Raw genomic sequence first — 57671 nt, forward strand, 5'->3', positions numbered from 1 at the left:
CGTACAGTTGGATCAGGTAAGGTTGCTACAATCGTTGAGTAATCTTAACAAACCTAGATTTTATGCAGCTTCCAGAGCTTCTCTGGAAGCTGTTTTTTGTATAGTTTTTTGATTGACTATCATGACTGGAATATGTATTATGATGGTTTATTTACAACAAATAAGAGACAAATGAATGTTGATAGAATCTTTGATATCGTTGTGTTAAGATTAAAGCATGTGTTCTTGGGAAGAGCACATGTTTTTTCTTTTTATAAAGAGGTGTTGGGGTAAATCAATATAATATGCGTATCATTATTTGTGGTTTAAATGGAGCTGGTAAAAGTACTTTGGGGAAGAGACTACAGTATTAAAAAAAACAGAGGATAAATAATGAGCAATGTAATATTCCTTGATGTGGATGGAGTCCTTAATTCGAAGTTTTGGGACAACGAACATCAACGTGAGATTAGTAATGGCAAATATATTGATTCTGAGGCTGTAAAGTTACTTGGAAGCCTTGTGAAAAGAACTAATGCTAAGATAATTCTTCATTCTGGCTGGAGATTTTGGTTTGATGAAACGATGAAACCATTAAGGACGGAAGCAGATTTTTTGGCTAACACAATGAAGGAAGCAGGCATTACGATTGCAGGAGTAACACCAGACTTAACTACGGAAGAGATAAGAAAGACCAAGAAGTTTAGCCTGGTTAAAGCTGATGAAATACTTTTGTGGTTAAAAGATAATCCCTCTGCGAATTGGGTTGTACTTGATGATCTTGAACTTCATAATAGTGAGATTGAAAAACATCAGGTAAAGACAGATGCTGAGGTTGGCCTTACTACAAAAGATGTTGAAAAAGCTATAACTATACTACTGGGAAATTAGTAAGATGGAAGAGACTATATGTTAAGACTTGAGAAGATCAATGGTAAAAACAGAATAATGAACTAATACTTGATGGGAGAAAAAAGATGGAAATAGTTTATTATGAAAGAATACCGGATTTAGATACTTATTTTGAACTTCGTAGATCTGTTGATTGGAATAATTTCTGTCCAGAACAGGCGCAGAAAGCCATAAATAAAAGTGCGTTTTTTATATTGGTACAGGATGAAGATAAGCCTATAGCAATGGGAAGAGCAGTTGGAGATGGCATGTACTACACTATTGTGGACGTTGTAGTAAGACCTGAATATCAAGGAAAAAAGGTTGGCTCAACTATAATTAGTAAATTACTTGAGCTTATTCAAACTGATGCGCCTGAAGGAGCGAGAATAAGTGTACAACTGCTGGCAGAAAAAGGAAAAGAAGAATTCTATGTAAAACAAGGCTTTAAGCTTTGCCCACACGAATTCTGTGGACCTGCGCTTAGAAAGGTGATATACACATAAGGCAGATAAGTAGAACTGTTTTTGTTAAGACTAGAAGTTATAAATAATCCTGAACTGACAGAGTTCCAATATCTTGTTGAGGGTGATAACTGGATGGTATCTGTTAAATGAGAGTAATGATAATTAGGCATGGAAAAGTACTTCATGATTGGAAAAAGTGGTGCACATCTGCTGAGTTTGATGAGCAGTGTGCGTTATATGACAAAGCTCCGATTGATAAGGCATCTGTAGATAAAGTGAACGATGATATTCAAAAGATTTATATTAGCGATTTGGACAGGACTCTACAAACTGCAGAAAAGATATTTGGAGAAGAGGATTTCAATAGGACAGCACTGCTAAATGAGGTTCCGCTTCATTCAGGATTTGATATAGCAATACGTTTGCCGTTGAGTGTTTGGAATTTTCTAGGAAGGCTGCAGTGGCTGACCGGAAATAAAAGACAGCCTGAAGTCCGGAAGCAGACTTCTAAGAGAGCAGAGCAGTTTGCGAACATGATAATAGAGCGTAATGAGGATTGTGCTATAGTCACGCATGGTTTCTTTATGCACACTTTGATTAGAATAATGAAGAATGCTGCCTTCAAAGCAGATAAAGAGCGAGTGAACTACAGGAATGGAGAAGTGATTTTACTTACAAGAAACTATTAAGGGGAAAACTAATGGGGAAGTATAAGTATGAACAATAAATCATTTGATACGCATAGAATTGCCGAGGGGTATGCAAAAAGACCTTGGTTACACAAAGGTGTAATTGATAGATTTAGAAAAGATTGTGATTTGCCCGATGATTATATGTTCAGTAATGGGCTTGATGTTGGCTGTGGTGCAGGGCTATCAACTAAAGCGCTGAAGACTATATGCAAATATGTGACAGGTACAGATATTGCAGAATCAATGGTAGAGGTATGTAATGAATTATATGGATCAGACGAAGCCTATAGTTTTTATACTGCGGGGGCAGAAGATACTTTGATACCTGATGAAAAGTATGATGTGGTATCAGCAGCAGGGATGGTCAATTGGGTTGATGAAAAGAGATTTATGGAAAATCTCATCAAAGTGACCAAAGATGAGTGTTTTATCATAATTTACGATTTCTGGATTACAGATAAAATGAAAAATGTTCCTGAATATACAAGTTGGTATCAGGATGAGTATTTGAAACGATTCCCTAAGCCACCGCGTAAAGAGAATATTTGGACTGATGCAGATTTAATAAGTGGCCTGAAAATGTATAAGCAGATCAATTATGAACTTATTCATTCTTTTTGTTTGGATGATTTTATAGACTTTATGATGATACAGTCCAATGTTAATGTCAGAATTGAAAGTGGTGATATGGCTGAATTACAGGTAAGAAGTTGGATGAAGGATACTTTATTGTCGATTTTTAAAGATAAGGAGCAGGAGCTTATTTTCGATGGCTATACTTGGTATATAAAAAGATAATACATGAGAGTTTTAACGACGAAAATAAATTTTTTGTATACAATCTTGCCGAAAATGACCTTTATTCTTTATGAAAAAATCTGAATGGATACTATCATTAACGCAGGATAAAAAAGAAGATGGTGTTATACTATAGCAGTGCATGGCCGATAGGGCTGTGCACTGTTGTACATTAAAGATGGGAATAAAAAAGCCTGAAAGAACACTTCGGTGTTCTTTTTTTCTGTATTGCATGTTATGAATCAACTGCACCCTAATTTACAAGGGTGGCCTTTCCTGGATTTCTTTTTATGAATCAACTGTACCCTAATTTACAGGGGTAGCCTTTCCTACATCGCTTATTTTGAATCAACTACCCCCCGTGTAAGGGGTGCAGTTAGCTTATTAATGTCAATTTTGAATAAATTTTTTGGAGAAAAAGGGTGCAGTTGAAAAAAACATTATCTGTCAGGAAAAATCCATAAGAAAAAAAGGGTGCAGTTGAATCAAAAAGCATCTGCAAGGAATTATTTTGGATGGAGAAGCCTGTCAATCCATGTTAGTATAAATATATTTGGAGGAGGGCAGATTTAATGGATTATAATATAGTACTTGCGTCTGAGCAGGATAGGCAGCAGATATTGGATTTATACGAGGAGCAGAAGGGCAGGGAGTTTTGTCCATGGGATGAAGATTACCCGTCAAATGAGACTATTGATTTTGATCTGTCCCGAGATGCTCTGTTTGTTATGAAAGCGGACGGAAAGGTCATTGCAGCGATATCATTAGAAGTGGATGAGGATGTAGACAAGCTTGAGTGCTGGAACAGAGATATTTTCCCAGGTGGAGAACTGGCCAGAATTGCAGTTACACCTTCTATGCAGAATAGGGGACTTGCCAGAAAAATGATGCAGCACGGGATGGAAGTATTGAAGGAACGGGGCTACAAGAGTGTTCATTTTCTTGTAAATAAGTATAACGTGAAGGCAATTAAGTGCTATGCTGTATTTGGCTATAATGTAGTAGGCGAGTGTCACATGTATGATCAGGACTTTTTGTGCTATGAAAAAGAGCTAATATGACAACCGGGAGTAAAACGTTATGGATAAGGGGAAAAAGTGGATAATAATATCGTCAGTGCTGATGGGAATACTATGCGCACTGACGATTCTTTTTGTGGTATTAAAGCAGGAAGAGACCGATATTAGGAAACTTCATAGATGGTGCAATGATGCAGGAATGTGGCTGGTTGTCATATGGCAGATTGTGCTCGTTATCATCTGCGCTATCATTTGGATCAAAGTGTTAAAAGACGTAGCAAATCCCGGGAAGACCATTCTGCGGTGCGCCAGCCTTGTGGTCACATGTCTTGCAATTATTTTTTTAGCGGGAAGTTGGTTAAATCTGGTCTTTGATTACAACTATGGAAATGTGGTGCTTCAAAAAAGCAACCTGTACCTGATAAAAACTGAAGATGACTACGGCGGATGTGACTATTCTGTATGGTCAAAGAGCAGCTTTTTTTACAGGAGGCTTGAACACGATATCGGAAATTCAGCGGACTCTGTAGCAGAAGGGATATTTTATTCGTATGTCAATGCTTTCGAAGATAACACAGGAGTGGAAATAGGAACCGCTTCTGAAGACAGTTCAAGTGAGCTCTCTGAGCAGATGAAAAAAGAGTATCAGTACTTAAATGATTTCATTGCAGTCACAGAAGATACTTTTCCTGAAAGGTTTCAGAGAGGCCTTTACTGGGAAGAAAAAGTATGCACCGAAAACAGCATCGGAAGAGTTCAGGTTCCAATCATCGATGAAAATGGGATGCAGGATCTGACTTGGTTTTGTGAGAATATCTGTCAGTGGCTGGAGTCTTGCCTTGAAAAAGTTCCCTATGAGGACGCACCCTGGCTCTACAAAGAGGTTGTTTTTGCCATGCCATCCATTTCTGATTCATTTGATCCATCACCCTATTTAAGTGGTGGGTACGATCATGACCCTTTGTATGAGGCTATATATGATTTTGTGGATAAAAAGCTGACGTCAGCAGATTATCCCAAGCATAAAGCCTATGGAATGCTTGAGTTTGTGGATGATGGAAGTGATGAGTTTTTCCCATCTGTAGAGCCTGAGTGCTCCTATACGACGAAGGATGGAGTAACATATGGCATGCTTCTGGTGGACAGAGCAGGTGGCAGCAGTTATTATTCACTGGTTGCTTACCAAAAAGGAGAAAAAACTCCGGTTATGGTAAATCGTGATCCCTACAATGGCTGCGGTGGTCAGGCGGAATGGATAACATTTATCGATGATTCGAACCTTGGATTTTCCTGTCTGTCTTATAACGGCGGTGATGATGCGCTTCTTTACAGAACTGAAGACGGAGGAAAGTCTTTTACCCAGATAAATTATCCCTCTGCAAAGGTCAAACTTTCAGATGGAACAATTTATAACCCTTTTGTAATACCGGAAAAGGTGTGGCTTGAAGATGGCAGTTTATATATGCTTGCAGGCCAGAGCCCTTGGTCAGGGGATTATTATAGTGAAGAACTTGGTAAACACCCGTCAGGACTGTATGTGTCACATGACGATGGCATGAGCTTTGAATACGTTGGGGAGCAGTGAACACACAAATTCTAAACAAAAAATAAAGTCTTTGGTTAACGAGCGGTTAATCGATTATATAAAAGCCCATTTTATGGGCTTTTTCTAACTTTTTTAAGATTTCTTTATAATTTTAATCAAATGTTAATTGGAAAAGGACGTCAATCATTCCCTTTATGATGGGGGAAATGATTGACGTTTTTTTACAATAAGATTATCAGAGAAAATCATATCTTTTGAGATAGACACTAAACTCGGACAGGAGAGGAGATGCCTATGGAACAAAGACGTGATAAACAAACATTCATTGTTAAGATCTCTAACTGTCAGAACGGCACTTGGCAGGGCAGAGTCATCTGGGCCGATGAAAATAAGATGCAGCACTTCAGAAGCGCACTGGAACTGCTAAGGCTCATAGATGATGCAACCAAGGCTGTATCTGAATTACAGGTCAAAGAAGTGTCTGGAGAGTAAAATCAAGAAATCAAACCCAAAATTTAGTAACCAAAAACAAACCAAAAACGAAAACTATTAACCGGCAACAAACGTCCAAACACAAAAGCAAATCTTTATGAGGGAGGAAATGCTTATGTTGAGAAAATGGAACCGATTTTTAGCTATCCTTCTAGCACTCGCACTTGTGACAACCACTTTTAACAGTGATTTTGCAAGTGCCCGAGTTTATGCTGAAGGAGAAGAAACTGAAGAATCCGTAGAGGAACAGGAAGAGTCTTCAGGTGAAGATGATTCCGAAGACGAAGGTTCTGAAGAAGACAACTCTGAAGAAGAATCTCATGAAGATGGAGATGAAGGATCAGGCGACGATGAACAGGGTGAAGAACAAAATGAAGAGCCTGAAACTCCAGATCCTATCGCTGAGAATGAAGAAGTAGCAGAAGCTACTGCAGAGATTGCTATAGAAGAGCCTAAGGAAGAACCAAAGGAAGAACCAAAAGAGGAGAAAAAAGAAGAAGTTCCTGCAGCAACTGAAACCACAGCTGCAGCTACAGAAAGCTCTTCTCTTTTGGAACCTATCCCTGAGGAAGCAGCAGTTGCAGCATCTTCGCTTGCTTCAGTAGAGGAAGAAGAGGAAGAAAAAGAAGAGAACCTTGTAACTGTAAAATACTATGTTACTGAAGGCGGAAGCATCTCAAGAGATGAGGAGACAGTTGATCTTAATGATGAGGAAGCAAAGTTTGAGGGATCAACAGCAACAGCTGACAGTGAAGAGTATGAGTTTAAGGGATGGAAAGATAGTGACGGCAATATAGTTACAACAGATAACACTATAGTTCCTGAAGACATTGAGGAAGACACCAGCTTTACAGCAGTATTTGAAAAGGCAGAGAAGATTGAAGAAAAGATAGTAGTGATCACTTATGAAGCAGGTGAAGGCGGAAAGGTTTCTCCTGAAAAAGAAGAGATCAATATAAACGCTGAAGAGATTATTATCAAAGGATCAACAGCTACTGCTGATGAAGGATATGAATTTGTTGAGTGGAAGGATAGCGAAGACAATTTTGTTACAGATACAGCTACTTTCGCTCCCTCTGATGTAAAAGAAAATAAAACATTCAAGGCAGTATTTAAAGAAAAGAAAATTCCAATGCCGGAAAAGAACTTTAGTGGAAGTGCATCCGGTGTAACAATTTCTGTATATGCTCCTGAGGGCGCATTCCCTGAAGGAACTCAGATGCGAGTTACAGAAGTACATGATGAAGATATTCTTGACGCTGTAAAAGAGGCAGCAGACAGCTCAGTTGATAATGAAAATCAGAAAGCTGTAGCCTTTGATATTTCTTTTATCTATGAGGACGAAGAAATAGAGCCTAAAGCGCCTATCACAGTTAAAATGTACAGCTCGATCATTGACGAAGAAAAGAATACACAGGTTGTCCATGTCGATAATGAAGGAAATACAGAGGTCATCGGAGACGCAGAGATTTCAGGAACATCTGCAGAGTTTACATCAGATGCATTCTCAGTTTACGCTATCGTTATAACAGATCCTGAAACTCTTGTTACACCAAGACGTACATACAAGTTCCAGGATGCAGACGGAACACCATATCTTTTCCCTAATGCAGTTGGAGAAGAAGTTGATAACCAGATAATCAAAGATGGCGATTCTCTTGTGGAAGTTGAATCTCCATACCATCCTGAAAGAGAATTCATAGGTTGGTACATTTATGAGAATAATGGTTATGGTGAAAAGATTGAATTTGGTCAGCCAATTGATCTGTCAGCCCTTACAGCAGATGATGAAGTTATCTTAAGAGCAAAATACAATAACCATTATATAGTTACATTCCTTGATGAAAACAGAGCAGTTATCGCATCTGAGGAAGTAACAAACGAAGAAGGAACATTTACTATCAATACCCCTTACGAACCAAAGAATCCTGAAACTTCTGCATTCCTTGGCTGGAAGCTTGATAATCCTGAGCAGCAGTCCAAGATCGAAGTTATTGATATTGAAGGAACACTTGGTGAGTATTATACAAATGGTATGAAAGTAAAAATTACAGACAATATCACCTTTAAGGTTTATAACCCTGAAGGACATTGGCTCATCTTCCATGAAAATGCTAAGGGTGCTCAGTATACACCTTCAGTATTTATAGAAAGCGATAAGATCTCAGTTGAACCTACAGCTCCAAAGAGACTTGGCTACACACATGATGGCTGGTATACAGAAGCTCCTTTAGTAGAAGGCGAAGATCCTACAGGTGAAAAGTTCGTATTTGGATCAACCATAGATAAAACAGTTAATCTCTATGCGAAGTGGAAACCAAACGACACAGCAAAATACACAGTTATCATCTGGAAATACGACCTTGACGGAAATAAGGAATATGCAGAGTCTGTAACAGTAGAAAACGGAGTAGTTGGACGGCCTGTATCAGGAATTGAAATTGATGAAGGTGACTGCTCAATTACTATTAACGGTGAAAAGTATGGCGGACCATCTGATCTCAAACATGCAGATGATGACGACCCAAATCTTAAATACGTCGGATTTAAGCCTGTTTCCTATGATGAAGATGTCATTGTAAATCCGGAAGGAAATTCGATTGTTAACGTATATTTTGACAGAATTACTTATGATTTTGAATTCAGAATTGCCTATTATAATGGAAAAAATTTATGGCAGTGGATGGATGGAAGCAGAACTCAGAAAACAGGAAATCTTAAGATTACTGCTGGTGATGTTCCTGGAGGACAGGATGATGACAGTCATATTTACTTTACAATAACTGCTAAGTATGGCCAGGATATAACAGAAATGTGGCCGGATTACTCAATGTTCAGCACTCTTGAATCCAAGATAGATTATGAGCTTGTAAGCTGGATACTTGATAAAAACGCTATGGCACATACAGCAGGTGACAACCAGGGTGGTGAGACTGTAAAGGGTAAAATAACCACAATGGATGAGCAGCTTCTTGGTAACTGGAAGAGCTCAACAGGTAACTTTGTTGATGCAAGATTCTCAAACATTGCTCCTTATCACTACACATATTACATCTGTGTTGAGAAGGCTAATTCACAAGGCACAACAGCAAGAAATACACCGGCATCGCAGTACGACACAGCAAATCCTATCGTTTACAACGGTGTTGAGTATGAGCTTTTGGAAAAGGTTCCTTCGAAATCCAATTCAGGTTTCGGTGGTCAGAAAGCTCCTGCATATACAGGATTTACGGCCCTTAGAGGAGACGATGATAAGTTTATATATACACAGATATATGACAGAACCAACACCAGAGAGCGCGGACTTGCATTCTACTACAAGAGAAATTCTGCAAGCATCAACTACATGGATGGTGCTTATAAAGACGGTGATGGACACGTTGTTGACGGAATAGCTGTTGGAGCACAGATAAAAGAGATTTCAAATATAGCATTTGGAACAGATCTTTCATCTTACAACAAGGGCGGAGCAAATTATTACGATCCGTCAAAAGACAGCTCTTTTACCACATATGATGGATTCATCTTCTCAGGATGGTATAAGGATAAAGATTGTACAGATTCATATACATTCACAACACTTGGCAACGATTCGATAACAGTATATGCAAAGTGGACACTGAAACAGTACAGAGTATTCCTTCATCCAAATGCCTACGAAGATGATGGAACTACTTTAAAAGCAGGTTACGCAATAGGTAATCAGAGCACTTCCTTCAGAGTAGACTATGGCGAGAAGGTAACACCTACAAGTCCAAAGAGTGATGATTATGAGTTTGTAGGATGGTATAGAGATCCTGAGTTTAAGACTGCATTTAGCACAGAAGCAACAGCACTTAATGACACTACAGTGACAGCAGCTTATAACAAGACAGAGTCTACTGAAAGAAACCAGTACGGCGACGTTACAGAAGATAGAAATTCTGACACAGCAAGACCTTGGATAGAGAGAAAGCTTGACCTTTATGCTAAGTGGAGAAGCACACTTGCAGGAGCAAACGGAATAGGCGTCGAGTATATTATCGATGACGACCTTACAGCAGTAACTGATTCCAAGATCTATGCAGACAATTCCGCAGCAGTAGCAAAGAACTGTCCTGATGATAAGGTTCCTGAAGGAATGAAGTTCGCTCACTGGGTAGTTCAGAAGTGGAACGGTCAGGAATATGTTGACTCAGCTATAACTGTAGGAGCTGAAAAGAGCTACACAGTTTATAAGAGCTATGCGAAGCAGACAGAAGATGAAGGCAGCACACCGGATAATCCTAAGTATACATACACAGTAAGACTTAAAGCTGTATTCAAGGAAAACAAGGATGATAACGTAATCCTTACCAAGATCGTTTATAACGGTAATGGCGGAACAACATCACTTGTATCAAGCGAAGCAGACAACCTGGTAGTTTCTGATGATTCTAAAACAGCTACATATTCAAAGCTTCAGATAAATGCAGCGCTTGATATAACAGATCAGAGTTTCACAAGACCGGGATATGAATTCCTCGGATGGGCAAACGAAAATCCTGGCGCTGAAACACCAGACTATAAAGTTGGCGATAAGGTTGGTGTAGATGAACTTGATCCCACAAGCAATACACTGTATGCAGTATGGAAACTTGCACCAATCGATGTAACAGTAACTATTAAGGGCCATCAGGGATCAGATGTATACGATGGAGAATCACATACTACTACAGGATATGACGTAAAATTTAGCGATAGCAGATATTCAGAAGACTATATAGAATTTACCGGTGAAGCTAAAGCTACAAGAACTGATCTAGGAAAGACTGATATGGGGCTTACATTATCTCAGTTCAGCAACACAAACGATGGCTTCAATGTAACATTTGTAATTGAGGATGGCTATCAGGAGATTACTCCGGTAACAGATAAGATTACAGTTAAAATCACCGGTAACAACGACTCTTTTGACTACGATGGAGAATCACACACTGTAACCGGATACGATGTGACAAGTATCAGTAATCCTCTTTACACAGAAAACGACTTCTCGTTCAGTGGCGGCGCAACAGCAACAAGGATCATAGCCGGAACAACCGACATGGGACTTGTAAAGACACAGTTTGCAAACACAAATCCTAAGTTCACAAATGTAGAGTTTGAGGTAGTTGATGGCTATGTTGAGATCAAGCCTATAAGCGTAACAGTTACAATTGAAGGCCACAAGGATTCTAAGGTTTACGATGGCAAAGCACACACAGTAACAGGATATGATAAGGAAATCAGCAATCCTCTTTACACAGCAAATGACTTTACATTTAGCGGCTCGGCAACAGCGACAAGAACTGAAGTTGGAACGACTTATATGAAACTTTCAGCAGGTCAGTTCACTAACACAAATACAAACTTCGATGTAACATTTAAAGTAACTGACGGAGAGATGGAGATCACTCCTGTAACAGAAAAGGTAACAGTTACAATTACAGGTAACACATTAACAAAGCCTTATAACGGAAGTGAACAGGAGGTAACAGGATACACATTTGCAAGTGACAACACTCTTTATACACAGGACAGCATAGCATTTACAGGAACTGCCAGGGCAGCCGGAACAGATGCTGATACATACCAGATGGGACTTGCAATAACTCAGTTCTCAAATACAAATAAAAACTTTACAAATGTAGAATTTGTAGTAAAGGATGGCTGGCTTAAGATCACTCCTATCACTGCAAAAGTTACCATCACAGGTAATCACGATGCAGTAACCTATGATGGAGCAGAGCATGAAGTAAGAGGATTTGAGAGTATCACATACAGCACTCCACTCTACAAGAAAAGCGACTTTAGATTTGACGGAACAGCAGTAGCTAAAAGAACTGAAGCCGGCACAACCAACATGGAACTTAAGCCGGAGATGTTTGTTAACCTGAATACTAAAAACTTTGAAACTGTAGAGTTTGAGATCATCGACGGTTATATTACCATCGTTCCTGCTGGAGAGGTTGTAGTAACGATTACAGGTAACCATGACAGCTTCGACTATAACGGAACTGAGCATGAAGTATCCGGTTATACATTTACATCAAGCGATCCTCTCTACACAGAAAAAGACTTTACATTCGAAGGAAATGACAGTGTAACAAGGATTGATGCCGGAACTGATTACATGGGACTTACAGAAGAAGATTTCACTAACATAAGTGAGAACTTTGAGAAAGTAACCTTTGTAGTAACAGACGGATATATTACTATCAATCCAATAGCAGTAACAGTAACGATCACAGGAAATAACAATACTTACGTATATAACGGAAGTGCACAGACTGTAGAAGGATATGAAGCAGAAGCTGATAGCGAGCTTTACAGTGTAGATAGTGTGATCTACAACGGAAATGCCATAGCTCAGCGCACAGACGTTGGTACAACTCCAATGAACCTGGATGCCGGATTATTCGAAAACACAGCTACTAACTTCAATGATGTTACATTCGTAATTGAAAAAGACGGATTCGTTACAATAACTCCTCTGGAAGTAGTAATTACTGTAACAGGTAATACCAAGGAAGAGACCTACGACGGAAAAGAGAAGGAAGTAACAGGATACACAGCTAAGGCTAATAGCGATCTGTACCAGCTTTCAAAGGTTAATATGACAGGCCAGGCACTTGCAAAAGGAACACTTGTTGGAACATACAACATGGGACTTAAGGCAGAGCAGTTCACAAATACTGATGAAAACTTCAATGCAACCTTTGAAATAGTTGATGGTTATCTGACAATCAAAGGCAGAGGTGAAGGCGAGAAATTCCTTGTAACTCTCATTACTGATGATGTTGAAAGACCATACACAGGCCAGGTTTACAGCGGATTTGGATATCACGCAGAAGGTGGAAAGAACGTAAATGCAGCGGCAGCAGCTGTTAACAGAGTAGTAGATTTCATAAGCGGAATTATTACACCAATATCAGCAGGAGCAGCAGATGGAACTTCTTCAGATCCTGATATCACGATCGACGGAGTGACCTACAAAGTAACCGGACTTTCTGTAAAGGTAGCAGAAAGAGATGCAGGCAAGTATCCACTTACAATCAGCGGCGACATGGTAATTCTTGATGAAGCCGGAAATGATGTAACAGATCAGTTTGCAGAAGCTACTAAGAAGGAAGGAACTCTTACGATAACTCCAATGCCTATCACAGTAACATCAGGAAGTTCAAGCAAGACTTACGATGGAACGGCTCTTACTAACAGTGAGATCACAACAGACAGGCCATGGGGCGAAGGCGACGCAGTTGGATACAATATTACAGGAAGACAGATAGAGGTTGGCGAAAGCGATAATACATTCGATGTTATCGGAGCAGGTAATACAAACCTTGAAAAGAACTATGTAGTAACTAAGGCTTACGGAAAACTTACAGTAAGTGATGCTGTAGTTCCTCCAACACCAACACCAACACCTACACCTACCCCAACTCCAACACCAACACCGGATCCAACACCTACACCTATTGATGACACACCTACTCCAACAGCACCAGCACCTGCACCAGTAGCACCTGCACCGGCACCATTACTTACAGGAACACCTGATCCTGCAGTACTTGGAGCACAGAGAGCAGCCAATCAGGCAGCAGTTCTCGGAGCAAGAAGAGCTAAGACAGAAGATTCTACAAACGATGCAGCAAGGCTCTTTGCAATAATCATTGCGGCAGCAGTGGCTATAACACTTATGGCTACCAAGAGACGCAAAGAAGAGGAATAACAGAAATTGATACTGAGGAAGTGCATATTTATAACTAAATAAGTGAAAGAGCTATCGGCCAAAATGCTTGTCGGTAGCTCTTTTCACGTAAAGATTTGTCAGAAAATATATTTAATAATGAATATATATTTACTTAATAGTATGTTTATAATTATAGGTTATACTTAAATGGAATGACGATACAACGTATTTTAATACATTTATCAGGAGGTTATCCATGGGTGCAAAATCAGAAAATAAGACCACATCTTCGCCAAAGGCTATAAGCACTAAACTTTCAGTTCTGTTTGTGGCAATGCTTGTTGTTACAATTCTTGTGTCTGAGGCTATTACATTTTCTCTTGGCTATTCCATGATCAAGAAACTGATTTACAGTTCACTTCAGAATGAAGTATCAGTAGATGCCAGTAGCATTAATAGAGAGCTTAATTCGACATTCTACTATTTAAATGGCGTTGCCGATTCTATTGAGCAGAACGAATTTGCTACAAATGAGGATCTTATGCAGTATCTTACAGGAACGGTTGGAAGATATGACCTGATCCCAACAGGAGCATACGTAATGCTTAATGACAAGACATTTCTCTATGCGGCTGATCCAACCTATAAGATTGAAGATTGTACCGATAATGTTATGTATAAGGCGGCTATGCAGTATACTAACAGCTGGTTTTACTATTATGATGTACCTTACTTTGACAAGGTTACAGGTGCACTTTGCGCATCTGTAATAAGGCATGTTCATCTTAAGGATGGGCGCGAAGGAGCTTTTGCGGCTGATCTGTTCTTGTCTTTTGCCCAGGAATCACTCAATAACGTCAAGATCTATGATACGGGCGGAGCTATGATGGTCACCAGCCAGGGATTGATCCTTACATATAGGGATAATCCTGAAGTTTGTGGAACTCTTATCGCCGATAATGCTGATAATAAGTTCCTGACTGCGATTGGAAAATATGTAGCTGAGGAATCAGGAAAAGAAGCTCATGAAGTTGTAAGTACTAAGATTGGCGGAGAAAAATATTATCTTGTAAGTGCCGATGTAAGTGGTACAGACTGGTATGTAATTCTTTATGCTAAGCAAAGCGAAGTTTTGGCAACACTATTCAAACTTGTTATTATCCTGATACTTGTTGCAGTAATAGCGGTTGTAGCAGTAATCGTTATAATGAACATTGTTCTCAGGAAACTTATTAAGAATCCTGTTACAAGTCTTACTGATAATATTGAGAAAATTTCGGGCGGTGATTTTACAGTCAGCATATCATCAAATGGTGATGATGAAATCGCATATATGAACAATGCGATGGGCGACTTTGTAAATGGTATGAGGTCATCTCTTAGTGAGATCATGGATGTATCCGGAAGACTTATGGGAGATGCCCAGACTTCTAAGAGTACTGCTGAAGATCTTGAAGATGCAGCTAATGAGCAGTCTTCGAGCATGTCACAGGTTCGTGAGAATATCGACAATATGGCAAAGGCTGTCAATGAAGTTGCTGAGAATGCTACCGTTCTTGCACAGACAGTTGCAAATGTAACTGAGCAGGAGCAGCAGATTGAAGAGACTATGAATGAACTTGTTTCAAAGGCAGATTCCGGTCAGCATGAGATGGCGAGCGTTGCAAATGGAATGAATGACATAGTTGAGTCCATGAAAGATATGGCTGATGCGGTTTCAAGCGTAGATGAAGCTGCTGATAAGATCAATCAGATTGTGGATCTTATCAATTCTATTTCTTCACAGACAAACCTTCTGTCACTTAATGCCAGCATTGAGGCTGCAAGAGCAGGAGAAGCAGGAAAAGGCTTTGCAGTAGTTGCCCAGGAAATTGGTCAGCTTGCACAGAACTCTGCAGATGCTACCAAGCAGATCGCGGATATTATTAAAGATATGTCTGGAAGAGTTCAGCAGCTTTCTGAGAAATCAGAGACCAATACACAGCTTATCAATAACAGTGCAGAATCAGTAAATACAGCTGCAACTACATTTAAGGAGATCACTCAGCAGTTGTCGGATGCCAACGTTACACTTTCTGCAATGGCAGAACATATGGAGAAGGTTAACGATGTTGCAACCAATATGGCTTCCGTATCTGAGGAGCAGTCAGCATCTACTCAGGAAATCGCTGAGAATGTTGAAAAAGTAACAGAGGCTGCCAAGGGAGTAGCTACATCTTCAGAGCTTGTTGCAAGTGCAGCATCGTCAGTTTCTGAGGCTGTTGATACGATCAATGGAAATCTTGAGAGATTTACAATCCAATAAAAATAAAAATAATTGACTTTGAAAATGCTTTGAGGGCAGTGTTCCTCAAAGCATTTTTTGTCTTATTTTTACAATAATGATAGTTTATTTGACTTGGAGCAAAAAAGCTTATAGAGTTAAATTGAGGTAATTTATTTTATCAGGGGGTTTTTATTCTATGAGTGAAGCAAAACAGATGCTATTTGCAAGAAATGTGATATGTATTTGCATTGAAAAAAAGGAAAGCGGAGATTATATTGGTTTATTGTGGCACCAATATTCTGATGATCCCATTGAGTTTAACGGAGTTAGCGACATGCTGATGCTCATGGATGATCTTTATGATGAGTGGGATTTTCCACAGAGGAGCCTTGAGAAAAGAGAATTCAATAAGACCAGGGACTATGAAGAGATGAATGGTGATCCTGACAACCTTGTGATCGATAAGGTTCAGGCAGCATCGGGAGTTAAGAATGTCCAGAATAAGAAGGGGAGCCTTGGTACATTTTTCGTTCAGGTTAAATTCAGACAGAACGCTACATGGCAGGGAACTGTGATCCATGCAGAGTCCAACAAGAAGTTTGATTTTACCAGTGCGATGGGACTTGTTGAAATTATTGATAAGTCTATGAGTAATTGAAGGGTTAGGAATGAAAAAAAGATTTAAGAAAATTGCGAAATGGGTCGCATTAGCTATTATTGCTGTGATAATCGTCGCAGCGATAGGCTTCAAGATTTATACCCAGGGTTATTATAAAGCTGATATGGAAACCATAACTGCTATTGAGACAAGGCTTGAAGCAAGCGTGAATTCGTACTCGGATGAGAACGGAACTGTATTTCTTCCGGAAGCATCTGTGCCCAGGGCAGTCATAGTTTTTTATCCCGGAGGTAAAGTGGAATACAAGGCATATAGCGGCCTTATGTATGAGATAGCAAGCCGTGGGTATATTTGCATCTTGCCGAGAATGCCGGAGAACCTGGCCTTTTTGAGGATAAATGCTGTTGATAAGATCACTGCCAAATATGCGGCTGATGTGGATTCGGTCAAAAATCTTGACTGGTACATTGCAGGGCATTCATTAGGCGGAGTTGCAGCATCTTTGTATCTTGAAGATAAAACAGATGAGTATGCTGGTATTATCCTTTGCGCGTCATATCCCAATACGGATTTTTCTGATAAAGATATAAGGCTTTTGTCCATTTACGGGGCAGAGGACAAAGTTTTAAAGGCTGATGCTTACGAGAACAGTAAGGCATATTGGCCGAAAGATTCTGAAGAATATATCATTGAAGGTGGAATTCATTCATATTTTGGATGCTATGGGATTCAGAACGGGGACGGAACTCCCAAGATATCTAACACAGAGCAGATTGCTGAAACAGCGGATATGATTGCTGCCTGGATAGACGACTAAAAATAAGATTATATTAGGAGAAGGGTATGGATTTTACAATTGTAGAAGTATTTAACAGAAGCGTGACTATTGAGCTTGTTTCCGATTCTATTTTTAAGCAGGAAAAGAGCTTTGAAGTACTCATAGATGGTGAGAAGGCGCTTGAATCTGACAGAAATGTGGTTTCAGTTTCAGGTCTTTTACCTGACAGAGAATATAAGATCGCTGTTGTATTTGATGGCGAGAAGGTTGAAAAGAGCTTTACAACAAAGCATGAGTCAGTTTTACTTGATGTCACCAAGTTTGGCGCAAAGGGAGATGGAAAGACTGTAGATACAGCGGCACTTCAGGCAGCTATTTGCTCATGCCCTGTAGATGGAACTGTTTATCTTCCAAAGGGTACATATTTGACAACAGCTCTTTTCCTCAAGAGCAACATGACCTTCTGGCTTGGCGAGGGCGCTGTTCTTCTGGGAGATACTGAAAGAGATCATTACCCTATTCTTCCGGGAATGACTTTTACTACAGATGAAAAAGATGAATACAATCTTTCAAGCTGGGAGGGCAACCCGCTCACTAGTTTTGCCTCTCTTATTACAGCAATTGATGCGGAGAATCTTGATATCATCGGTCCCGGCGTCCTTGATGGAAATGCCCAGAATTCAGACTGGTGGGTTAATCCTAAGGTAAAAAGAGGTGCATGGAGACCAAACACTCTTTATCTTTGCAGATGCAAGAATGTGAGGGTTCAGAATATTACAGTTCAGAATTCACCTTCATGGACAGTTCACCCATATTATTGCGATGATATTTCATTTTTGAATCTCTATATCCATAATCCATCAGATTCACCTAATACTGACGGCCTTGACCCGGAGAGCTGCAACAACACACTTGTTCTTGGAACAGTTATCTCTGTTGGTGATGACTGCATGGCGATCAAGAGCGGCAAGTATTACATGAGTCTTGAGCACCATAAAGAGACAGATAATTGTATTATCAGAAACTGCAAGTTTGAGAGAGGCCACGGCAGTGTGACAGTGGGCTCCGAGGCAGCAGGCGGTGTTAAGAATGTTCGCGTTTCACAGTGTATTTTTGACGGAACAGACAGAGGACTTCGCATAAAGACCAGAAGAGGCCGCGGTGAGAGATCAGTTCTTGATGACATTCTTTTTGAAAATATTGATATGAATGGTGTACATATGCCATTTACTGTAAACATGTTCTATTTCTGCGATCCTGATGGACACAGTGATTATGTTCAGAATCAGAATCCGGCACCGGTTGATGAAATGACACCTGTGATCGGTTCTATCACCGGCAGAAATATCAAGTGTGAAGGTGTTTCTGCATGTGTACTCTGCGCAGTGGGACTTCCTGAGAGACCTATTGGCGAGCTTAGATTTGAGAACATTACAGCTTCATTCCTTCCTGAATCAGAGCGTGTTCCTGAGCGACCTGTAATGATGGACAACTTCGACGAGATGAGCGGCAGAAGTATTTATGCCAAGAATGTTAAGTCACTGGTATTAAGAAATGTTACTATTAGCGGAAGTGTTGACAAAGAGCCTGAGTTTTACGGCGTTGAGAACAGTGACCTTGATAATGTGAAGTACGAGTAAGCTTTGAAATATTTGCTGTTATTTGGAGCTTGTGTTATATGAAACGAATAAATTGGAAAGTACCTGCAACTGCTTTATTAGCTTTGATCACTTTAGTTGGATGCGGGAAGACTGAGATAAGTGAAGACCCTGCTTCTTTAGAAAATGAAGCTTTGGCTCCTGATTCTGCTGTTATTGCGGAATCAGGAACTGTAGTGGCAGAGACTGCATCAGATAATTATGAGTCATCTGTAGTGGCAGAAACTTTATCAGATAATAGTGATTCGTCTGTAGGGGCAGAAACAACAGACAGTTATGATGTGGTTTCTGCAGATGAAGATTCATCGAAGGCTTTAATTGATGAATTCGGAATCTATGACAGCAAGGATGAAGTAGCTCTTTATATTGTGACTTACGATAAACTTCCCTCCAATTACATTACCAAGAAAGAGGCCAAAAAGCTTGGTTGGAGCGGTGGCTCTTTAGAAAGATATGCTCCTGGGAAATGCATTGGTGGAGACTACTTTGGAAACTATGAAGGAAATCTTCCTGAAGACGCAGAGTATCATGAGTGCGATATTGATACCCTTGGTAAAAAGAGTCGTGGAGCTAAGCGCATTGTTTATTCTGATGACGGATATATTTATTACACAGAAGATCATTACGAGACGTTTGAACTTTTGTATGAGCCATGAAATCTATGTATTTGGTAGCTTTATGAACTGAATGACATGAGGATATGTGCGGCATCTATTAAATTGAATGTTGAGAAAAAATTCTGCTAATAAATTATGAGGTTTTGTCATGGAAAAGGTCTTCTATATTGATTTATCCGGAATAGAAAGCAAAGAAGAATTCCATAAGGTGTTAGAAAGAGAGCTGCCTCTTCCTGAATATTACGGAGGAAATCTTGATGCATTGCATGATGTGCTGACAGATGTTTCCGATGAATGGAACATTATTTTTTACAATTCTTCAGATCTTAAGCTGGGTATGGAGAAATATTTCGGTAGTTTTGAAAAGCTTTGCAGGAATGTGACCAGAGAAAATGAATGCGTGAGAATACGAATATATCCTTAAAAATGCATGAGATTAAATACCTGTTATATGCGGATAATATATAAAGTAAACAGAATTACCTCTGCGAGGAGTTTTTTGTTTGACTTTGCACGCTAAGTCTCGTAAACTAAATACAGTTAATTGGTAAGAGGGAGTAGCTGGCCGATGTTTTGTTGGCAGCCAGATCCGTCAGGACGATGCGAGAGCATCCGAATCTGGCATAAGGTTACATTTTCGCGTAGCGATTTGAACTGACAGCAAGACTTTTATCATAGCTGCTTGCTATGGTAAAGGTCTATTTTTATGCCTGCTGACTAGGCCTTTACAGCAATTTCTTATTATCAATGAAGGGAGATTATTATGAAAACACTAGCTATTATTCTTTTTATTCTCATGTATGTTCTTTTAATAATATTTAAAAAGCATCGTGCGAAGATTGCAATTGCAACTGCAATTATCTTTGTAGTAACAGGAATTCTTCCTTATACTCAGGTATTTGCTGCGATTGACTGGAACATTCTTCTTATGTTATTTGGTACTATGGTAATCGTTGATTATTTCATAGAGTCCAAAATGCCTAACCTTATTGCAGATAAACTTCTTGATCTTGCCCCTAATGTAATGTGGGTAACAATCCTGATGTCACTGTTCGCAGGCATTATATCTGCATTTATCGACAACGTGGCAACACTTTTGATGGTTGCTCCTGTTGGACTTGCTATTTGTAAGAAACTTAAGATTTCACCTGTTCCAATGATCATCTGTATTGCGGTTTCATCAAACCTTCAGGGAGCTGCAACACTTGTAGGTGATACAACATCTATCATGCTTGCAGGCGCTGCTAAGATGGACTTCAATGACTTCTTCTGGATGCAGGGAAAACCTGGTATTTTCTTTGCAGTTGAGCTTGGTGCTATTGCAACTGTACCTATCATGATGCTTCTTTTTCGCAAGGATAAAGAGCCTGTTCATTCAGATGAGCACACAGTAGTAACAGATTATATCCCAACAATTACAATGCTTGGACACGTTATTTTCCTTGTTATTGCTTCATTCTTCCCTAACAAGCCTGAGCTTACAAACGGTATCATCTGTATGGTATGGGGAATCATCAACATTGTCTGGGAGATCATTGTTTCAAAGGGAACAGACAGTATGTGGCATTCTCTTAAGGCTATCGACTATGATACAATGCTTCTTCTTGCAGGTCTTTTCTGTGTAATCGCTGGTATTACAAATGTAGGCCTTATCGATGATCTGGCTCACATCATTGCCGGTGCAGGAAAGGATAACGTATTCCTTTTGTATACTCTTATAGTATTTGGATCAGTAGCAATCTCTGCATTTATTGATAACATACCATATGTAGCAACAATGCTTCCGGTACTTGCTAGCCTTGCCGGAGTAATGGCAGTTAACCCGCTTCTTTTATATTTTGGACTTCTCATTGGAGCTACACTTGGCGGAAACCTTACTCCAATCGGTGCTTCTGCAAACATCGCAGGTGTTGGTATGCTTCGTAAAGAGGGCTATGAAGTTTCTTTTGGTGACTTCATGAGAATCGGTGTACCATTCACACTTACAGCAGTAGTTGTCGGCTATCTGTTCATCTGGATCGTATACGCGTAAAACTATAAAGACACAGAAATAATACGCCTTGTTTTCTTTCATGATTATTTATGAGAGAAAACAGGGCTTTTTTTTATGACAATATAATCAACATGTTAGCAAGTAATTGTCTTGTGTTTTGCATGTGTTATCATTTATAATGTAAGCACTTACATATTGAGTTTATATAGAAATGGAGATTCTTATGACAAGAGAAGAGACCTTTAAGATGCTCAATGAATATGTGGATTATCTTCTTGAGAAATCCGATGCTGAGCACCCATATTGGAACATTGAAAATGTCCTTAGTGGAAAGCCAAATAAGTGGAACTACATTGATGGATGTATGATCACAGCTGTTTTATCACTTTACGAGCAGACTTCAAACAAGAAATATCTTGATTTTGCTGATAAATTTGTTGGCTGGTTCGTGCAGGAAGATGGTCAGATCAAGACTTACAGTACAGAAGAGTACAATCTTGACAATATCAACCCATCCAAGAATCTCTTTAAATTATACGAGCTTACAGGCAAGGAAAAATATAGAAAAGCCATGGATACTGTAAGAGCGCAGCTTGATACAATGCCAAGGACCAAAGCAGGAAACTTCTGGCACAAGAATATCTATCCTTATCAGGTATGGCTTGATGGCATGTACATGGCACAGCCTTTCTATATGGAATATGAGAAACGTTTCAATAAGATGCAGGGCTGCCTTGATTCTTTCAAGCAGTTTAAAAATGTTGAAGCTCTTATGAAGGATGAAAAGACAGGACTCTATTATCATGGATATGATGAGAGCAGAGAAATGTATTGGGCTGATAAGAAAACAGGCTGCAGTCCTAACTTCTGGCTCCGTGCTCTTGGATGGTTCACAGTAGCTTTAGTTGATACAGCAGAGGCAATCGATGAGTCTATGTATTACGAGAAGCGTTACCTTCAGAAAATGCTCAAGAATCTGGCTGACAGCCTTATTCCTTTCCAGGATGAAAGCGGAATGTTCTATCAGGTTGTAGACAAGGTAGACGATGAGAGAAATTATCTTGAGACTTCAGGAACAGCACTTATTGCCTATGGACTTTTGAAGGGCGTGAGACTTGGATATTTGCCTGAACGTTTCAAAGATGTTGCTATTAAGGCTTTTGATGGAATTGTTAATAAGTATCTTTCTCGTAACGAAGATGGTTCACCAAGACTTGGCGGAATCTGTCTTGTAGCAGGACTTGGCGGAGCACAGCACAGAGATGGTTCACTTGAGTACTACTTCTCAGAGCCTGTTGTTGAAAATGAAGCAAAAGGTGTGGCACCACTTATTCTTGCATACACAGAGCTGCTTCGTTTGAAATAATTAGCTAATAGATCAATTTGTTTATATTGCAGCACACCCTTAAATGGATGTGCTGTTTCTTTTTATTGCGCCTGGCGGCATACGTTTCTTGATTTTCTAATCAGGAGAATACCATTTGTGACATTCTTTTTTCTATATCAAATTTATAATTGTGTGGTATACTGTTTTGATGAAATTATTATGAATTAAGAGGTATTTGAGATGGCAGATATTACAAATAAAATGCTTGATTTTATAGACGCTTCACCGACTTGTTTTCATGTTGTTGATAACCTGAAAAAAGAGCTTGTAAAAAACGGTTATGTAGAACTTTCTGAGAAGGAAGAGTGGAATCTTAAGGCAAAGGGAAAATACTTTGTTACAAGAAATGATTCTTCTATTATTTCATTCAGAATTCCTAAGAAGGATTTCAAGGGCTTTTATATGATCGCAAGCCACAGTGATTCTCCTTCCTTTAAGATCAAAGAGAATCCTGAGATGGAAGCAGCAGGAGCATACGTTAAGCTCAACGTTGAAAGATATGGTGGAATGCTCTGTGCACCATGGTTTGACAGACCACTTTCTGTTGCAGGAAGAGTGTTTGTAAAGGGTAAAAAAGGAATTGAGAGCAGGCTCGTTAATGTTGACAGAGACCTTGTTATGCTTCCTTCACTTGCTATCCACATGAACCGTGAGGCTAATGATGGTTACAAGTACAATGCGCAGACAGATATGCTTCCAATCTTTGGAGATGAGGCTTCAAAGGACAGCTTCTTTGATGTTATTGCAAAGAGCGCAGGAGTAAAGAAAGACGACATCTTAAGCCATGATCTTTTCCTGTACAACAGGGTTAAATGGACAACCTGGGGAGCAAACAACGAGTACATTTCATGCTCAAGACTAGATGACCAGGAATGCGTTTACAGCTCTTTTGACGGATTCCTTAAGGGAAAAGAAAAAGAGAATGTGCCGGTTCACTGCGTATTTGACAACGAGGAAGTTGGAAGCGGGACCAAGCAGGGCGCTGCTTCAACATTCTTAAAGGCTACACTTGTAAGGATCAATGAGTGCCTTGGAAGAACTACAGAGCAGTACTACACAGCACTTGCAAACAGCTTTATGGTCTCTGCTGATAACGCACATGCAGTTCATCCTAATCATATTGAGAAGGCTGATCCTGTGAACAGACCTGTAATGAACAAGGGTATTGTTATCAAATATAATGCAAACCAGAAATATACTACAGATGCTTTCTCTGCTGCATTCTTCAAGAATGTCTGCGAAAAAGCAAAGGTTCCTTATCAGACATTTACTAATCGTTCTGATACAGTTGGAGGCTCAACACTTGGTAATATTTCTACAACTCAGGTTGCAGTAGATACAGTGGATATAGGACTTGCACAGCTTGCTATGCACTCACCTTATGAGTCAGCAGGTGCCAAGGATCCTGAGTACCTTGCAAAGGCATCAAAAGAATTTTATTCATTATGATAAAGCGTAGAGGAGATAGGTTTTAATGGGATTATTTGATTTATTTGGTGGGAAAAAGAATGGGGCTGAAGATGAAGCTTCCAAGGAACAGGAGCTTTTATCCAGTAAGGAAAAAGAAATAGAAGCAGCCAGAAAAGCTCACGCTGAGCTGACATGGCCTACTATTCCAAGGCTCAACCCTGTAAATATAAAGGATGCTGAGACTCATGAGATGGAGGAAACAGTGTCTCCTGAGAGAAAGAGCGAGGTTGGACAGCTCATTTATGAGCCTGACATCTCAATTGATGCTCTGGTTGATCTTTCAGGACAGGAATTGTTATTCCTTTTGACAGCTATGGAAGTCTTTAATAAGACAGCACCTTTACCTGACTTTGAAAAGAATCACAGAAAGGTTTACAACGAGATTCTTGGAAGACTTCGCGATTCAAAAGAGCTGTACGTTCTTTACGATACATCTACAGGCTATCCTTTCATCGACCATGGATTTGCCAATGTTTATTTTGAGGAAGAACTTGCTGAAAAAGCAAGAGGCATGTTTGAAGGTCAGTACAGAAAGCTTGTTGTCAGAAAAGTAAAGGTAGAAAATGAAGAAGCACCTGCAAGTGTAAGACGCGGATTCTTTGATTATCTCTACTACATTGGTATTGAGAATCTTATTGTGGATAATGGTGCTTACAGGGCAAGATTTAAGCGCAATGAGATTGTTGTTTCTCCTATGGACTGGAACAGCGAGAAGAAGGACGCTTCACCTGTTAATCCAGAGCTCAATTTTGCTATGATCGACTTCCTTGAGGAACTTCGCTGGCCTGTACAATACGAGAAAAGAGCTGACGTATTAAAGGCAAAAGAAGTGAGAATGCTTTCACTTATCAGAAATGCCAATTATATCATTCCTATGCAGCATGAAGGCCCTGCAGAAGTCATGGAAGATGGCAGGATCAGGATGGGTAAGGACACTAAGCTCAAATTCCTTGTTATGAAGACCAAGGATGATAAGCAGTTCCTTCCTGTTTATACTGATGCCATTGAGTTTAGCAAGAAGCTCACTGGCACAGAATGGAATGCTGCAGTGTTCAAATATCAGGATATCCTTAAGTTTGTACAGGACAAGGAAGGAATAAGGATCAATCCAAACGGACAGGGCATTGTCCTTCCAAAAGACAGAATGATGGCCATCGAGATCGCAGCACAGCAGGCTGCCATCATGAGAGGCAAGGCAGGTATTAAACCTCAGCAGTCAGGCTCTACAGCTTCAATGAGCGAAGATGCAGCAGTTCAGGCAGCACTCAACCAGGCAATGGCCAAGATGAACGAAAAAAGAAATACAGAAGATTTTAAAGAGTCTGAAGAACAATAATAAGCTTGTTAATAAACGGATAATAGTCTAAAATAGTAGTATAGTAGGCTATTGTCCGTTTCCTTTTTTATAAGGAGTGGTGTGATGTTAGACAGACTTATGGGTGCTTTCATGGTTGAGAGAGGGTTGATGACAAAGAATCAGCTCGATCAGGTCATTAAAGTACAGGAATCTAATAGAGCTAAACTTGGTGTGGTAGCGGTATCTGAAAAACTGATGACGATTGCCCAGGCTGAACAGGTCAATGCACTTCAGGCGTCTATGGATATGCGTTTCGGAGATATTGCCGTAGAAAAGGGATATCTTACTGATACACAGGTTGAGCGTCTTCTAAAGCTTCAGGGAAATAGTTACATGGCATTTGTTCAGGCCGTGGTTGACCTTGGAATTCTCCCAATGGAGAAAATACCTGAAATTGAAAAAGAGTATGAAACATACGTCGGCGCTACTGCCATAGATATGGTTGAGCTTAAGACGGGTAATATCGATAGAATTGTCCCACTTTTTTTACATACAGGGAATGTAACCTATAAGGGTATTTTTTCCATGGCCATTAAAGCTCTGTACAGGCTTGTAGATACCCATGTTTATATAGGGAAAACTTATACTGTCGATACCGTTAGAGAGGAAGTAATAGGATATCAGCATTTTCATGGGGATGTAAGCGGGGTGCTTGCTATCTCCGGAAAATATGAAAATATAAAGAAAATGGCAATTGCCTATACCAAGGAAGAATTTATTGAAACCAGAGAAGATGCTCTTGATGCGATCTGTGAGCTTATAAACTGTATCAATGGTTTGTACGCTACGGAGGAAAGCAAAAAAGAGGTGAAGCTTGAACTGAATCCACCGGATTTTTCAGTGGCTTTTCAGGGTATAGACTATGAAGGTATTGTAGTAATGCCGGTTTATATCAGCGGCGGCGAGATAAAGTTAACTGTCAGGATTGTTTGATCATAAACTTAAACTTTGGAGGCGGATTAAATGAAAAGCGTATTGATAGTAGATGACTCAAGAACTTCCAGAAGATTTTTATCGGATATACTTGAAAGAGCTGGATATAAGATAGTTGGAGAAGCAGTTAATGGCCAGGAGGGGTTTGATCAGTATGTTAAGCTTCGTCCGGATATTGTGACTATGGATATAACAATGCCTGTTATGGACGGCATTGATGCCCTTAAACTTATAAAAAGAAATAACCCTGATGCGAAAGTTGTGATGATAACCGCAGCAGGACAAAAAGAAAAAATGATGGAAGCACTGAAAATAGGTGCAGTTGAGTTTGTTTCCAAACCTTTTATCGAAGAAGCTGTTTTGGATGCACTTAAACGCTGCTGATACTTTGAGCCTATAGAGCATATAAAGGCGCTGAAATGCGTTTTTATATGCTTTTTTCATGTGAGGATGTAATATATAATGTAACCATGTTTTTGAAGGGGTTTTGTATATGAACAGAAAAGTATTGATAACAGGTGCTTCAAGAGGAATTGGCAGAGAAATCGCTATTTCTTTTGCAAGTAAAAAAGATGAGCTGTTTCTGACCTGCATAAACAGCATAGATGAGCTTAAAAGCCTTGGGGATGAGCTCACAGAGAAGTATGGCGCCATCTGCCACGTATTTAAATGCGATGTGGGAAGCTATGAAGAGGTAAAAGAGCTCTTTTCACAGATAAAGGACATAGATATAGTGGTAAATAACGCCGGGGTTGCATGGATAGGTCTTTTGACAGACATGGAAAAAGAGGATTGGAAGAGGCTAATGGAGACCAATCTGGATGGGCTGTTTAATACTTCCAAATTTGCTGTGCCCCTTATGGTAAAAAAACATATGGGCAGGATCATCAATATCACGTCGGTATGGGGAAGTGTCGGGGCATCATGTGAGGTGGCTTACTCTGCGTCTAAGGGCGGAGTGAATTCTTTTACCAAAGCCCTTGCAAAAGAGCTTGCGCCCAGCAATATACAGGTTAATGCCATATCCTGTGGCGTGATCGATACAGATATGAACAGAAGGCATCTTACAAGTGAAGATCTGGAAGAGCTTGAAAATGAGATCCCTATGGGCAGAATGGGACAGGCCAGGGAAGTTGCAGAGCTTGTTTTAATGGTTTCTGAGGCGCCTTCTTATATGACAGGACAGATAATAACAATTGATGGTGGATGGATTTAAAAAAGTACTTTACAAATAAGAAAAAGGTGTTACAATTAAATTGCACACAATCAAATGCATTTATGAATAGGAGGTATTCTATGTACGATTTAGTAATTATTGGTTCTGGCCCTGCTGGTTTATCTGCTGCAGTATATGCAAAAAGAGCAGGTTTGAATATGATCATTATAGAAAAAAATCCGGTGAGCGGAGGACAGATCATAGACACATATGAAGTTGATAACTACCTTGGAATTCCGGGAGTTAATGGTTTTGACCTCGGAATGAAGTTCAGAGAGCACGCTGATAAGCTTGGAGCTGAGTTCGTTGACGGAACAGTTACAGGAATTGAGTGCGTAGACAAGGGCTCAGATGATAAGGCTCCTATTTACAAGGTGAAGACTGATAACGGCGAGTATGAGACTCACACAGTTATCATTGCATCAGGGGCACATCACTCAAAGCTTGGTGTTCCGGGTGAGGAAGAGTATATCGGAAAGGGCGTTTCATACTGCGCTACATGTGACGGAGCTTTTTACCGTGACAAGGTTACAGCTGTTAACGGCGGCGGAGATGTAGCTGTAGAGGATGCTATTTTCCTTGCAAGATTTAGTAAAAAAGTATATCTCATCCACAGAAGAGATGAGCTCAGAGCAACTAAGATCCTTCAGGATGAGCTCTTTGGACTTGATAACGTAGAAGTTATCTGGGACAGCGTTGTAAAAGAGATCAAGGGTGAGGACAAGGTTACTCACTTAAAGGTTGAAAATGTTAAGTCAAAAGAGATGAAAGATGTAGATGTTGATGGTATTTTCATTGCCATAGGTATACATCCTTCAACAGATCTTTTCGCTGATATTGTTGAATGTGACGAAGGCGGCTACATTATCGCAGGTGAGGATGGCAGAACTTCAGCACCCGGCATATTTGTAGCAGGTGACTCCAGGAAAAAGAGGCTTCGCCAGATAGTTACAGCCGTTGCAGATGGCGCAAATGCAGTAACCAGCGTACAGGATTTCCTTGTTGGAAAGGAAAAATAAGTACTGATGTGGGTGTTTCAAAAAGTCCACAAAAAGCAAGCGTTTAAAGATTAAAAATTGATAAAATTTGACAAAAATGGATAAAGGGCGTATATTGTTAAAAGATGTGAATTTTTTTGTAACAATTTCTGTAACAATTGGAGGCCCATTTTGAAAAAAGCTAGCAAGCAGCTAATGGCTTTAAGTGTTGTAGCTGCAATAACCTTTTCAAGTTTGAGTATAGATGCTTATGCATCTTCCAACAAGGTGACAAGTGTTCTGCCACAGGCAGGAATTACATATGCTCTTGGTAATAATCAGGTATCTCTTTCAAATCTTCAGCAGGCGGCAAGTGAGGAAACTTCTGAAGCAGAATCTAAAGAGGAATCTTCAGTAGAGTCTGTAAGCAGCACAGCTGAGAAAGATATTGAAGCTACTTCAGCTGTAACTAATGAGACACCTAGTGCTTCTACAATTACTGATAATATTCTTAGGGATATTCAGAACGCCACAGGCGCAGTTATCAGTAATAAGGAAGACAGTGAAGGAGAGGAATCCGAAGAGGCTTCTGAGGAAGAGAGCTTTAAGTCCCTTGTTATTGCTAAAGTCAATGATTACGTCAATGTTCGTGATCTTCCAAGTGAGGAAGACGGAGAAATAATCGGTAAGCTGTACGATAAGTCAGTTGGTTATTTCATCGAAGAGGAGAATGGCTGGTATAAGATCAAGTCAGGATCCGTAGAAGGATATGTAAAGGCTGAATACTGTGTTACAGGTGATGATGCAGTAGAACTTGCCAAGGAAGTAGGAACCAGAATCGCAACAGTTACTACTACAACTCTTAAAGTAAGAAGCGGCCCTGGACTTGACCAGGAAGTACTTGGTCTTGTTCCTATCGAGGACGAACTTGTTGTAGAGGAAGAGCTTGACGGCTGGGTTAAGGTTAGTATCGAGGAAGGTGATGGTTATGTATCACTTGACTACGTAACACTTTCAACTGAGTTCGTAGAGGCTGAGTCCAAGGCAGAAGAGGAAGCTCGTCTTGCCAAGGAGAAGGCAGCAAGAGAAGCAGCTAATGCAGCAGCTAAGAAAGGTACATCCAAGACATCAGGTTCATCAAGCTACAATGCAGCAAGCTCATATACAACTGCTACAAGTTCAATCGGATCTGCAGTTGCTCAGTTTGCTCAGCAGTTTGTTGGTAATCCTTATGTATATGGTGGAACATCTCTTACAAACGGTGCTGACTGCTCAGGCTTTGTAATGAGTGTATACGCTAACTTTGGTGTAAGTCTTCCACATTCTTCCGGTGCCGACAGAAGTGTTGGTTCAGCGGTTGATGGACTTGCCAATGCACAGCCTGGTGATATTATCTGTTATTCAGGTCATGTAGCTATTTATATTGGTGGTGGACAGATTGTACACGCTTCAACAGCTAAGACCGGTATCAAGATTTCAAGCGCAGATTACCGTACAGTCCTTGCTGTAAGAAGAATCTTCTAAAAATGAGAAATGCATAAATAAAAAGAAGTGACAACATGAGCTTGCTCATATGTTGTCACTTCTTTTTTTATTTATATATGGCGAATGCCATGAAACGAGGAATCGAAGATTCCGAGTGAGCATTTCTCATTTTGACACCAGATTCAAAATATTGTACAATAAATAAAACGATTAACCCCTCATGAATTGAGGGAATAGCATTAAAATATATACGGAGGTTAATATGATAACCTTAAAAGATATCGCAAAAGAGTGTGGCGTATCTACGGCCACTGTATCCAATATATTAAATGGCAAAAATAAAGTAAGTGAAGAGACCAGGAACAGAGTCTTGAAGGTGGTTAACGACAGGGGCTATAAGCTCAACTACGTAGCCCAGGGACTTAGGAAACAAAAGACCCAGACTATTGGCGTAATAGCAGAGGATATAGCCCAGTTCACGACTCCTGAGATTATAGAGGGTATCATGGAGGTATGTGAGGAGAGAGGCTACAGGACCATAGTTCAGAACCTCCGTCTCTATGCCAGATGGCAGGACCTGTGGTTTGACAACGACAAGATGTATTATTCTGTCATGAACCCTGCAGTGCAAGAGATGGCTTCCATCAGAGTTGACGGAATAGTATATGTTGCCGGCCATGCCCGTAAGATACATCGCTTCCCTAATGACAATCAGATACCTTCAGTTCTTGCATATGCCTATTCCCAGGAAGAGGAAGTTCCATCTGTAGTAATAGATGATGAAGAGGCAGCGAGGGTAGCTGTAGACTATCTTATCAAAAGAGGACATACCAAGATCGGCGTTATGGCGGGTGAACAGGAAAACATCCACACCAAGCTCAGAATCCTTGGCTATCAGAAAGCCCTTTATGATGCAGGTATTTTGTACAATCCTGAACTTGTGACATATGCCGGCTGGGGGAAGGAGCTTAGCTATAATGCAGCAGAAGCTCTTTTGCAGAAAGATATCACTGCAATATTCAGTATGAGTGACAGAAATGCCGGTGGAATTTATAAATACCTCTTTGAACATGGTAAACAGGCAGGCAGAGACATTTCTATAATAGGATTCGACGATGAGATGATCTCGGATTTCATGACTCCCGGACTTACTACCATGAGGATCGACCTCCTTGGAATCGGCAAAAAAGCCATAGAGATGCTCTTTGATAAGATGGAAGGCAAGGAAGTGTCAAGAGAGATAAAGATGCCATGTCGATTGATAGAAAGAGCTTCAGTGAGCAGTATATTATGATGGTTAAACGATTAAGCATTGTGCATAACACACAATTACAAAAGAGATTAATCGTACCATATTAACAAAATGCACATTAAATTACAGAAAATATGTTGACAACTCAGAGCGAGTTGTCTTATATTTTAATCAGCAAGTTAATCGATTAACATAAAACAGAATAGTGAATATCAGTTGCACATATGGAGGATGCTATGAAAAAGAAAATTGCTTCTTTATTACTAAGCGCAACAACTGCAGCTATGATCTTCAGCGGATGTGGAAGCGCGGCAACACAGACACCGGCTCAGAGTGATACTCAGACTACAAAGCAGGAAGCTACTGAGCAGTCAAGTGCAGAGCAGAAAACTGACGGGGAAAGCAGCGAGGCTGCGTCAGATAAGGCTGCTCAGGCTATAGCAGACAGAAAAGCCAAGGCTGAGAAGGATGGCAAGTACGAGAAGGTTGTCATTGCATTTTTTGACTGGACAGGAAGACCTGCGGGTCTTGATAGGATCAACGAAGCATTGTCTGCTTATACAGAAGAGACCCTTGGTCTTGATGTAGAGCTTATGATCATAGACTCAGCTGCATATGGAGAAGATATGAAGCTTATGCTTTCATCAGGTGAGCAGGTAGATCTTTTCTCAACATGTATCCTGGGATATAACCCATCAATAAATAATGGTTATGTTCTCGACCTTGAAGAAGATGGAATGTTTGATGATTACTGCGGCGGAATAAAGGAAAAGATAAGAGCAGATTATCTTGATGCCTGCAGAGTTGGCGGCGTATTATACGGAACACCTCCAATTAAGGACTATGCTATTGAGACAGCTGCTGTATGTGTAGGTCAGGAATATCTTGATGCTATCGGATACGATGTTACCGCACTGCCAACAGGTGAGCTTGGATATCCAAAGGCTACATGGGATGATATCAATGATATTTTCACACAGCTCCATGCTCAGTTCCCTGACAAGTATGTAATGGCTATTCAGGACAATGAACTTACACAGGGAAGCTCGGTTGACAATATTGCAGGTGACTATTTCGGAACACTTCTTGATCCTCAGAACTCACTCAAGATTGAAGATGTATATGCATCTGATACTTTCAAGGAATGGGCTCAGAGAGCTTATGACTGGAATCAGGCAGGATTCATTTCACAGGATGCTCTCACAGATACAACAGGTGCTTCTGCAAAGGTTAAATCAGGAGCTTACATGGCTATGATGGCTTGCAGTAAGCCTGGTTACAAGACTCAGATCTCTGGTGAGTGCGGAAGAGATATGGTTGTATTTGATGTTGGTGAGAGCTTTATGAGTTCTTCATCAGTATCATCATTCCCTTGGTGTGTTAACCAGAACACAGAAGACCCTGTAGCAGCACTTCAGGTTCTTAATGCTCTTTATACAGATTCAACAATTGAAACTCTTATGTGTTGGGGACAGGAAGGAAAAGAGTTTAAGGTTAACTCCGATGGAACTATTACCTATGCAGATGGCGTAGATGCCAATAATTCTGAGTACTATCCAAATGTTCTCTGGCTTATGCCAAACCCATATGTAACATATGTATGGGAAGGTGATCCGCTTGATCTTGGACAGCAGATCGCAGATTTCAATGACAACTGCACATGTAAGTCAAAGGCTCTTGGATTTACATGGGATAACACAGACTATGCATCTGAGTATACAGCACTTAAGAATGCATATGATGAATTCGGACCTAAGGTAGTTTACGGTTTTGTTGATCCTGAAACAGGAATTGCAGAACTTGAGCAGGCTCTTAAGGCAGCAGGACTTGATGACTACATGGCTGGAAAACAGGCAGCGCTTGATGCTTGGGCAGCTGAGAACGGAATTAATTAAGATCATTTAAAGAGCTCCGGCTATCGGGGAAGGATAGCCGGGGCTTTTATAGCATTTGGGAGCGAAAAACGTATGAAAAATAAAAGGAAAAACTTTAAGAGGTATATTCCTCTTTATATCATGGCTTTTCCGGGCTTGCTGTATCTTTTTATAAACAATTATCTGCCATTGCCCGGACTTATTCTTGCTTTCAAAAAATTTAATGCCAAGAAAGGAATATTTGGCTCTCCCTTTGTTGGCTTTAAGAATTTCAAATATCTTTTTGCCACAAAGGATGCCTTTGTAATTACGAGAAATACTATTCTTTATAATCTGGTGTTTATTATCGTTAATACCATTATGGCAATCTTTGTAGCGATTCTTCTTGCGGAGATGACTTCCAGGATAAAAAAGGCTTATCAGTCATTTATCCTGTTGCCCTATATGATCTCCATGGTAATCGTAAGTTATCTTGTATTTGGCTTTTTATCCACAGAAAACGGATTTATCAACAATTCAATATTAAAGCCATTGGGGATGGACCCTGTCTCCTGGTATATGGAAAAGAAATACTGGCCCTTTATTCTTGTGTTTGTAAGCGCATGGAAGGGCGTTGGCTATAACTGCGTCATTTATCTTGCAAGCATTTTGGGAATAGACAGAAGCATCTATGAATCTGCGTCAATAGACGGTGCATCCAAGTGGCAGCAGATCTTCAAGATAACTATTCCTCTTTTGAAACCGACAATTGTGATGCTTACTCTTTTGGCAATAGGAAGAATATTCTATTCGGATTTCGGGCTCTTTTACCAGGTGCCTCAGAATCAGGGAGCATTGTTTAGTGTGACAAATACAATTGATACCTATGTTTACAGAGGGCTTCTGGAGCTTGGCGATATGTCTATGTCCTCGGCAGCAGGTCTTTATCAGTCGCTTGTTGGATTTATTTTGGTTCTTGGTTCTAATCTGATCGTGAAAAAGATAGACCCGGATTATGCATTATTCTGAGCATTAAAGGGGTGAGTGACAATGAGAACAAGAGAAGAGAGAAACTTTCAAATATTTGCGCATGTTGTGATGATCATATTATCGCTCCTTGCTGTGATTCCGTTTGTGCTGCTGGTTATTTCATCATTTACTGATAATGATGTACTTATTGCTAACGGATATTCTTTTACCCCAGCAAAATGGAGCACCTATGCGTATGAATATATTTTTAAAACAGGAAATTCAGTAGTTCATGCCTATGGAATATCGATAGTGCTTACCTTGGTGGGAACAGCGCTGGCTCTTTCCATCACAACGCTTTTGGCCTACGCTCTTTCAAAACCTGACCTGCCATTTAGAAGTGTCCTTTTATTTCTGGTATTCTTTACACTTTTGTTTAATGGCGGACTGGTTCCAACTTATATCGTGTATTCCAATATGTTGAACATTAAAAATAGTTTTTGGGCACTGTTGGTTCCGGGACTTTTAATGAATGGCTTTAACGTGATGCTGATGAAATCATATTTCTGCAGCAGTATACCGACTGAGATTCTGGATGCAGCTTACATTGACGGCGCTTCAGAATACAAGACATTTTCGAGTGTGGTATTGCCCTTGTCAAAACCAATAGTGGCTACAATAGGTCTTTTTGCAGGAATCGCTTACTGGAATGACTGGATGAACGGATATATTTATCTTACAAAGAGAACGGACCTGTATTCTGTTCAGAATCTTCTTAACAGAATGATGCAGAATATCCAGTATCTGTCACAGAACAGCGCAAGGGTGCAGGATGCGGGAGTTGGTCTTGCGTCCATACCATCAGTTTCAGTCCGTATGGCTATGGCCACAGTTGGCGTATTGCCAATACTTGTATCATACCCGTTTATTCAGGGGAATTTTGTGAAAGGTATAACTCTTGGTGGAGTTAAGGGTTAAAAGGGGGAACGATGAAATTACATATTAACGAGAACAGAAAATTGAGTCATATTGAGCCTGAGGTTTACGGGCACTTCAGCGAGCATCTTGGAAGATGTATATACGGAGGCCTCTATGTCGGTGAGAATTCTCAGATAAAAAATGAGAACGGCATGAGGAAGGATGTAGTTGATGCGTTAAAAGAGATAAAGGTGCCGGTACTTAGATGGCCGGGAGGAAACTTTGCTGATGAGTACCACTGGATGGATGGTATTGGACCTAAGGAAAAAAGAAAGAAAATGATCAACACTCATTGGGGCGGAGTAATTGAGGATAACAGCTTTGGCACACATGAGTACTTTGAACTTTGCAAACAGCTTGGGTGCAAGACTTACGTAAATGGCAACGTTGGAAGTGGAACAGTAAGAGAGATGAGCGAATGGGTGGAGTACATGACGTTCGACGGCGTTTCACCTATGGCAGAGCTCAGAAAAGAAAATGGCCATGAAAAACCATGGACTGTGGATTACTTTGGCGTTGGCAATGAAAACTGGGGATGCGGGGGTAATATGACCGCAGACTACTATGGCAATAAGTATAGGAATTATCAGACCTATGTGCGCTGCTACAACGGAAACAAGCCAATAAAGAAGATCTGCTGCGGCCCAAATGCCGATGACTATAAGTGGACAAGTGAAGTTATGGAAGTGTGCTTCAGACACCCTGCGCCAGCGGCTGCCCACGGCTTTATGGATGGGCTTTCTGTTCACTACTATGTTGTTGTCAACAACTGGGAGCACAAGGGAAGCGCAAAAGAGTTCTCAAAAGAAGAATATTACAGGGCCATGAGAAAGGCTGTGTACATGGATGAGATCATTACAAGAAATGACCATATCATGTCTGAATATGATCCTGAAAAGAAAATTGCGATGCTTGTTGATGAATGGGGATGCTGGCACGATGTGGAAGAAGGAACAAATCCGGGATTTTTGTATCAGCAGAATTCCATGCGCGATGCCCAGGTGGCAGGTGCTACCCTTAACATCTTTAATAAACATTCAGACAGAGTAAAGATGGGATGTCTTGCCCAGATAGTAAATGTACTTCAATCGGTGATCCTCACAGAAGATGACAAGATGGTTCTTACACCTACCTATCATGTATTTCATATGTTCCGCCATCATCAGGATGCAGATCTTCTGCAAAGCTATCTCGAGGGAACAGAAAAGATAGGTGAAGGTGAGGACACAGCTGAGAATGTAAATGAATCCGTTTCTGTGGATAAAGATGGAATTGTGACAGTTACTTTGAACAACATCGATGTGGAAAAAGAAAACATTGTGGATATCGATTTTAGAAATTCTTCGATTGGTGAAGTTACAGGAACAATCCTTTCAGGAAAAATGGATGATTATAACAGCTTTGATGACCCGGAAAGAGTTATGGAAAAGAGCTTTGAAAACTTTGAAAACAGCGGAAATGTGATTAAAGTAGCCCTTCCACCATGCAGCCTTGTTTCCCTGAGGATAAAACTTTCCTAATTTCTCCAATGTGCACATAAAGCCAAAAGTCAACATATATTAATAAATATTTTATAGTTTGTTTATAAAAAGTTATCCACAGGGCGCTTTTTAAGAATGGCTATTTTTCGACTTATACACGAACTTATCCACATTGTCCACATGAATGATGTTTTGCAAGTGAATTTTACACAATAGAAAGCAACAGATATTTTTTGTGCACAATTGCTAAAAAGGATGAGTTTATAAAAAGATTAGGATTCAAATTGCGTTATGTGTTGGCTTAATTGTCTGAAAAATGCTATAATATGTTATACATTTTAGTAGCAAAGGGGATGATTGCATGAAATTTACAATCGTAGGAAAGAACATTGATGTTACACCAGGGCTACGTGCAGCAGTAGAGGAGAAAATAGGTAAGCTTGAAAAATATTTTACTCCTGATACTAATGCCAACGTCACACTAAACGTCGATAAGGAGCGACATAAGATTGAGGTGACCATTCCTGTAAAAGGCAAGATCATTCGTGCTGAGCAGATCAGCAATGATATGTATGTTTCAATCGATCTTGTTGAAGAAGTTATTGAAAGACAGCTTAAAAAATACAAGAGCAAGCTTGTTGATAAGCAGCAGGCAGAAGCCAGCAACTTCAAAAAAGAATATATTGAAAGTGAATACGTGGATGAGGATGAGATCAGGATCGAACGTATGAAAAAATTTGATCCAAAGCCAATGTATCCGGAAGATGCCTGTGTACAGATGGAACTTTTAGGACACAATTTCTTCGTATTTGTTAACGCTGAAACTGATCAGGTAAGCGTAGTTTATAAGAGAAAAGGAAACACATACGGAATAATTGAACCTGAAGTATGATCTTGTTAATTAAATAACAATTCGTTAATTTAATATCAATTTATTGAGATTTTATAAAATAGCTCCCTAAGTGGAGCTATTTTTTATTGCATTTGACTATATGGTGTGCTAAAATTATTCTGTTCTGATAAAAATTTATCAAGCGATTTCTAAAAGACAAAACTAAATAAAATATGGACATAGACATGTCCCAAAAAACGGAGGTAATACTTTATGGCACAGAAAGTAGTTTTAGCTGGTGCAGTGAGAACTGCTATCGGCAAAATGGGTGGAGCTCTCAGCAACACTCCAGCAGCAGAACTTGGTTCAATCGTAATCAAGGAGGCACTTAACCGTGCAGGTGTTAAGCCTGAGATGGTTGACGAGGTACTGATGGGATGCGTTATCCAGGCTGGACTTGGACAGAACGTAGCAAGACAGGCTTCAATCAAGGCTGGTCTTCCAATTGAAACTCCTGCAGTTACAATCAACGTAGTTTGCGGTTCTGGTCTTAACTGTGTCAACATGGCAGCTGATCTTATCAAGGCTGGCGAGGCTGATATAGTTGTTGCTGGTGGTATGGAGAACATGTCTATGGCTCCTTATGCACTTCCTAATGCACGTTTCGGATATCGTATGAACAACGGAACAGTTGTAGATACAATGGTAAACGATGCTCTTACAGATGCTTTCAATCACTATCACATGATGATCACAGCAGAGAATATCTGCGATAGATGGGGACTTACAAGACAGGAACTTGATGAGTTCTCAGCAAACTCACAGCAGAAATGTGAGAAGGCGCAGGCATCCGGCAGATTCAACGACGAGATCGTTCCTGTTCCTGTAAAGGTTAAAAAGGAAATGGTTGAGTTCAAGGTTGATGAGGGTCCTCGTGCAGGCACAACAGTAGAGACACTTTCAAAACTTAAATGCTGCTCTGGTAAAGAGGGCGGACTTGTAACAGCTGGTAATGCTTCAGGTATCAATGATGGTGCTGCTGCAATAGTTGTTATGAGCGAAGAGAAGGCAAAAGAACTTGGAATCAAGCCTATGGCTACATGGGTAGGCGGAGCTCTTGCAGGTGTTGAGCCTGAAATTATGGGTATCGGACCTGTTGCAGCTACAAAGAAAGTTCTTAAGAAGACAGAGCTTTCACTTGATGATATCGATCTTATCGAGGCTAACGAAGCATTCGCAGCTCAGTCAGTTGCAGTTGCCAAGGAGCTTGGATTTGATATGAATAAGGTTAATGTTAACGGTGGTGCTATTGCACTTGGACACCCTGTTGGAGCATCAGGATGCCGTATCCTTGTAACTCTTCTTCATGAGATGCAGAAGAGAGAAGACGCAAAGAAGGGTCTTGCAACACTTTGCATCGGCGGCGGAATGGGCTGCGCTACTATAGTAGAGAAGTACTAATTTAATAGGGGGAAAACAAAATGGGATTTGTTAATTGTGAGTTAAAAGATAACATAGCAATCGTTACAATCAATCGTCCTGAAGCACTCAATGCTCTTAATTCACAGGTTCTTGATGACCTTGCTGCTACATTCGATGCAATCGACACAAATGTAGTAAGAGCAGTTGTTCTTACAGGCGCAGGAGAGAAATCTTTTGTTGCCGGTGCTGACATCGGAGAGATGAGCACACTTACAAAGGCTGAAGGCGAAGCTTTTGGTAAAAAAGGAAATGATATCTTCCGCAAGATCGAGCAGTTCCCTGTTCCTGTAATTGCTGCAGTAAATGGATTTGCTCTTGGTGGTGGATGTGAGATCTCAATGAGCTGCGATATTCGTATCTGCTCAGAGAACGCTATGTTTGGTCAGCCTGAAGTTGGTCTGGGAATCACACCTGGATTTGGCGGAACACAGAGACTTGCTCGTCTTATTGGTGCAGGAATGGCTAAGCAGCTTATTTACACAGCTCGCAATATTAAAGCTGATGAAGCTCTTAGAATTGGTCTTGTTAATGCAGTATATCCACAGGAAGAGCTCATGGCAGCTGCAGAGAAGATGGCTTCTCAGATCGCAGCTAATGCTCCTATCGCTGTTCGTGCATGCAAGAAAGCAATCAATGATGGACTTCAGACAGATATAGATGAAGCAATCGTTATCGAAGAAAAGCTCTTTGGCTCATGCTTCGAGACAGAGGATCAGAAAGAGGGAATGGCTAACTTCCTCAGAAAGAAAGATGATCCAGCAAAAGTTAAAGTTGTAGCTTTTAAAAATGCCTAATTTTTCATAAATAAAAAAAATTTTTTTTAGGAGGATTTTAAAATGAAGGTAGCTGTTATTGGCGCAGGTACAATGGGTTCAGGAATTGCTCAGACATTTGCTCAGGCTGAGTCTGTAGAGAAGGTTTATCTTTGCGATATCAAGACTGAGTTTGCTGAGGGCGGATTGGCAAAGATCAAAAAAGGTCTTGATAAGCAGGTTGCTAAGGGAAAGAAAACTCAGGAAGAAGCTGATAAGATCATCGGCAAGATCCAGACAGGTCTTAATGACATCTGTGCTGACGCTGATCTTGTAGTTGAGGCAGCTCTTGAAGTTATGGATATCAAGAAGAACCTCTTCAAGGAACTTCAGGACAACATCGTAAAGAATCCTGATTGTATCTTTGCATCAAACACATCATCTCTTTCAATTACAGAGATCGGTTCAGGTCTTGCAAAGCCTATCATCGGTATGCACTTCTTCAACCCAGCTCCTGTTATGAAGCTCGTTGAGGTTATCCAGGGTGCTAACACTCCTGATGAAATGGTAGAGAAGATCAAGAAGATCTCAGAAGACCTTGGTAAGACACCTGTACAGGTTAATGAAGCAGCAGGATTCGTTGTAAACAGAATTCTTGTTCCTATGATCAACGAAGGTATCTTCGTATATTCAGAAGGCGTTTCAGATATCCAGGGTATCGATACAGCTATGAAGCTTGGATGTAACCACCCAATGGGACCATTAGAGCTCGGCGATTATATCGGACTTGATATCGTTCTTGCTATCATGGACGTTCTTTATTCAGAGACAGGCGATTCAAAGTATCGCGCATGCCCACTTCTTCGTAAGATGGTTCGTGGTAAGAAGCTTGGCGTTAAGACTGGAATTGGTTTCTACAACTATGCAGATGGAAACAAGGTTCCTACAGATCGCGCCTAACTACATTATAGATTTAAATGATTAATATGATTCGGAGGAAAAAATAATGGATTTTCAGCTTGATCAGCAACATGAAATGGCTAGAGCTCTTTTCAAAGAGTTTGCAGAAAAAGAAGTTAAGCCACATGCAATAGACGTTGACGAGACAGAAGTATTCCCTAGGGAAACAGTTGCAAAGATGCAGAAATATGGATTCATGGGTATTCCGATTCCAAAGGAGTACGGTGGACAGGGTTGTGATCCTCTTACATACGTTATGTGTGTAGAGGAGCTTGCAAAGGTTTGTGGTACAACAGCAGTTATCGTATCTGCTCACACATCACTTTGCTGCGATCCTATTCTTACATATGGTACAGAAGAGCAGAAGCAGAAGTACCTTGTACCTCTTGCAAAGGGTGAGAAGCTCGGCGCATTTGGTCTTACAGAGCCTATGGCTGGTACAGATGCTCAGGGCGTTCAGACAAAGGCTGTTCTTACAGAAGATGGTAAAGAGTGGGTTCTTAACGGATCTAAGTGCTTTATCACAAACGGCGAAGTTGCTGATGTTTATATCATCATCGCTTATACAGATATCGTAGAAGACAAGAAGGGTAGAAAGCAGAAGAAGTTCTCAGCATTTATCGTTGAGAAGGGAACTCCTGGATTCACATTCGGTACAAAGGAAAACAAGATGGGTATCCGTGGTTCATCAACATACGAGCTTATCTTCCAGGATTGCCATATCCCAGCAGAGAACCTTCTTGGTGCTCGTGGAAAGGGATTCCCAATTGCTATGCACACTCTTGATGGCGGACGTATTGGTATCGCTGCTCAGGCTCTTGGTATTGCAGAGGGCGCTCTTGACAGAACAGTTGAGTACGTAAAAGAGAGAAAGCAGTTCGGTAGAGCTATCGGTGCTTTCCAGAATACACAGTTCCAGCTTGCTAACATGGCAACACAGTGCGAAGCAGCTAAACTTCTTGTTTACAACGCAGCAGATGCAAAGAAGAAGAAAGATGTTTATTCTGTAGAAGCTGCTAAGGCTAAGCTTTTCGCAGCAGAAGTTGCTATGGATGTTACAACTAAGGCTGTACAGCTCCATGGTGGTTACGGTTACATCAGAGAGTACGAAGTTGAGCGTATGATGCGTGATGCTAAGATCACAGAGATCTACGAAGGAACTTCAGAAGTTCAGAGAATGGTTATCTCTGGTGCACTGTTAAAGTAATCACTTATTTTGAGAATAATAGAAGGAGACAATAAAATGAAAGTTGTAGTTTGCATTAAGCAGGTCCCTGATACAAAGGGCGGCGTTAAGTTCAAACCCGATGGAACATTGGATAGAGGTGCAATGCTCGCTATCATGAATCCTGATGACAAAGCAGGACTTGAGGCAGCACTTAGATTAAAAGATCAGTATGGAGCAGAGGTTACAGTTCTTACAATGGGACTTCCTAAGGCTGATGCTGTTCTTAGAGAAGCTTTTGCTATGGGCGCAGACAAGGCAATTCTTGTCACAGATAGAGTACTCGGCGGCGCAGATACATGGGCAACATCTTCTACTATTGCTGGAGCACTTAGAAATCTTGAGTATGATCTTATCATCACTGGCCGTCAGGCTATCGATGGAGACACAGCTCAGGTTGGTCCTCAGATTTCTGAGCACCTTCACATTCCTGTAATCTCATATGCAGAAGAGATCAAAGTTGATGAGAAGGCTCGTACTGTAGAAGTAAAGAGACAGTTTGAAGACAGATATCACATCGTAAAGGCTAAGATGCCTTGCCTTGTTACAGCTCTTTCTGAGCTCAATGAGCCCAGATATATGACTCCAGGCGGAATTTTCGATGCTTTCGAGAAGGAAGTTACTGTTTGGGGAAGAGCAGATCTTAAGGACGTTGACGATTCAAACCTTGGTCTTAAGGGATCACCTACACAGATCGCTAAAGCTTCTGATAAGGTTAAGAAGGGTCAGGGAGAAAAAGTTGCTCCTGATTCAGCTGAAGAAGCAGTTGATTATATCGTAGGTAAGCTTACAGAAAAGCACGTCATCTGAGTGATATAGGGAATGAGGAAATTCAGTGTAGTGCTTGCACTATACACTGAATTTGTGAAATGACCGAACATACATGAGGAAAAAAGCCGATAGGCGATTTCCGAATGTATGTAGCATGACGAGAACGAAGTGTAGTCATGCGTATATCACATATCAACAAATATTTTGAAAAACAAAGGAGAAAAGTCATGTCTTTAGAAGAATATAAAGGTGTATTTATATTTGCTCAGCAGGTAGACAATGAACTTTCAAGTATCGCACTTGAACTTCTGGGCAAAGCAAAGAGTCTTGCAGAAGACCTTGATGAGAAAAAAGTTACAGCCGTACTTCTTGGTAGTGATGTTAAGGGGCTTGTAGACAAGCTTGCTGAGTATGGCGCAGATAGAGTTATCGTTGTTGATGATCCTGCTCTTAAGGATTACAGAACAGAGCCTTATACACATGCTCTTGCATCTGTAATTAATGAGTTTAAGCCTGAGATCCTTCTTGTTGGCGCTACAGCTATCGGAAGAGATCTTGGTCCTAGAGTATCATCAAGAGTACATACAGGTCTTACAGCTGACTGTACAAGTCTTGATATCGGTGATTTCCCTCTTGAGCCTTCACCAGTCAGAGAGACAAAGCACAAACAGCTCCTTATGACAAGACCTGCATTTGGTGGAAATACAATCGCAACAATCGCTTGCCCTGATTTCCGTCCTCAGATGGCTACAGTTCGTCCTGGTGTTATGCAGAAGATCGATCCTATCAAGGGTGCTAAGGCAGAAGTTGTTGAATTCAATCCTGGATTCGAAGAAAATGACTGCTACACAGAAATCCTTAAGATCGTTAAAGAGGCTTCTTCAGTTGCTGATATTCAGGCAGCTAAGATCCTTGTATCAGGCGGCCGTGGAGTTGGCAGCGCTGAGAACTTCAAGATCCTTGATGATCTTGCAGAGGCTCTGGGCGGAACAGTTTCCTGCTCACGTGCAGTTGTAGATTCAGGCTGGAAGCCAAAGGATCTTCAGGTTGGACAGACAGGTAAGACAGTTAGACCTCAGCTCTACTTCGCAATCGGTATTTCCGGAGCTATCCAGCACGTTGCAGGTATGGAAGAGTCTGATATCATCATCGCTATCAACAAAGATGAGAATGCTCCTATCTTTGATGTAGCTGATTATGGTGTAGTTGGAGATCTTAACAAGATCGTTCCTGCTCTTACAAAGAAGATCAAAGAAGCTCTTGCAGCAAAGAACTGATAAATTGATCATTAAAGGCCGGTGCCAATTTGGTGCCGGTCTTTTTACTAGAAACAAACATGAATTAGTGGATGATAAAAAGCTAAAAAACAAATCATATTACGTTGAGTGTATGTTATTAAAATGATAAAATAGAAATGGTATACACTACTTCTTTTTATTGATGGAAAAATGGAGGAATAGTTATGGCAAGAAAAGTAGTTTTGGCTGGAGCATGCAGAACAGCAATAGGAACAATGGGTGGAACATTATCAACAACACCGGCACCTGCACTTGGAGCAATAGTTATCAAGGAAGCTTTGAAGAGAGCAGGAGTTAAGCCGGAGCAGGTTGATGAAGTATATATGGGTTGCGTAATCCAGGCAGGACTTGGACAGAACCCTGCAAGACAGTCAGCAATAAACGCAGGAATTCCTGTTGAAGTTCCTGCAACAACAATAAATGTACTTTGCGGATCAGGACTTCACTGCGTAAATCTTGCAGCAAAGCTTATTGGAATGGGCGATGCTGATATTATCGTGGCAGGTGGTATGGAGAACATGTCAATGGCACCATACCTTATGCAGCAGGGCCGTTACGGATACAGAATGGGATCCGGAGAACTTCAGGATGCAATGATCAAGGATGCTCTTACTGATGCATTTGGCGGATATCACATGGGTATCACAGCTGAGAATATCGCTGAGCAGTGGCATCTTACAAGGCAGCAGCTTGATGAGTTCGCAGCATGGTCACAGAACAAGGCTGAGAAGGCAATTGCAGAAGGAAAATTCAAGGAAGAGATTGTTCCTGTAGAAGTTAAGAAAAAGAAAGAGACAATCATTTTTGATACAGATGAAGGACCAAGAAAAGGCGTTACAGTTGAAAGCATTTCACATCTTAAGCCTGCATTCAAGAAGGATGGCGGAGTTGTTACAGCTGCTAACTCTTCAGGAATCAACGACGCAGCATCTGCAATAATCGTTATGAGTGAGGAGAAGGCAAAAGAACTTGGCGTTAAGCCATTAGGAACATGGATCGCCGGAGAACTTGCAGGCGTTGAACCAAGCATCATGGGTATCGGACCTGTTGCAGCAACTCAGAAGGTTATGAAAAAGACAGGCCTTTCAATTGGTGACTTTGATCTTATTGAAGCAAATGAAGCTTTCGCAGCACAGTCTGTTGCAGTTCAGCACGACCTTGGATTTAGTAGTGACATCCTCAATGTAAATGGTGGCGCTATCGCACTTGGACACCCAGTTGGATGCTCAGGTAACAGAATCCTGGTATCTCTTTTGTATGAAATGCAGAGAAGAGATGTTCACAGAGGTCTTGCTACACTTTGTGTCGGTGGCGGAATGGGATGCGCAGCTATAGTAGAAAGATAAGATTTTTATGAATAGCATTTAAATCGGAGGGCATATGGCGGATCGCTCAATACTTGTTGTAGATGACAATGAGATAAACAGAGGCATCTTGGGAGAAATATTTAAGGACAAGTACAATATTCTTGAGGCAGGAGACGGCGTTGAGGCTATGAAGATCATGGAGCAGAATGAGGATAAGCTCGCGGCAATTCTGCTTGATATTGTCATGCCTGAGATGGATGGTTACGCAGTGCTGGAGGCCATGACAAATAAGGACAATTTAAATGAAAGTATCCCTGTTCTTATGATCACAGCAGACACATCCACCGAAGCCGAGAGAACCAGCTACCAGAAAGGTGCAGCGGACGTTATACATAAGCCCTTTGACCCTGTTATCGTTGACAGAAGGGTTTCCAGAACCATAGAACTCTATGATCACAAGAATAACCTTGAAGAGAAGGTCGATGATCAGTCCAGAGTTTTGAAAAAGCAGTTTCTATACCTGAAAAAGCAGGAGGAGAAACTGAAAAACAGCAACGAAAGGGTTATTGATACCATAGCGACAATTGTTGAATTCAGGAGCATGGAGTCAGGTTACCACTTAAAGCGAATAAAGGGCATCGTGCGTATACTGGCTCTTGTTGCTATGAATAATTATCCTGAGCTTGGCCTTACTCCCCATATGATAGAGGTTATAACTCAGGCGTCAGCCATGCATGATATAGGAAAAATATCTGTTCCAGACTCTATTCTTTTAAAACCTGGAAGACTGACCACAGAGGAATTTGAAGTCATGAAGTCCCACACCACAAGAGGGGGTGAGATCGTAGAGATGCTCAAAGATATCCAGGATAAAGAGTATTATGAGGTGTGCCTTGATATCTGCAGGCATCATCATGAGAGATATGATGGAAGAGGCTATCCTGACGGACTTAAGGGAAAAGAAAATTCAATTGCAGCCCAGCTTACAGCACTTGCGGATGTATATGATGCTCTTGTAAGTGACAGAGTGTATAAGGCAGCTTACCCTGTGGATAAAGCCTATGATATGATCAAAAATGGTGAATGCGGAGTATTTTCTCCAAGCCTTATGGCCTGCTTTGAATTTGCAAGACCTGATATGGAAAAACTCATTGCTGAGACGAAGGCTGAAGAAGCAGCTGAAAAGGGCGGTTATTCTCCCTATGGAAAACCTGTTGGCAAATAATTAAAAATATTGTTGACAAAGAACTGTGCCATGCATATAATATATTTTGTTGTCGATATGGCACATGTGCGTGTAGCTCAGCTGGATAGAGCGTCTGGCTACGGACCAGAAGGTCGTGGGTTCGAATCCTGTCACGCACACTGTAAGATGCATCTAGTTTAACATTAGATGCATCTTTTTTTGTGCTCTTTTGTTTGTTATAATCGGAGTTATGATGAAAAAATATGATTTAATTTGTCCATGCCATTTTGGTTTGGAATCCGTTTTAAAAAAAGAAATAATAGACCTTGGCTATGATATTACAGAAGTCTCAGACGGAAGGATTTCTTTTGCCGGAGATGCAGATGCTGTATGTCGCGCCAATATCTGCCTGAGAACTGCAGAAAGAGTCCTTATTAAAGTCGGAAGCTTCCATGCGGAGACCTTTGAGGATCTTTATCAGGGAGTTAAGGCGCTTGCTTGGGAAGAGTTTATTCCGGAGAGAGGCAAGTTCTGGGTAAAAAAAGCATCCAGTGTTAAGAGTAAGCTCTTTAGCCCTTCTGACATTCAGTCCATTGTGAAAAAAGCTATCGTTGAAAGAATGAAGCAGAGCTACAATACTGACTGGTTCAAAGAGGACGCTGAGGAATATCCCATCAGAGTCTTTTTAATGAAGGATGAGGTTACGGTAGCTCTTGATACTACAGGTGATTCTCTTCACAAAAGAGGTTACAGAAAACTTGAGTCCAAGGCTCCTATTGCAGAGAACCTTGCGGCTGCACTTATAATGCTCACTCCATGGCACGGAGACAGGATCTTGGTGGATCCTTTCTGCGGAAGTGGAACCATTCCTATTGAAGCTGCCATGATCGCGGCTCATATCGCGCCTGGAATAAACAGGTATTTCACAGCTGAAAAGTGGACTAATCTGATAGATCCCAAGAACTGGGAGGATGTCCGCGAAGAGGCAAGAGAAGAGATCCTGCCTGATATTGAAACTGATATTCAGGGCTATGATCTTGATCCTGAAATGGTTGAAATAGCCAGGATAAATGCCAAAAAGGCCGGTGTTGATCATCTGATCCATTTCCAGGCCAGGGATATCGCTGACCTTAGCCACAGGAAGAAATATGGCTTTATTATAACTAATCCTCCTTATGGAGAGAGAATTGGTGACCAGAAGGAGCTTCCTTCTCTTTACAGGACGATTGGAGAGAGATACAAAGCACTTGACGCCTGGTCAATGTACCTTATTACAGGATTTGAACAGGCTGAGAAATATATTGGCAAAAAAGCTGATAAGAACAGAAAAATCTATAACGGCATGATCAAAACATATTTTTATCAGTTTATGGGGCCAAAGCCTCCAAGAAAGAACAGCTAAGCTTTTGGAGGCCTCTTATGATGGGGAAAAAGATCTATGAATAACGAGCAGATGAAAAGGGTGGCTATAAAAGCCGGGATTTTTGGAGCAATTTCCCTTGTGGTAATGCTTCAAAGGGCTGCCACCAAGCATATTCTGATCACGGACGCCGCAGGAACGCACATAGACAGGGCAACTACTGCGGATTCTTACAATATACTGATCGACCGGAATGTTCAAAAAGGACAGTCTGGCAAGCTTATAATACCTTTATCCAAGACTGTAAGCTCCGATGACATCGTACTTGAGGACAGGTATATAGATCATGAACTGAGGATTTACATAGACAGCAGAGAAGAGGGATTCTACCTCGACAATGCGGTAGTTACGGATATTGATATTTTAAGAAGCGCGGTGTGCATTGCTGAAAATGACAGCGGAAGTGTTTGCCTTGATTTTGTACTTGACGGCCTGTATGCCAGTTCAAGTTCTCTTACGGAATCAAGTACTATCGAGGTTGAGTTTAACAAACCTTCAGATATATATGACGGCATAGTTGTCGTTGATCCCTGTGCCAGCGATATTTACGGCACCGGTGATGCGATAGGGATTGCCCGTGAGTTAAAAGAAATATCTGCAAAAGATGAAGAAAACAACTTAAAGATATATTTTACAGATCTTTCCGGAGATACTGTTACACAACAGCGTGCGGCAGAGTTTGTTAATGAAGCTCAGGCTGATCTTTTAATAGCTTTAAATGCTGCGAAAAAGGATGATACGAACGGAGCAAACGTATCAGCCTATTATAATAGTCAGTTCTTTTTACGAAGCCTTAATAACGCCGAATTTGCAGATATGCTTGAAAGAAGCACGGCAGAAAAGCTTGGAGCAGTGGCTGAGGGAATCTATGAGGCCCAAGAAGGCGATATACTGCTTGAAACAGCTACTATACCATCTGCAAGGCTATATATTGAATATGGGTCCACAGAGGATGAAAAAAAGGCTGCTGAAGGGCTATATGAGGCTATATTAAAAGCTGAAGCAACTATAAATAAATAATTGGGAGATATCTGGTATGAGGATTGTTTTTGCGACAGGCAATAAGAATAAGATGAGAGAGATCCGCGAGATACTTGGCGGACTTGGCATGGAAATACTCTCTATGAAGGAAGCAGGCGTGGATGGAGATATTGTGGAGGATGGAACATCTTTTACCGAAAACTCCATGATAAAGGCCAAAGCTGTCTACGAAATGATAAGGGAAAAAAGCTCAGAAGAGGCAGGGGAGACAATTGTCCTTGCAGATGATTCGGGGCTTGAGGTCGATTATTTAAATGGGGAACCCGGAATCTATTCTGCAAGATACATGGGAGAGGATACATCCTATACTATAAAGAACAATAAGATCATTGAAAGACTTGAAGGAGTGCCTGACGAAGAGAGAACAGCGCGCTTTGTATGCGCGATCTCAGCGGTACTTCCTGATGGAAAGACCTATTCCTGCCAGGGAACCATGGAGGGCAGAATTGGCTACGAGATCGCCGGAGAGAACGGCTTTGGATATGATCCTATTTTCTTTTTGCCTGAATTTGGAAAGACATCCGCAGAGATAAGCCCGGAGGAAAAGAACTCTATCAGCCACAGGGGAAAGGCTCTCAGGGAAATGGCGAAGTTACTTGGGGAAGGAATTTGATTTATGCATAAGTATTTAGTTGTGAGTGATACTCATGGCAGAGATAATAATTTTTACGATGTTTTAGACCTTGAAGAACCTCTGGATGGGATTATTCACTGTGGGGATTTTGAAGGCTCTGAGGGTAAATTTGCCATAGCTGCAAACTGCCCTGTATATTTTGTTGCCGGAAATAATGATTTTTTCTCTGATCTTAATAGAGAGCTGGAATTTACATTTGACGGACATAAAGCTTTTTTGACCCATGGACATAACTATATGGTATCTATGGATCTTGATTATATTCGCAGTGAAGGAATTGCCAGAGGAGCAGAAGTTGTATTTTTTGGTCACACACATAAACCTGTTGCCAAGACCATGGGAGGAGTTTACCTGTTCAATCCGGGAAGCTTATCATACCCCAGGCAAGAGGGCAGAAGGCCAAGCTATATCATACTTACAACTGATGACAGCGGTATAATAAACTATGAAATAAAGTACTTATAAAAACGTTAAAAAAATTGCAAAAAACTTGTTGACATTTCGGTCCGAATCATTATATAATAAATCTCGCGTTACGGCGAAAGGCAATAAAGCAAGACGGGGTGTGGCTCAGTTTGGCTAGAGCACCTGCTTTGGGAGCAGGGGGTCGCAGGTTCGAATCCTGTCACCCCGACTCAAGTTTTCAACTTGAAACGTCAGCTTTGCCGAAACGTAAAGCAAGACAATTCCATTACGAAATGTTTTGCGGGTGTAGTTCAATGGTAGAACACTAGCCTTCCAAGCTAGATACGTGGGTTCGATTCCCATCACCCGCTTCATGTGTCCGTAGCTCAGCTGGATAGAGCAACGGCCTTCTAAGCCGTGGGTCGGGGGTTCGAATCCCTTCGGGCACATTTGAGCACTTGGAAGATTAAAATCTTATCATGTGTAAGCCATGGGGTTGTACTTGATTAGCAAATATGGAATAGTACAAATCCCTTTTTGTTTATTATGGTGGCTATGGCGCAGTTGGTTAGCGCGCCAGATTGTGGTTCTGGAGACCGTGGGTTCGAGTCCCACTAGCCACCCTATTTGTAATTGCTCCAGCGAGATGCGCAAAGCTCTTACAATCTTGGGCTATCGCCAAGCGGTAAGGCACAGCACTTTGACTGCTGCATACGACGGTTCGAATCCGGCTAGCCCAGTTAGGCGTAACAGGATGTGATTTTGCGTCGAAATTTGTTCATAGTAATACATGGGATACTAGCTCAGTCGGTAGAGCACTTGACTTTTAATCAAGTTGTCGGGGGTTCGATTCCCCCGTGTCTCATTATTAAGAAGCCTTGTAAACGGTATGTTTGCAAGGTTTTTGTTTTGCCACATGCATGTGCATGATTTAATTGTTCTTAATTTTTTTAGGTGTGTTATGACAAAAGGTTCTATTTCCAAAAATCTGATTTTATTTGCAATTCCACTTTTTTTAGGCCAGCTCTTGCAGCAGCTGTACAATGTAGTCGATTCTGTTGTAGTTGGTAATGTTCTTGGTAAAGAAGCTCTGGCTGCTGTTAGTACCACAGGTAGCCTTATTTTTTTGATGGTTGGCTTTATAAATGGTCTTTTTATGGGAAGCAGTGTTATCATCGGAAAAAGATACGGAGCCGGAGATGAAAAGGGAGTATCAATTGCTGCTCATACAGGGATAGCATTCTCAATCCTTATGGGACTTGTACTTACAGTATTTGGTTATTTCTTTACACCGGTGCTGCTTGGATGGATGGGAACTCCTGAAGATGTAATGCCCAATTCGATCATGTATTTTAAGATATATTTCCTTGGCGGACTTGGAAATGTACTATATAGTGCTTGCTGCGGCGTATTTCAGGCCATGGGTGATTCCAAGAGGCCTTTGTACTATCTGATGGTCAGCACAGTGCTGAATACGGTACTTGATCTTTTATTTGTAAGAGATCTGGGATTTGGAATTGCGGGAGCAGCTTTTGCTACAGTTATTGCTCAGTTTGTCAGTGCACTGCTTGCATTTATTAAACTCACACAGGTTCAGGGGCCTCACAGGATCGATATAAGGAAACTTAGAATGGATCCTGAGACTATTAAAAAAGAGCTTATGATAGGTTTCCCTACAGGAATACAGAATAGTGTTATTGCTATCGGAAATGTTGTAGTTCAGTCCAATATCAATGCATTTGGCTCTGCAGCAATGGCAGGATGCGGAAGCTACTTTAAGCTTGAAGGTTTTGTATTTTTGCCTATAACATGTATGTCCATGGCTTTGACCACTTTCGTAAGTCAGAATGTAGGCGCAAAAGAACTTGCGAGGGTAAAGAAAGGTGCTGTTATCGGAAGTGCTATCAGTGTAAGCTGCGCTGAATTTATAGGCCTCATGGTATTTTTGTTTGCACCGGTATTTCTCAGAATGTTTTCATCTGAGCCGGAGGTTCTTTTGATAGGAGCAACTCAGGCAAGAACAGAGAGCTTATTCTACTGCCTTTTAGCCTTAAATCACTGTCTGGCAGGAATATACAGAGGAGCAGGTAAGACAACAGTACCAATGGTTGTAATGCTCTCTAGCTGGTGTCTTCTGAGAATTACCTATATAACTATAATTGTCAGGATAATTCCTGTGGTCAATGTTATCTTCTGGGCTTATCCACTTACCTGGTCTGTCAGTGCAATAATCTTTATAATCTACTATTTCAAAGGCAACTGGCTCACTAAGGTTTTTGAGAATAATACTTGAAATTAGTTTATAAACTTTGTATAATCAATTTTGTTCGTGTGAAGCGGATATGCGGATGTGGCGGAATTGGCAGACGCGCTAGATTTAGGTTCTAGTGTCTCCGACGTGCAGGTTCAAGTCCTGTCATCCGCATTGAAAAAGACTATTCATGATTTTCATGAGTAGTCTTTTATTTTTGCCATTTTTTATTTCGGTTCGTATAAATAATTATCCACAATAATTTATAGGGGGTAATTGATATGAGCAACTTTATGACAAATTTTATGGCAGACCTTTATATGAACACAATATTTGTTATTTCCATGATGATCGATGTTCACAAGTATATGAAAGAGGAAAGAAAGGCAAATAATAGCAAGCTTATTCTTTCCGTATAAAAAGTATTTATAAACCTTTATATCTTTTTTCCAAATATGCAGACAGAAGTATCAGTCCAAGGGTTTCCGTGAAGTGATAAATTATGGATGTCCATACTATTCCGATTTCATGACCCATCAGATACACTGTCTGCATTTGTAGTATGGAAAAAGACAGTAAAAATAATATCAGTATGATAAGGGAGGCAATCTTCAGGTACTTATCGTTAAGGAAAATACCGGTCATAACAATCCCTAAAAGTATTGCCACCAGGATCTCGATATATTTAAATCCGTGAGTCATGTTATATAAAAGAATAAAGGTGCTGTCCGTTAAGTCGCTGGCCTGATCAAAAAGGCTCATCAGTATAGCGATAAATCTCCTGTACATAATTGAAGTAAAATCATAGATCAGTTCTGCGCAGATGAAAATTACCGCCCAGAGCTGTAAAAGCCTGCTTACAGAGCTTGCTGATAATGTGGCAAGATTTTTTCCAAGGTACTCCTGCTGCAAAAGACCTATCTCGTTCTGATCATCCTTCGGAACAAGATTCATGTAATGCCAAAGCTTTTTCCAGGAAAAATAAAATATAATAAATATAAAAAATATCTGCAGCACGGAGATGATTATCTGACAGGTCCAAAGCATTGAATCGAGCATGCTTGGAGAGTCAGATGAATTGCTGCTTAAGAATATCCTTATGGCACCTTCAATCAGAGCGGCAATTATTTTTATAATGGCAACTGAAAGTATTGCCCTTGAGAGAATGTGCTTTTTTATACTAATATACATTTTTTACAACCTCACTATGATTAATCTTACTTCAACAATGTCAAAACGGTCAAACTGTGATAAAATACATCCTTATGAGAACTAGTGATAAATCAATGAATAAAATAACTGAAGGACCAATAGTGTCCGGGATGCTTTCCTTTTTTGCAGCCCTTCTTTTAGGCGCTTTTTTCCAGCAGTTCTATAACACTGTTGACGCTGTCATAGTAGGGCGTGTAGTTGGCGCAGATGGACTTGCGGCAGTAGGCGGTTCCGCGGCTATGATCGTAAGCCTTTTTGTTGGCTTTTTCCAAGGACTTTCGACAGGAGCTTCCGTAGTAATTGCCCAGTTCTATGGCGCTTCAAGAGATGATGAGGTTAAAAGAGCTGTGCATACTTCGATTGCCATGGCTGTCATAGGAGGCATTATAATCACTGTTATAGGGCTTTTATCTGCCTCGTGGGTCATTTGTATTATGAAGACTCCGGAGGAGATTATAGACGCCTCTACGGCTTATTTAAGGATATATTTTCTTGGTATGGTAGCCAATCTGCTTTACAATATGGGCGCCGGAATATTAAGAGCAATAGGAGACTCAAAAAGACCTCTCTACGTTCTTATTATCAGCTGCTTTGTAAACATATTTCTTGATCTTTTGTTTGTTATAGGCTTTAAAATGGGCAGCATGAGTGTAACGATGGGCGTTATCGGCGTTGCCATAGCGACAGTCATGTGCCAGGTATTAAGTGCTGCAATAGTTCTTTTCATGCTGATGAAAAGTATCGGTTCATACAAGCTGTATCTAAAAGAGATAAGGATTGACCCTGATATGCTTCGCAGAATCATCAGTATCGGGCTTCCTGCGGGTATTCAGACAACCATGTACACTATTTCAAATATGCTTATACAGACTGCTATAAATGAGGTTGGGAAAAACGCTACAGCAGCATGGGCAGCATATGGAAAGATCGATGTACTTTTCTGGATGACTATAAGCTCTTTAGGAACAGCGGTAACGACCTTTGCAGGGCAGAATTTCGGTGCAGGCAAAAATGACAGAGTTCATAAAAGCACAAGGTATGCCTTTGTCATCGCATTTATAATTACAATTCCTTTAAGTACATTATTGTATTTTTATGGTGATATCTTCCTTGAAATATTCGTAGCAGACAGAGAAGTAATTGAGGTAGGAATTCAAATGATAAAATATCTTGCTCCATTTTACTTCACCTACATAGGTGTGGAAGTGTTTTCCGGAGTGCTTCGAGGAATGGGAACAGCTGTGGTTCCAATGCTCATTACCTTGAGCGGTATATGTGTCCTTCGAGTTGCCTGGATACTTATCGCATTCCCTCTAAATAAAACAATCGAAACGATAGAGTTTAGTTATCCACTGACCTGGATAACAACCACGATCTTATTCACAATTTATTATATTTATTACACCAAAAAACACAGACTTTAAAAAACTAAGAAGACCACCGGATTAACCGGTGGTCTTAATTTTTGAAAAGATTTATGTAGTTAGTTGCCGGCAGCTACGTTTTCAGGAACTGTGTCGACTACAGTTTCCGGTGCAGCTTCTGCAGCGGCTTCTGGATTTGCTGCTGCGGCAGCGGCCTGTGCTGCAGCCTGTTCTGCAGCGATTATCTCGTCTATGCCTTCCTGAGCCATAAATTCGGCTGTATGGTGACAGGTGTTGAGAACAGTAGTAGTATTTCCGTTTTCGTCTGTAACGGTCGTATATGCAGAATTGGTAGGTGTATAATTCACAAATCCTGACTGAAGAGCTGCAGGTACTTCAGGAGTAAGTTCAAATACTCCGGCAGTCTTAAATGGACAGCTTTCAGTGGATGGACAACCATCTATTGCGCACATTGTTCCTGCGTAGTGAACGTCACAGCTTTCTGTAGGAACTGTGCCTTCTTCAAAATACTCAGTATAAAGAGTTCCGTCACAAAGGCCTGCAATCGGCTGTTTGCCTGATCTTGAGCAGACCGTTGCTGAAACAATTCCATCTGGTATGCTGAAGGAGGAGTATGGAAGATCAGCGTGGATCTTTTCCATTACCTTTCTCCACATTGTCTTGGAGAGGTTCTTTTCAGCTGAATTGGTCATCTTTTCGTTGTTGTCATAACCGGTCCAGGTTGTTGCTGTGTAGTAGTTAGTAAATCCAGCAAACCATACATCTACATAGTCTGAAGTTGTACCGGTCTTACCTGCTATTGCTGTTGTACCAAAGTTTACTGAACCACCGGTACCACTTGTAACAACGTCCTGCATTGCGCTTGTGAGAAGGAATGCTGTTGTTTCTTTTAATATTCTCTTTGAGTTAGCCTGTGTATTATCAAGGATAACATTTCCATCGTGATCAACAACCTTAGTGTATAACTTAGGCTCAATATAGACACCGCCATTTGCGATAGCAGCGTATGCTGCATTAAGTTCAAAGTTCTTAACACCCTTTGTAAGACCACCAAGAGCAGTTGACTGCTGAATATCTGAATATGTCTTACCGTTGATCACTTCTTTTTCAACAATTGTTGTGAATCCGAAGTTCTTAAGGTAATCAAATGCAAGCTGAGGAGTGATGAGCGTAATAGCTTCAACTGCGATAACGTTCATTGAATCTCTGATAGCAGCTCTTACGTTGTTGAGTCCTCTGTATTCAGAACCCCACCAGTTTCTTACAAGAGTTCCATTAGAATAAGCGAACGGAGCATCATTAAATACTGTGGCAAGTGTGAGACCTGCACTGTCGATACCAGGAGCATAAGTTGATATAACCTTAAATGTTGAACCGGGCTGTCTGTAAGAATCAGTAGCTCTGTTAAGAGTTCTGCTGGCTGTCTTGGTACCACGACCTCCGACCATTGCAACGATGTAACCTGTGCTCTGTTCCTCAATAGTAAGTGATACCTGAGGCTGAGGTGTGAGATTTATCTTTTCACCAAGGACTGTGTCACCATCTGACATAACAGCTGCCTTGTATTCTTCTATAGCAGCGTCTGCTTCTTCTGAGGAATTAAAGAGCATATTGAAGCTGCTCTTTTGCTCTTTGAAGTAGCTTGTAAACATTTCACTGCTGTAGTTTGTAACAGTGCCATCAGCTGCCTGTACAGATAATTCATAAGCAAGAAGGTACTTGGTTCCTTCAGGATAGTTGCTTTCGTCTGTGTAAACTTCATCACAGATTGCCTGGATCTTAGGATCCTGTGTTGAATAAATCTTAAGGCCGCCGCTGTAAAGAAGTGTATAAGCCTGAGTTTCATTGTAGCCGGCTTCAATAAGATCCTCTAAGACTTCATTTGTAAGTGCATCTACAAAGTAGGAGTTAACAGTTGAATCGCCGCCTGTCTCCTGGTTTACATTCTGGATCCTTGCATATACATCATCTGCCATGGCTGAATCATATTCAACCTGTGAAATATAACCCTGCTCAAGCATTTTTCTAAGAACCTTGTTACGGCGCTCTGAATTGTTTTCAGGGTGAGTGATAGGGTTAAATCTGCTGGGGTTCTGAGTGATTCCGGCGATAACAGCGCACTCTGAAAGAGTGAGCTCGCTGACAGATTTATTAAAGTAACGGAGTGATGCAGCCTGAACACCAAGAGTGTTAGAACCAAGGTTGATAGTGTTCATGTAGTTGATCAAAATATCATCCTTGCTCATTTTCTTTTCAAGCTGTATCGCAAGATACTGTTCCTGAATCTTACGCTTGACACTCTGAAGCTTTGTTTCGTTTGTCCAACCTGAGAAAACGTTGTTCTTAAGAAGCTGCTGTGTTATGGTACTTGCACCTTCAGAGAAATTACCGGTTGTGATGCCCCTTACTGCGGCACGGATAATACCCTGAATATCAATACCATTGTGCTCATAAAATCTTTCGTCCTCAATGGCTACAAAAGCGTGTGCCAGATTCTCGGGAACCATATCCATAGTTACAGGAATACGGTTAGAATCTGTAGAGACAAGCTTTGCAGTCTGGTTTCCTTCTGTGTCATATACAAAAGTTGAGAAACCGGATGGAGTGACATCAATGTTGGTGATATCAGGCGCTGTAGCAATAA

The 57671-nt window shown here is 40.7% G+C and carries 46 protein-coding genes and 8 tRNA genes (1 of these 54 running past the window's edge); 52 read left to right on the top strand and 2 right to left on the bottom strand.

Annotation, left to right across the window (positions count from 1 at the left end; genetic code table 11):
* Positions 1–372 precede the first annotated feature (372 nt).
* From E7303_RS10145 to E7303_RS10395, 51 genes are all read left to right on the top strand, one after another.
* Positions 373–870 (top strand): HAD domain-containing protein, encoded by a 498-nt coding sequence (locus E7303_RS10145; protein WP_026663250.1) that lies wholly within the window; start codon positions 373–375, stop codon positions 868–870.
* A gap of 86 nt (positions 871–956) precedes the next feature.
* Positions 957–1376 carry a GNAT family N-acetyltransferase gene (locus E7303_RS10150; RefSeq protein WP_292145163.1) on the top strand — a complete coding sequence of 140 codons (420 nt, stop codon included), beginning with the start codon at positions 957–959 and terminating at the stop codon, positions 1374–1376.
* Positions 1377–1483: 107 nt separating this feature from the next.
* The gene (locus E7303_RS10155) at positions 1484–2026 is read left to right on the top strand and encodes a phosphoglycerate mutase family protein (protein WP_292145165.1); all 543 of its coding nucleotides are present in this window, start codon (positions 1484–1486) and stop codon (positions 2024–2026) included.
* A gap of 27 nt (positions 2027–2053) precedes the next feature.
* A complete protein-coding gene (locus E7303_RS10160; RefSeq protein ID WP_292145166.1) occupies positions 2054–2827 on the top strand; it encodes a class I SAM-dependent methyltransferase in 774 nt (257 codons plus the stop codon).
* Between the two features lie 572 nt (positions 2828–3399).
* Positions 3400–3888, top strand: coding sequence for a GNAT family N-acetyltransferase (locus E7303_RS10165; RefSeq protein ID WP_292145167.1), 489 nt, complete (start codon positions 3400–3402; stop codon positions 3886–3888).
* Positions 3889–3907: 19 nt separating this feature from the next.
* Positions 3908–5431, top strand: coding sequence for a hypothetical protein (locus E7303_RS10170; RefSeq protein ID WP_292145168.1), 1524 nt, complete (start codon positions 3908–3910; stop codon positions 5429–5431).
* A 255-nt stretch (positions 5432–5686) separates the two neighbouring features.
* Complete coding sequence (locus E7303_RS10175) at positions 5687–5884, top strand: hypothetical protein (RefSeq protein ID WP_292145169.1); 198 nt, start codon at positions 5687–5689, stop codon at positions 5882–5884.
* 115 nt (positions 5885–5999) lie between these two features.
* Entirely contained in the window at positions 6000–13616 is a 7617-nt protein-coding gene (locus E7303_RS10180) for an InlB B-repeat-containing protein (protein WP_292145170.1), read from the top strand.
* Between the two features lie 217 nt (positions 13617–13833).
* Positions 13834–15882 carry a methyl-accepting chemotaxis protein gene (locus E7303_RS10185; RefSeq protein ID WP_292145171.1) on the top strand — a complete coding sequence of 683 codons (2049 nt, stop codon included), beginning with the start codon at positions 13834–13836 and terminating at the stop codon, positions 15880–15882.
* A gap of 157 nt (positions 15883–16039) precedes the next feature.
* The gene (locus E7303_RS10190) at positions 16040–16501 is read left to right on the top strand and encodes a hypothetical protein (RefSeq protein WP_292145172.1); all 462 of its coding nucleotides are present in this window, start codon (positions 16040–16042) and stop codon (positions 16499–16501) included.
* A 10-nt stretch (positions 16502–16511) separates the two neighbouring features.
* Positions 16512–17279 (top strand): alpha/beta hydrolase, encoded by a 768-nt coding sequence (locus E7303_RS10195; RefSeq protein WP_292145173.1) that lies wholly within the window; start codon positions 16512–16514, stop codon positions 17277–17279.
* A gap of 26 nt (positions 17280–17305) precedes the next feature.
* Positions 17306–18880: a glycoside hydrolase family 28 protein gene (locus tag E7303_RS10200; RefSeq protein WP_292145174.1), complete on the top strand. Its 1575-nt coding sequence runs from the start codon at positions 17306–17308 to the stop codon at positions 18878–18880.
* 38 nt (positions 18881–18918) lie between these two features.
* Positions 18919–19554, top strand: coding sequence for a ribonuclease domain-containing protein (locus tag E7303_RS10205; protein WP_292145176.1), 636 nt, complete (start codon positions 18919–18921; stop codon positions 19552–19554).
* Positions 19555–19663: 109 nt separating this feature from the next.
* Positions 19664–19939, top strand: coding sequence for a barstar family protein (locus E7303_RS10210; protein WP_292145177.1), 276 nt, complete (start codon positions 19664–19666; stop codon positions 19937–19939).
* Between the two features lie 339 nt (positions 19940–20278).
* Positions 20279–21547 (top strand): SLC13 family permease, encoded by a 1269-nt coding sequence (locus E7303_RS10215; protein ID WP_292145178.1) that lies wholly within the window; start codon positions 20279–20281, stop codon positions 21545–21547.
* Between the two features lie 184 nt (positions 21548–21731).
* The gene (locus tag E7303_RS10220) at positions 21732–22874 is read left to right on the top strand and encodes a glycoside hydrolase family 88/105 protein (protein WP_292145179.1); all 1143 of its coding nucleotides are present in this window, start codon (positions 21732–21734) and stop codon (positions 22872–22874) included.
* Between the two features lie 201 nt (positions 22875–23075).
* On the top strand, positions 23076–24344 hold the full coding sequence (locus tag E7303_RS10225; protein ID WP_292145180.1) for a M18 family aminopeptidase: 1269 nt from the start codon (positions 23076–23078) through the stop codon (positions 24342–24344).
* Positions 24345–24369: 25 nt separating this feature from the next.
* Positions 24370–25701: an SseB family protein gene (locus E7303_RS10230; RefSeq protein WP_292145181.1), complete on the top strand. Its 1332-nt coding sequence runs from the start codon at positions 24370–24372 to the stop codon at positions 25699–25701.
* 84 nt (positions 25702–25785) lie between these two features.
* Positions 25786–26655, top strand: a complete 870-nt coding sequence (locus E7303_RS10235; RefSeq protein WP_292145182.1) for a chemotaxis protein CheX — start codon at positions 25786–25788, stop codon at positions 26653–26655.
* 30 nt (positions 26656–26685) lie between these two features.
* Positions 26686–27039, top strand: coding sequence for a response regulator (locus E7303_RS10240; protein WP_022773774.1), 354 nt, complete (start codon positions 26686–26688; stop codon positions 27037–27039).
* Between the two features lie 109 nt (positions 27040–27148).
* On the top strand, positions 27149–27871 hold the full coding sequence (gene ymfI, locus E7303_RS10245) for an elongation factor P 5-aminopentanone reductase (RefSeq protein ID WP_292145184.1): 723 nt from the start codon (positions 27149–27151) through the stop codon (positions 27869–27871).
* Positions 27872–27951: 80 nt separating this feature from the next.
* A complete protein-coding gene (gene trxB / locus E7303_RS10250; protein WP_103868630.1) occupies positions 27952–28890 on the top strand; it encodes a thioredoxin-disulfide reductase in 939 nt (312 codons plus the stop codon).
* Positions 28891–29040: 150 nt separating this feature from the next.
* Positions 29041–30372, top strand: a complete 1332-nt coding sequence (locus tag E7303_RS10255) for a C40 family peptidase (protein ID WP_292145186.1) — start codon at positions 29041–29043, stop codon at positions 30370–30372.
* A gap of 223 nt (positions 30373–30595) precedes the next feature.
* Positions 30596–31627, top strand: a complete 1032-nt coding sequence (locus E7303_RS10260; protein ID WP_022773779.1) for a LacI family DNA-binding transcriptional regulator — start codon at positions 30596–30598, stop codon at positions 31625–31627.
* A gap of 194 nt (positions 31628–31821) precedes the next feature.
* On the top strand, positions 31822–33480 hold the full coding sequence (locus E7303_RS10265) for an ABC transporter substrate-binding protein (RefSeq protein ID WP_292145188.1): 1659 nt from the start codon (positions 31822–31824) through the stop codon (positions 33478–33480).
* Between the two features lie 72 nt (positions 33481–33552).
* On the top strand, positions 33553–34467 hold the full coding sequence (locus E7303_RS10270) for an ABC transporter permease (protein ID WP_292145190.1): 915 nt from the start codon (positions 33553–33555) through the stop codon (positions 34465–34467).
* Positions 34468–34488: 21 nt separating this feature from the next.
* Entirely contained in the window at positions 34489–35385 is an 897-nt protein-coding gene (locus E7303_RS10275; protein ID WP_292145191.1) for a carbohydrate ABC transporter permease, read from the top strand.
* 11 nt (positions 35386–35396) lie between these two features.
* On the top strand, positions 35397–36905 hold the full coding sequence (locus E7303_RS10280) for an alpha-N-arabinofuranosidase (RefSeq protein ID WP_292145193.1): 1509 nt from the start codon (positions 35397–35399) through the stop codon (positions 36903–36905).
* A gap of 322 nt (positions 36906–37227) precedes the next feature.
* Positions 37228–37758, top strand: a complete 531-nt coding sequence (hpf, locus tag E7303_RS10285) for a ribosome hibernation-promoting factor, HPF/YfiA family (protein ID WP_022773786.1) — start codon at positions 37228–37230, stop codon at positions 37756–37758.
* Between the two features lie 213 nt (positions 37759–37971).
* Positions 37972–39159 carry an acetyl-CoA C-acetyltransferase gene (locus E7303_RS10290; protein WP_292145194.1) on the top strand — a complete coding sequence of 396 codons (1188 nt, stop codon included), beginning with the start codon at positions 37972–37974 and terminating at the stop codon, positions 39157–39159.
* A gap of 20 nt (positions 39160–39179) precedes the next feature.
* Positions 39180–39974 carry an enoyl-CoA hydratase-related protein gene (locus E7303_RS10295; protein WP_292145196.1) on the top strand — a complete coding sequence of 265 codons (795 nt, stop codon included), beginning with the start codon at positions 39180–39182 and terminating at the stop codon, positions 39972–39974.
* Positions 39975–40016: 42 nt separating this feature from the next.
* Entirely contained in the window at positions 40017–40892 is an 876-nt protein-coding gene (locus E7303_RS10300) for a 3-hydroxyacyl-CoA dehydrogenase family protein (RefSeq protein WP_292145198.1), read from the top strand.
* 46 nt (positions 40893–40938) lie between these two features.
* On the top strand, positions 40939–42099 hold the full coding sequence (locus E7303_RS10305; RefSeq protein WP_292145199.1) for an acyl-CoA dehydrogenase: 1161 nt from the start codon (positions 40939–40941) through the stop codon (positions 42097–42099).
* 36 nt (positions 42100–42135) lie between these two features.
* A complete protein-coding gene (locus tag E7303_RS10310) occupies positions 42136–42927 on the top strand; it encodes an electron transfer flavoprotein subunit beta/FixA family protein (RefSeq protein ID WP_074889972.1) in 792 nt (263 codons plus the stop codon).
* 188 nt (positions 42928–43115) lie between these two features.
* Positions 43116–44165 carry an electron transfer flavoprotein subunit alpha/FixB family protein gene (locus E7303_RS10315; RefSeq protein WP_292145202.1) on the top strand — a complete coding sequence of 350 codons (1050 nt, stop codon included), beginning with the start codon at positions 43116–43118 and terminating at the stop codon, positions 44163–44165.
* A 185-nt stretch (positions 44166–44350) separates the two neighbouring features.
* Entirely contained in the window at positions 44351–45532 is a 1182-nt protein-coding gene (locus tag E7303_RS10320) for an acetyl-CoA C-acetyltransferase (protein WP_292145203.1), read from the top strand.
* Positions 45533–45566: 34 nt separating this feature from the next.
* Positions 45567–46718: an HD domain-containing phosphohydrolase gene (locus E7303_RS10325; RefSeq protein ID WP_292145204.1), complete on the top strand. Its 1152-nt coding sequence runs from the start codon at positions 45567–45569 to the stop codon at positions 46716–46718.
* A gap of 66 nt (positions 46719–46784) precedes the next feature.
* Positions 46785–46858, top strand: a tRNA-Arg gene (locus E7303_RS10330).
* Between the two features lie 74 nt (positions 46859–46932).
* Positions 46933–48081, top strand: coding sequence for a THUMP domain-containing class I SAM-dependent RNA methyltransferase (locus E7303_RS10335; protein ID WP_292145216.1), 1149 nt, complete (start codon positions 46933–46935; stop codon positions 48079–48081).
* A 36-nt stretch (positions 48082–48117) separates the two neighbouring features.
* Positions 48118–49119: a hypothetical protein gene (locus E7303_RS10340; RefSeq protein ID WP_292145206.1), complete on the top strand. Its 1002-nt coding sequence runs from the start codon at positions 48118–48120 to the stop codon at positions 49117–49119.
* 16 nt (positions 49120–49135) lie between these two features.
* On the top strand, positions 49136–49753 hold the full coding sequence (gene rdgB, locus E7303_RS10345; protein WP_292145208.1) for an RdgB/HAM1 family non-canonical purine NTP pyrophosphatase: 618 nt from the start codon (positions 49136–49138) through the stop codon (positions 49751–49753).
* A 3-nt stretch (positions 49754–49756) separates the two neighbouring features.
* Positions 49757–50239: a metallophosphoesterase gene (locus E7303_RS10350; RefSeq protein ID WP_022773806.1), complete on the top strand. Its 483-nt coding sequence runs from the start codon at positions 49757–49759 to the stop codon at positions 50237–50239.
* Between the two features lie 94 nt (positions 50240–50333).
* Positions 50334–50408: transfer RNA gene (locus tag E7303_RS10355), tRNA-Pro, on the top strand.
* A gap of 71 nt (positions 50409–50479) precedes the next feature.
* Positions 50480–50550: transfer RNA gene (locus E7303_RS10360), tRNA-Gly, on the top strand.
* 4 nt (positions 50551–50554) lie between these two features.
* Positions 50555–50628 (top strand) — tRNA-Arg (locus tag E7303_RS10365).
* A gap of 100 nt (positions 50629–50728) precedes the next feature.
* A tRNA-His gene (locus E7303_RS10370) sits at positions 50729–50802 on the top strand.
* A gap of 45 nt (positions 50803–50847) precedes the next feature.
* Positions 50848–50919, top strand: a tRNA-Gln gene (locus tag E7303_RS10375).
* 52 nt (positions 50920–50971) lie between these two features.
* Positions 50972–51044: transfer RNA gene (locus E7303_RS10380), tRNA-Lys, on the top strand.
* A gap of 96 nt (positions 51045–51140) precedes the next feature.
* Positions 51141–52472: an MATE family efflux transporter gene (locus tag E7303_RS10385; protein ID WP_292145209.1), complete on the top strand. Its 1332-nt coding sequence runs from the start codon at positions 51141–51143 to the stop codon at positions 52470–52472.
* Between the two features lie 51 nt (positions 52473–52523).
* Positions 52524–52604, top strand: a tRNA-Leu gene (locus E7303_RS10390).
* 107 nt (positions 52605–52711) lie between these two features.
* Positions 52712–52849: a hypothetical protein gene (locus E7303_RS10395; protein WP_292145210.1), complete on the top strand. Its 138-nt coding sequence runs from the start codon at positions 52712–52714 to the stop codon at positions 52847–52849.
* A gap of 7 nt (positions 52850–52856) precedes the next feature.
* Here the strand turns inward: E7303_RS10395 and E7303_RS10400 are convergent, their stop codons facing one another.
* Positions 52857–53621: a hypothetical protein gene (locus E7303_RS10400; protein WP_292145211.1), complete on the bottom strand. Its 765-nt coding sequence runs from the start codon at positions 53619–53621 to the stop codon at positions 52857–52859.
* Between the two features lie 95 nt (positions 53622–53716).
* Here E7303_RS10400 and E7303_RS10405 point away from each other — a divergent pair, with 95 nt between their 5' ends.
* Positions 53717–55066, top strand: a complete 1350-nt coding sequence (locus tag E7303_RS10405; RefSeq protein WP_292145212.1) for an MATE family efflux transporter — start codon at positions 53717–53719, stop codon at positions 55064–55066.
* A 59-nt stretch (positions 55067–55125) separates the two neighbouring features.
* Here the strand turns inward: E7303_RS10405 and E7303_RS10410 are convergent, their stop codons facing one another.
* Positions 55126–57671, bottom strand: the 3' portion of a protein-coding gene (locus tag E7303_RS10410) for a transglycosylase domain-containing protein (protein ID WP_292145213.1). The gene runs 166 nt beyond the window's last position; the window shows 2546 of its 2712 coding nt (coding positions 167–2712); the start codon falls outside the window, past its right edge — the gene reads right to left on this strand; it ends in the stop codon at positions 55126–55128.

This window comes from Butyrivibrio sp., assembly GCF_015056685.1.
GTDB lineage: Bacteria > Bacillota > Clostridia > Lachnospirales > Lachnospiraceae > Butyrivibrio.

Excerpts from the sequence above, each read along its gene's own strand:
- E7303_RS10260 (WP_022773779.1), top strand. The coding sequence starts at position 30,596 with ATGATAACCTTAAAAGATATCGCAAAAGAGTGTGGCGTATCTACGGCC.
- E7303_RS10340 (WP_292145206.1), top strand. The coding sequence starts at position 48,118 with ATGAATAACGAGCAGATGAAAAGGGTGGCTATAAAAGCCGGGATTTTT.
- E7303_RS10350 (WP_022773806.1), top strand. The coding sequence starts at position 49,757 with ATGCATAAGTATTTAGTTGTGAGTGATACTCATGGCAGAGATAATAAT.
- E7303_RS10295 (WP_292145196.1), top strand. The coding sequence starts at position 39,180 with ATGGGATTTGTTAATTGTGAGTTAAAAGATAACATAGCAATCGTTACA.
- E7303_RS10320 (WP_292145203.1), top strand. The coding sequence starts at position 44,351 with ATGGCAAGAAAAGTAGTTTTGGCTGGAGCATGCAGAACAGCAATAGGA.
- E7303_RS10240 (WP_022773774.1), top strand. The coding sequence starts at position 26,686 with ATGAAAAGCGTATTGATAGTAGATGACTCAAGAACTTCCAGAAGATTT.
- E7303_RS10160 (WP_292145166.1), top strand. The coding sequence starts at position 2,054 with ATGAACAATAAATCATTTGATACGCATAGAATTGCCGAGGGGTATGCA.
- E7303_RS10210 (WP_292145177.1), top strand. The coding sequence starts at position 19,664 with ATGGAAAAGGTCTTCTATATTGATTTATCCGGAATAGAAAGCAAAGAA.
- E7303_RS10275 (WP_292145191.1), top strand. The coding sequence starts at position 34,489 with ATGAGAACAAGAGAAGAGAGAAACTTTCAAATATTTGCGCATGTTGTG.
- E7303_RS10145 (WP_026663250.1), top strand. The coding sequence starts at position 373 with ATGAGCAATGTAATATTCCTTGATGTGGATGGAGTCCTTAATTCGAAG.
- E7303_RS10195 (WP_292145173.1), top strand. The coding sequence starts at position 16,512 with ATGAAAAAAAGATTTAAGAAAATTGCGAAATGGGTCGCATTAGCTATT.
- E7303_RS10400 (WP_292145211.1), bottom strand. The coding sequence starts at position 53,621 with ATGTATATTAGTATAAAAAAGCACATTCTCTCAAGGGCAATACTTTCA.
- E7303_RS10225 (WP_292145180.1), top strand. The coding sequence starts at position 23,076 with ATGGCAGATATTACAAATAAAATGCTTGATTTTATAGACGCTTCACCG.
- E7303_RS10280 (WP_292145193.1), top strand. The coding sequence starts at position 35,397 with ATGAAATTACATATTAACGAGAACAGAAAATTGAGTCATATTGAGCCT.
- E7303_RS10175 (WP_292145169.1), top strand. The coding sequence starts at position 5,687 with ATGGAACAAAGACGTGATAAACAAACATTCATTGTTAAGATCTCTAAC.
- E7303_RS10305 (WP_292145199.1), top strand. The coding sequence starts at position 40,939 with ATGGATTTTCAGCTTGATCAGCAACATGAAATGGCTAGAGCTCTTTTC.
- E7303_RS10310 (WP_074889972.1), top strand. The coding sequence starts at position 42,136 with ATGAAAGTTGTAGTTTGCATTAAGCAGGTCCCTGATACAAAGGGCGGC.
- E7303_RS10180 (WP_292145170.1), top strand. The coding sequence starts at position 6,000 with ATGTTGAGAAAATGGAACCGATTTTTAGCTATCCTTCTAGCACTCGCA.
- ymfI (WP_292145184.1), top strand. The coding sequence starts at position 27,149 with ATGAACAGAAAAGTATTGATAACAGGTGCTTCAAGAGGAATTGGCAGA.
- E7303_RS10230 (WP_292145181.1), top strand. The coding sequence starts at position 24,370 with ATGGGATTATTTGATTTATTTGGTGGGAAAAAGAATGGGGCTGAAGAT.
- E7303_RS10335 (WP_292145216.1), top strand. The coding sequence starts at position 46,933 with ATGAAAAAATATGATTTAATTTGTCCATGCCATTTTGGTTTGGAATCC.
- E7303_RS10270 (WP_292145190.1), top strand. The coding sequence starts at position 33,553 with ATGAAAAATAAAAGGAAAAACTTTAAGAGGTATATTCCTCTTTATATC.
- E7303_RS10385 (WP_292145209.1), top strand. The coding sequence starts at position 51,141 with ATGACAAAAGGTTCTATTTCCAAAAATCTGATTTTATTTGCAATTCCA.
- E7303_RS10200 (WP_292145174.1), top strand. The coding sequence starts at position 17,306 with ATGGATTTTACAATTGTAGAAGTATTTAACAGAAGCGTGACTATTGAG.
- E7303_RS10155 (WP_292145165.1), top strand. The coding sequence starts at position 1,484 with ATGAGAGTAATGATAATTAGGCATGGAAAAGTACTTCATGATTGGAAA.
- E7303_RS10170 (WP_292145168.1), top strand. The coding sequence starts at position 3,908 with ATGGATAAGGGGAAAAAGTGGATAATAATATCGTCAGTGCTGATGGGA.
- E7303_RS10165 (WP_292145167.1), top strand. The coding sequence starts at position 3,400 with ATGGATTATAATATAGTACTTGCGTCTGAGCAGGATAGGCAGCAGATA.
- E7303_RS10300 (WP_292145198.1), top strand. The coding sequence starts at position 40,017 with ATGAAGGTAGCTGTTATTGGCGCAGGTACAATGGGTTCAGGAATTGCT.
- E7303_RS10265 (WP_292145188.1), top strand. The coding sequence starts at position 31,822 with ATGAAAAAGAAAATTGCTTCTTTATTACTAAGCGCAACAACTGCAGCT.
- E7303_RS10220 (WP_292145179.1), top strand. The coding sequence starts at position 21,732 with ATGACAAGAGAAGAGACCTTTAAGATGCTCAATGAATATGTGGATTAT.
- E7303_RS10290 (WP_292145194.1), top strand. The coding sequence starts at position 37,972 with ATGGCACAGAAAGTAGTTTTAGCTGGTGCAGTGAGAACTGCTATCGGC.
- rdgB (WP_292145208.1), top strand. The coding sequence starts at position 49,136 with ATGAGGATTGTTTTTGCGACAGGCAATAAGAATAAGATGAGAGAGATC.
- hpf (WP_022773786.1), top strand. The coding sequence starts at position 37,228 with ATGAAATTTACAATCGTAGGAAAGAACATTGATGTTACACCAGGGCTA.
- E7303_RS10315 (WP_292145202.1), top strand. The coding sequence starts at position 43,116 with ATGTCTTTAGAAGAATATAAAGGTGTATTTATATTTGCTCAGCAGGTA.
- E7303_RS10325 (WP_292145204.1), top strand. The coding sequence starts at position 45,567 with ATGGCGGATCGCTCAATACTTGTTGTAGATGACAATGAGATAAACAGA.
- E7303_RS10205 (WP_292145176.1), top strand. The coding sequence starts at position 18,919 with ATGAAACGAATAAATTGGAAAGTACCTGCAACTGCTTTATTAGCTTTG.
- E7303_RS10395 (WP_292145210.1), top strand. The coding sequence starts at position 52,712 with ATGAGCAACTTTATGACAAATTTTATGGCAGACCTTTATATGAACACA.
- trxB (WP_103868630.1), top strand. The coding sequence starts at position 27,952 with ATGTACGATTTAGTAATTATTGGTTCTGGCCCTGCTGGTTTATCTGCT.
- E7303_RS10190 (WP_292145172.1), top strand. The coding sequence starts at position 16,040 with ATGAGTGAAGCAAAACAGATGCTATTTGCAAGAAATGTGATATGTATT.
- E7303_RS10405 (WP_292145212.1), top strand. The coding sequence starts at position 53,717 with ATGAATAAAATAACTGAAGGACCAATAGTGTCCGGGATGCTTTCCTTT.
- E7303_RS10235 (WP_292145182.1), top strand. The coding sequence starts at position 25,786 with ATGTTAGACAGACTTATGGGTGCTTTCATGGTTGAGAGAGGGTTGATG.
- E7303_RS10185 (WP_292145171.1), top strand. The coding sequence starts at position 13,834 with ATGGGTGCAAAATCAGAAAATAAGACCACATCTTCGCCAAAGGCTATA.
- E7303_RS10150 (WP_292145163.1), top strand. The coding sequence starts at position 957 with ATGGAAATAGTTTATTATGAAAGAATACCGGATTTAGATACTTATTTT.
- E7303_RS10215 (WP_292145178.1), top strand. The coding sequence starts at position 20,279 with ATGAAAACACTAGCTATTATTCTTTTTATTCTCATGTATGTTCTTTTA.